53 protein-coding genes (2 of these 53 only partly in view) are annotated in these 56854 nt (G+C 61.9%); 34 read left to right on the forward strand and 19 right to left on the reverse strand.

Translation table 11 applies throughout. From position 1 onward, the window contains the following. From LUB09_RS05515 to LUB09_RS05570, 12 genes are all read left to right on the forward strand, one after another. Positions 1 to 527, forward strand: partial view of a chemotaxis protein CheW gene (locus tag LUB09_RS05515; protein WP_231421949.1) — the 3' portion only. Its footprint begins 172 nt before the window's first position; only the last 527 of its 699 coding nucleotides appear in the window; the start codon falls outside the window, past its left edge; its stop codon occupies positions 525 to 527. Beyond that, positions 524 to 2815, forward strand: a complete 2292-nt coding sequence (locus tag LUB09_RS05520; RefSeq protein WP_209989418.1) for a hybrid sensor histidine kinase/response regulator — start codon at positions 524 to 526, stop codon at positions 2813 to 2815. The genes LUB09_RS05515 and LUB09_RS05520 overlap by 4 nt, the downstream gene beginning before the upstream one ends. Further along, on the forward strand, positions 2812 to 3822 hold the full coding sequence (locus tag LUB09_RS05525; protein ID WP_231421959.1) for a chemotaxis response regulator protein-glutamate methylesterase: 1011 nt from the start codon (positions 2812 to 2814) through the stop codon (positions 3820 to 3822). Before LUB09_RS05520 ends, LUB09_RS05525 begins: the two co-directional genes overlap by 4 nt. A 51-nt stretch (positions 3823 to 3873) precedes the next feature. Continuing rightward, positions 3874 to 4875 carry a diguanylate cyclase gene (locus tag LUB09_RS05530; protein WP_057007744.1) on the forward strand — a complete coding sequence of 334 codons (1002 nt, stop codon included), beginning with the start codon at positions 3874 to 3876 and terminating at the stop codon, positions 4873 to 4875. Positions 4876 to 5083: 208 nt separating this feature from the next. Next, a protein-coding gene (prfB, locus tag LUB09_RS05535) for a peptide chain release factor 2 (RefSeq protein ID WP_139136795.1) occupies positions 5084 to 6179 on the forward strand; the annotation gives its coding sequence in 2 pieces (ribosomal slippage) (positions 5084 to 5155 and positions 5157 to 6179; 1095 coding nt in all). A 98-nt stretch (positions 6180 to 6277) separates the two neighbouring features. Further along, positions 6278 to 7780, forward strand: a complete 1503-nt coding sequence (gene lysS, locus LUB09_RS05540; RefSeq protein WP_209989424.1) for a lysine--tRNA ligase — start codon at positions 6278 to 6280, stop codon at positions 7778 to 7780. A 107-nt stretch (positions 7781 to 7887) separates the two neighbouring features. Continuing rightward, positions 7888 to 8604 (forward strand): TetR/AcrR family transcriptional regulator, encoded by a 717-nt coding sequence (locus LUB09_RS05545; protein WP_209989427.1) that lies wholly within the window; start codon positions 7888 to 7890, stop codon positions 8602 to 8604. A 128-nt stretch (positions 8605 to 8732) separates the two neighbouring features. Next, the gene (locus tag LUB09_RS05550) at positions 8733 to 9281 is read left to right on the forward strand and encodes a hypothetical protein (RefSeq protein WP_231421961.1); all 549 of its coding nucleotides are present in this window, start codon (positions 8733 to 8735) and stop codon (positions 9279 to 9281) included. Between the two features lie 21 nt (positions 9282 to 9302). After that, complete coding sequence (locus LUB09_RS05555; RefSeq protein WP_209989431.1) at positions 9303 to 10580, forward strand: flavohemoglobin expression-modulating QEGLA motif protein; 1278 nt, start codon at positions 9303 to 9305, stop codon at positions 10578 to 10580. A 51-nt stretch (positions 10581 to 10631) separates the two neighbouring features. Further along, a complete protein-coding gene (locus LUB09_RS05560; protein WP_231421963.1) occupies positions 10632 to 11537 on the forward strand; it encodes an alpha/beta hydrolase in 906 nt (301 codons plus the stop codon). Then, on the forward strand, positions 11534 to 11860 hold the full coding sequence (locus tag LUB09_RS05565; RefSeq protein WP_209989437.1) for a hypothetical protein: 327 nt from the start codon (positions 11534 to 11536) through the stop codon (positions 11858 to 11860). Before LUB09_RS05560 ends, LUB09_RS05565 begins: the two co-directional genes overlap by 4 nt. A gap of 125 nt (positions 11861 to 11985) precedes the next feature. Next, positions 11986 to 12294, forward strand: a complete 309-nt coding sequence (locus tag LUB09_RS05570) for a hypothetical protein (RefSeq protein WP_231421965.1) — start codon at positions 11986 to 11988, stop codon at positions 12292 to 12294. Between the two features lie 49 nt (positions 12295 to 12343). On the opposite strand, the gene LUB09_RS05575 is transcribed toward LUB09_RS05570, so the two are convergent. The 3 genes from LUB09_RS05575 to LUB09_RS05585 all read right to left on the reverse strand — a co-directional run bounded on the left by LUB09_RS05575 (position 12344) and on the right by LUB09_RS05585 (position 14230). Then, positions 12344 to 13129 (reverse strand): OmpA family protein, encoded by a 786-nt coding sequence (locus tag LUB09_RS05575; RefSeq protein ID WP_231421967.1) that lies wholly within the window; start codon positions 13127 to 13129, stop codon positions 12344 to 12346. A gap of 58 nt (positions 13130 to 13187) precedes the next feature. Beyond that, positions 13188 to 13613, reverse strand: a complete 426-nt coding sequence (locus tag LUB09_RS05580; RefSeq protein WP_209989446.1) for a DUF4398 domain-containing protein — start codon at positions 13611 to 13613, stop codon at positions 13188 to 13190. A gap of 269 nt (positions 13614 to 13882) precedes the next feature. Continuing rightward, positions 13883 to 14230 carry a pilin assembly protein gene (locus LUB09_RS05585; RefSeq protein ID WP_209989449.1) on the reverse strand — a complete coding sequence of 116 codons (348 nt, stop codon included), beginning with the start codon at positions 14228 to 14230 and terminating at the stop codon, positions 13883 to 13885. 188 nt (positions 14231 to 14418) lie between these two features. Between LUB09_RS05585 and ppc the strand changes: the two genes are divergently transcribed. The 7 genes from ppc (at position 14419) to LUB09_RS05620 (ending at position 21830) form a co-directional block, all read left to right on the forward strand. Beyond that, entirely contained in the window at positions 14419 to 17046 is a 2628-nt protein-coding gene (ppc, locus tag LUB09_RS05590; RefSeq protein ID WP_231421969.1) for a phosphoenolpyruvate carboxylase, read from the forward strand. A gap of 280 nt (positions 17047 to 17326) precedes the next feature. Further along, complete coding sequence (gene adk, locus LUB09_RS05595; protein ID WP_003231293.1) at positions 17327 to 17974, forward strand: adenylate kinase; 648 nt, start codon at positions 17327 to 17329, stop codon at positions 17972 to 17974. Positions 17975 to 18061: 87 nt separating this feature from the next. Then, complete coding sequence (tsaB, locus tag LUB09_RS05600) at positions 18062 to 18745, forward strand: tRNA (adenosine(37)-N6)-threonylcarbamoyltransferase complex dimerization subunit type 1 TsaB (RefSeq protein ID WP_209989454.1); 684 nt, start codon at positions 18062 to 18064, stop codon at positions 18743 to 18745. A 365-nt stretch (positions 18746 to 19110) separates the two neighbouring features. Beyond that, entirely contained in the window at positions 19111 to 19413 is a 303-nt protein-coding gene (locus LUB09_RS05605; RefSeq protein WP_209989456.1) for a hypothetical protein, read from the forward strand. After that, positions 19413 to 20273: a DUF72 domain-containing protein gene (locus LUB09_RS05610; RefSeq protein WP_209989459.1), complete on the forward strand. Its 861-nt coding sequence runs from the start codon at positions 19413 to 19415 to the stop codon at positions 20271 to 20273. The genes LUB09_RS05605 and LUB09_RS05610 overlap by 1 nt, the downstream gene beginning before the upstream one ends. A 27-nt stretch (positions 20274 to 20300) precedes the next feature. Then, positions 20301 to 21128: an isocitrate lyase/PEP mutase family protein gene (locus LUB09_RS05615; RefSeq protein ID WP_231421971.1), complete on the forward strand. Its 828-nt coding sequence runs from the start codon at positions 20301 to 20303 to the stop codon at positions 21126 to 21128. 27 nt (positions 21129 to 21155) lie between these two features. Then, a complete protein-coding gene (locus LUB09_RS05620) occupies positions 21156 to 21830 on the forward strand; it encodes an extensin-like domain-containing protein (RefSeq protein WP_231422143.1) in 675 nt (224 codons plus the stop codon). On the opposite strand, the gene LUB09_RS05625 is transcribed toward LUB09_RS05620, so the two are convergent. Then, positions 21827 to 22447, reverse strand: coding sequence for an energy transducer TonB (locus tag LUB09_RS05625; protein WP_231421972.1), 621 nt, complete (start codon positions 22445 to 22447; stop codon positions 21827 to 21829). The two genes, LUB09_RS05620 and LUB09_RS05625, sit on opposite strands and share 4 nt — an antisense overlap. 96 nt (positions 22448 to 22543) lie before the next feature. Between LUB09_RS05625 and LUB09_RS05630 the strand changes: the two genes are divergently transcribed. Continuing rightward, the gene (locus tag LUB09_RS05630) at positions 22544 to 23326 is read left to right on the forward strand and encodes a class I SAM-dependent methyltransferase (RefSeq protein ID WP_209989468.1); all 783 of its coding nucleotides are present in this window, start codon (positions 22544 to 22546) and stop codon (positions 23324 to 23326) included. Between the two features lie 56 nt (positions 23327 to 23382). On the opposite strand, the gene LUB09_RS05635 is transcribed toward LUB09_RS05630, so the two are convergent. Then, entirely contained in the window at positions 23383 to 24036 is a 654-nt protein-coding gene (locus LUB09_RS05635; protein WP_209989471.1) for a TetR/AcrR family transcriptional regulator, read from the reverse strand. 92 nt (positions 24037 to 24128) lie between these two features. Here LUB09_RS05635 and LUB09_RS05640 point away from each other — a divergent pair, with 92 nt between their 5' ends. From LUB09_RS05640 to LUB09_RS05650, 3 genes are all read left to right on the forward strand, one after another. Beyond that, positions 24129 to 25229, forward strand: coding sequence for an efflux RND transporter periplasmic adaptor subunit (locus LUB09_RS05640; protein WP_231421974.1), 1101 nt, complete (start codon positions 24129 to 24131; stop codon positions 25227 to 25229). 5 nt (positions 25230 to 25234) lie between these two features. Next, positions 25235 to 28297, forward strand: a complete 3063-nt coding sequence (locus LUB09_RS05645) for an efflux RND transporter permease subunit (RefSeq protein WP_209989476.1) — start codon at positions 25235 to 25237, stop codon at positions 28295 to 28297. Positions 28298 to 28414: 117 nt separating this feature from the next. After that, on the forward strand, positions 28415 to 28642 hold the full coding sequence (locus tag LUB09_RS05650; protein ID WP_209989480.1) for a hypothetical protein: 228 nt from the start codon (positions 28415 to 28417) through the stop codon (positions 28640 to 28642). Positions 28643 to 28725: 83 nt separating this feature from the next. Here LUB09_RS05650 and LUB09_RS05655 read toward each other — a convergent pair whose 3' ends face one another. Continuing rightward, the gene (locus tag LUB09_RS05655) at positions 28726 to 29415 is read right to left on the reverse strand and encodes a DUF4197 domain-containing protein (protein ID WP_209989482.1); all 690 of its coding nucleotides are present in this window, start codon (positions 29413 to 29415) and stop codon (positions 28726 to 28728) included. 28 nt (positions 29416 to 29443) lie between these two features. After that, positions 29444 to 31957, reverse strand: a complete 2514-nt coding sequence (plsB, locus tag LUB09_RS05660) for a glycerol-3-phosphate 1-O-acyltransferase PlsB (RefSeq protein ID WP_231421976.1) — start codon at positions 31955 to 31957, stop codon at positions 29444 to 29446. 183 nt (positions 31958 to 32140) lie between these two features. Here plsB and LUB09_RS05665 point away from each other — a divergent pair, with 183 nt between their 5' ends. Further along, positions 32141 to 32350 carry a cold-shock protein gene (locus tag LUB09_RS05665; protein ID WP_057007767.1) on the forward strand — a complete coding sequence of 70 codons (210 nt, stop codon included), beginning with the start codon at positions 32141 to 32143 and terminating at the stop codon, positions 32348 to 32350. A gap of 109 nt (positions 32351 to 32459) precedes the next feature. Here LUB09_RS05665 and LUB09_RS05670 read toward each other — a convergent pair whose 3' ends face one another. From LUB09_RS05670 to LUB09_RS05685, 4 genes are all read right to left on the reverse strand, one after another. Beyond that, on the reverse strand, positions 32460 to 32837 hold the full coding sequence (locus LUB09_RS05670) for a hypothetical protein (RefSeq protein WP_209989490.1): 378 nt from the start codon (positions 32835 to 32837) through the stop codon (positions 32460 to 32462). Positions 32838 to 32893: 56 nt separating this feature from the next. Further along, positions 32894 to 33703 carry a putative RNA methyltransferase gene (locus LUB09_RS05675; protein ID WP_231421978.1) on the reverse strand — a complete coding sequence of 270 codons (810 nt, stop codon included), beginning with the start codon at positions 33701 to 33703 and terminating at the stop codon, positions 32894 to 32896. Further along, positions 33703 to 34854: a succinyl-diaminopimelate desuccinylase gene (gene dapE, locus LUB09_RS05680; RefSeq protein ID WP_231421980.1), complete on the reverse strand. Its 1152-nt coding sequence runs from the start codon at positions 34852 to 34854 to the stop codon at positions 33703 to 33705. Before dapE ends, LUB09_RS05675 begins: the two co-directional genes overlap by 1 nt. A gap of 257 nt (positions 34855 to 35111) precedes the next feature. Beyond that, a complete protein-coding gene (locus LUB09_RS05685) occupies positions 35112 to 37703 on the reverse strand; it encodes a glycosyltransferase (RefSeq protein WP_209989497.1) in 2592 nt (863 codons plus the stop codon). Positions 37704 to 37920: 217 nt separating this feature from the next. Here LUB09_RS05685 and tcdA point away from each other — a divergent pair, with 217 nt between their 5' ends. Next, positions 37921 to 38724 (forward strand): tRNA cyclic N6-threonylcarbamoyladenosine(37) synthase TcdA, encoded by an 804-nt coding sequence (tcdA, locus tag LUB09_RS05690; protein ID WP_209989500.1) that lies wholly within the window; start codon positions 37921 to 37923, stop codon positions 38722 to 38724. A gap of 787 nt (positions 38725 to 39511) precedes the next feature. Here tcdA and LUB09_RS05695 read toward each other — a convergent pair. From LUB09_RS05695 to LUB09_RS05710, 4 genes are all read right to left on the reverse strand, one after another. Then, a complete protein-coding gene (locus LUB09_RS05695) occupies positions 39512 to 39928 on the reverse strand; it encodes a SufE family protein (RefSeq protein ID WP_209989503.1) in 417 nt (138 codons plus the stop codon). Beyond that, entirely contained in the window at positions 39925 to 41130 is a 1206-nt protein-coding gene (locus tag LUB09_RS05700) for an aminotransferase class V-fold PLP-dependent enzyme (RefSeq protein WP_231421981.1), read from the reverse strand. Before LUB09_RS05700 ends, LUB09_RS05695 begins: the two co-directional genes overlap by 4 nt. A gap of 69 nt (positions 41131 to 41199) precedes the next feature. Next, entirely contained in the window at positions 41200 to 42234 is a 1035-nt protein-coding gene (gene dapD, locus LUB09_RS05705; RefSeq protein WP_209989508.1) for a 2,3,4,5-tetrahydropyridine-2,6-dicarboxylate N-succinyltransferase, read from the reverse strand. A gap of 31 nt (positions 42235 to 42265) precedes the next feature. After that, complete coding sequence (locus LUB09_RS05710) at positions 42266 to 42628, reverse strand: ArsC family reductase (RefSeq protein WP_209989511.1); 363 nt, start codon at positions 42626 to 42628, stop codon at positions 42266 to 42268. Positions 42629 to 42813: 185 nt separating this feature from the next. Between LUB09_RS05710 and LUB09_RS05715 the strand changes: the two genes are divergently transcribed. Next, a complete protein-coding gene (locus tag LUB09_RS05715; protein ID WP_209989514.1) occupies positions 42814 to 44463 on the forward strand; it encodes a Na+/H+ antiporter in 1650 nt (549 codons plus the stop codon). Between the two features lie 9 nt (positions 44464 to 44472). Here LUB09_RS05715 and LUB09_RS05720 read toward each other — a convergent pair whose 3' ends face one another. The 4 genes from LUB09_RS05720 to map all read right to left on the reverse strand — a co-directional run bounded on the left by LUB09_RS05720 (position 44473) and on the right by map (position 50231). Continuing rightward, the gene (locus LUB09_RS05720) at positions 44473 to 45216 is read right to left on the reverse strand and encodes a M12 family metallopeptidase (protein WP_231421983.1); all 744 of its coding nucleotides are present in this window, start codon (positions 45214 to 45216) and stop codon (positions 44473 to 44475) included. A gap of 108 nt (positions 45217 to 45324) precedes the next feature. After that, positions 45325 to 46524 (reverse strand): succinyldiaminopimelate transaminase, encoded by a 1200-nt coding sequence (gene dapC, locus LUB09_RS05725; RefSeq protein ID WP_231421985.1) that lies wholly within the window; start codon positions 46522 to 46524, stop codon positions 45325 to 45327. A gap of 161 nt (positions 46525 to 46685) precedes the next feature. Beyond that, positions 46686 to 49388 (reverse strand): [protein-PII] uridylyltransferase, encoded by a 2703-nt coding sequence (locus tag LUB09_RS05730; RefSeq protein ID WP_231421986.1) that lies wholly within the window; start codon positions 49386 to 49388, stop codon positions 46686 to 46688. 60 nt (positions 49389 to 49448) lie between these two features. Further along, positions 49449 to 50231, reverse strand: coding sequence for a type I methionyl aminopeptidase (map, locus tag LUB09_RS05735; protein WP_209989528.1), 783 nt, complete (start codon positions 50229 to 50231; stop codon positions 49449 to 49451). A 387-nt stretch (positions 50232 to 50618) separates the two neighbouring features. On the opposite strand from map, the gene rpsB reads away from it, so the two are divergent. The 8 genes from rpsB to rseP all read left to right on the forward strand — a co-directional run. Next, a complete protein-coding gene (gene rpsB, locus LUB09_RS05740; RefSeq protein ID WP_003219330.1) occupies positions 50619 to 51356 on the forward strand; it encodes a 30S ribosomal protein S2 in 738 nt (245 codons plus the stop codon). Between the two features lie 204 nt (positions 51357 to 51560). Continuing rightward, the gene (gene tsf, locus LUB09_RS05745; RefSeq protein ID WP_003231235.1) at positions 51561 to 52424 is read left to right on the forward strand and encodes a translation elongation factor Ts; all 864 of its coding nucleotides are present in this window, start codon (positions 51561 to 51563) and stop codon (positions 52422 to 52424) included. 211 nt (positions 52425 to 52635) lie between these two features. Further along, complete coding sequence (pyrH, locus tag LUB09_RS05750) at positions 52636 to 53379, forward strand: UMP kinase (protein ID WP_003189161.1); 744 nt, start codon at positions 52636 to 52638, stop codon at positions 53377 to 53379. Continuing rightward, the gene (frr, locus tag LUB09_RS05755; RefSeq protein WP_003231233.1) at positions 53376 to 53933 is read left to right on the forward strand and encodes a ribosome recycling factor; all 558 of its coding nucleotides are present in this window, start codon (positions 53376 to 53378) and stop codon (positions 53931 to 53933) included. The genes pyrH and frr overlap by 4 nt, the downstream gene beginning before the upstream one ends. Before the next feature lie 17 nt (positions 53934 to 53950). After that, positions 53951 to 54706 (forward strand): polyprenyl diphosphate synthase, encoded by a 756-nt coding sequence (gene uppS, locus LUB09_RS05760; RefSeq protein ID WP_209989532.1) that lies wholly within the window; start codon positions 53951 to 53953, stop codon positions 54704 to 54706. After that, entirely contained in the window at positions 54707 to 55513 is an 807-nt protein-coding gene (locus LUB09_RS05765) for a phosphatidate cytidylyltransferase (RefSeq protein WP_209989534.1), read from the forward strand. Next, positions 55510 to 56700 carry a 1-deoxy-D-xylulose-5-phosphate reductoisomerase gene (gene ispC, locus LUB09_RS05770; RefSeq protein ID WP_231421988.1) on the forward strand — a complete coding sequence of 397 codons (1191 nt, stop codon included), beginning with the start codon at positions 55510 to 55512 and terminating at the stop codon, positions 56698 to 56700. Before LUB09_RS05765 ends, ispC begins: the two co-directional genes overlap by 4 nt. Before the next feature lie 53 nt (positions 56701 to 56753). Next, on the forward strand, positions 56754 to 56854 hold the 5' end (the start) of the coding sequence (rseP, locus tag LUB09_RS05775) for a sigma E protease regulator RseP (protein WP_209989540.1). Its footprint extends 1252 nt past the window's final position; only the first 101 of its 1353 coding nucleotides appear in the window; its start codon is at positions 56754 to 56756; the stop codon falls past the right edge of the window.

Here is a 56854-nt window from a genome sequence, read left to right on the forward strand (position 1 = left end):
GGTTGCTGGACCGTTACGCCCTGCAACAGGACGACCGCCGCCCGGCGGCGGCCGAGGTCGATGAGGACATCGTCACCCGTTCGCTGCTGATGTTCCGGCTCGGCGAGGAGTGGCTGGGCATCGCCACCCGCTGTCTGGTGGAGGTGGCGCCGCTGCAGCCGATCCATTCCCTGCCGCACCAGCGTTCCCGTGCGTTGCTCGGCGTGGCCAATGTGCGTGGGGCGCTGGTGGCGTGTCTGTCGTTGGTCGAACTGCTTGGACTGGATGCCACCAGCACCGGGGCGACAGGCGGGCGGATCATGCCGCGCATGCTGATCATCGCCGCGCAGGATGGCCCGGTGGTGGTGCCGGTGGACGAAGTCGACGGCATTCACGCGGTCGATGAACGCACCCTGAAAGCGGCATCGACCTCCGGCACCCAGGCCAGTGGGCGCTTCACCCAGGGTGTTCTGCAGTGGAAGGGCCGCAGCCTGCGCTGGCTGGACGAGGCACAATTGTTGTCCGCCGTGACCCGGAGCCTCACATGACCCCCGACCAGATGCGCGACGCCTCGCTGCTGGAACTGTTCAGCCTGGAAGCCGATGCGCAAACCCAGGTGCTGAGTGCCGGCCTGCTGGCCCTGGAACGCAATCCCACCCAGGCCGACCAGCTCGAAGCCTGCATGCGCGCCGCGCACTCGCTCAAGGGCGCGGCGCGCATCGTCGGGGTGGACGCCGGGGTCAGTGTGGCCCACGTGATGGAGGACTGCCTGGTCAGTGCCCAGGAAGCACGCCTGTACCTGCAACCTGAGCACATCGACGCGCTGCTGCAGGGCACCGACCTGCTGATGCGCATCGCCACGCCGGGCAACGACGTCTCGCCTGCCGATATCGCAGCCTATGTGGCGCTGATGGAGCGCTTGCTGGATCCGTCGCAGCCCACGGCAAAGATCGCAGCGCCAGCCGAGCCAGCGCCGGCTCCGACGCCTGTCATGGAAACCTTGCCGCTCGAGCCCGAGCCTGAGCCCGAACCTGCGCCGCCTGCTGCCAGCGAGCCCGCGCGTCCGGGCAAGCGCATGACCGAAGGCGGCGAACGCGTGCTGCGCGTCACCGCCGAGCGCCTGAACAGCCTGCTGGACCTGTCCAGCAAATCCCTGGTGGAAACCCAGCGGCTCAAGCCGTATCTGGCCAGCCTGCAACGCCTCAAGCGCATTCAAAGCCAGGGCGTGCGCGCGCTGGACTCCCTGGACGGCCAGCTCAAGACCCTGAATCTGAACCTCGAAGCCCAGGAAGCCCTGGCCGATACCCGTCGCCTGCTGAGCGAAGCCCAGGCCCTGCTGGCGGAAAAAACCGCCGAGCTGGACGAGTTCGGCTGGCAGGCCGGGCAGCGTGCGCAGGTGCTTTATGACACCGCGCTGGCCTGCCGCATGCGCCCATTTGCCGATGTATTGGCGGGGCAGGCACGCATGGTCCGCGACCTTGGCCGTACCCTGGGCAAGCGGGTGCGCCTGGAGATCGAGGGCGAAAAGACCCAGGTCGACCGCGACGTGCTGGAAAAACTCGAAGCGCCGCTCACCCATTTATTGCGCAATGCCGTCGACCATGGCATTGAAATGCCCGAGCAGCGCGTGCTCGCCGGCAAGCCTGCCGAAGGCCTGATCCGTCTGCGCGCCTCCCATCAGGCCGGCTTGCTGGTGCTGGAACTGAGCGACGACGGCAATGGCGTCGACCTGGAGCGCCTGCGCGGCAGCATCGTCGATCGGCACCTGTCGCCGCTGGAAACCGCCCTGCGTCTGAGCGAGGAGGAGCTGCTGACGTTCCTCTTCCTGCCGGGCTTCAGCCTGCGCGACAAGGTCACCGAAGTGTCCGGGCGCGGAGTTGGCCTGGATGCGGTGCAGCATATGGTGCGGCAACTGCGCGGCGCGGTGGTGCTGGAGCAAACGGCGGGGCAGGGCAGCCGCTTCCACTTGGAAGTGCCGTTGACCCTGTCGGTGGTGCGCAGCCTGGTGGTCGAAGTCGGCGAAGAGGCTTACGCCTTCCCGCTGGCCCATATCGAACGCATGTGCGACCTGGCCCCCGACGACATTGTGCAGTTGGAAGGCCGCCAGCATTTCTGGCATGAGGGCCGGCATGTCGGCCTGGTCGCCGCCAGCCAGTTGTTGCAGCGCCCGCCAGGGCAGAACAATGACGAAACGCTTAAAGTCGTGGTGATCCGCGAGCGCGACGCGGTGTACGGGATTGCCGTGGAGCGCTTTATCGGTGAGCGCACGCTGGTGGTGCTGCCGCTGGATGACCGCCTTGGCAAGGTTCAGGATATTTCCGCCGGCGCTTTGCTCGACGATGGCTCGGTGGTGCTGATTGTCGATGTGGAGGACATGCTGCGCTCGGTGGACAAACTGCTCAACACCGGCCGCCTGGAACGCATCGCCCGGCGCAGCCAGCAGGCCACCGAAGCGCCGCGCAAGCGCGTGCTGGTGGTGGACGACTCGCTCACCGTGCGTGAGCTGCAACGCAAACTGCTGCTCAATCGCGGCTATGAAGTGGCCGTGGCGGTCGACGGCATGGACGGGTGGAACGCCTTGCGCTCCGAAGACTTCGACCTGCTGATCACAGACATTGATATGCCTCGTATGGACGGTATCGAATTGGTCACACTCCTGCGCCGAGACACGCGCCTGCAATCGTTGCCGGTGATGGTGGTGTCCTACAAGGACCGCGAAGAAGACCGGCGGCGAGGACTCGACGCCGGCGCCGACTATTATCTGGCGAAGGCCAGCTTCCATGATGACGCCCTGCTTGACGCCGTGGTCGAACTGATCGGAGGCGCGCGGGCATGAAGATTGCCATCGTCAACGACATGCCGCTCGCCGTCGAAGCCCTGCGCCGCGCCCTGAGTTTCGAGCCTTCGCACCAGGTGGTGTGGGTGGCCGGCAATGGCCTGCAGGCGGTGCAACGCTGCGCCGAACTGACCCCGGACCTGATCCTGATGGACCTGATCATGCCGGTGATGGACGGTGTGGAAGCCACCCGGCAGATCATGGCCGATAACCCGTGCGCGATTCTGCTGGTGACCGTCGACCGCCAGGCCAACATGAGCCGGGTGTTCGAAGCCATGGGCCATGGCGCCCTGGACGTGGTGGACACCCCCGCGCTGGGCGTAGGCAACCCCAGGGATGCGGCCGCGCCGTTGCTGCGCAAGATCCTCAATATCGGCTGGCTGATCGGCCAGCGTGGCAGCCGCGTGCGCGCCGAAACCGCACCCCAGCGCATCATGGGCAAGCCCCACAGCCTGGTAGCGATCGGCTCCTCGGCTGGCGGCCCGGCTGCCCTGGAAAGCCTGCTCAAGGGGTTGCCGCGGGACTTTCCCGCCGCCATCGTGCTGGTGCAGCATGTCGATCAGGTATTCGCCGCGGGCATGGCCGAGTGGCTGAGCAGCTCCTCCGGCCTGCCGGTGCGCCTGGCCCGTGAAGGCGAGCCGCCACAAAGCGGCGTGGTGCTGCTGGCCGGCACCAACCACCATATTCGTCTGTTGAAGAACGGCACGCTGGCCTATACCGCAGAGCCGGTGAACGAGATTTACCGGCCGTCCATCGATGTATTTTTTGAAAGCGTGGCCAGCCACTGGAATGGCGATGCCGTCGGCGTGTTGCTGACCGGTATGGGGCGCGACGGGGCACAGGGACTTAAATCAATGCGTGAACAAGGCTATTTGACCATCGCCCAGGACCAGCAGAGTTCGGCGGTGTATGGCATGCCCAAAGCGGCGGCGGCGATTGAAGCCGCTGTTGAAATTCGCCCACTGGACAGGATTGCGCCCCGGTTGCTGGAGGTTTTTGCAAAATGATCAACGCCCCAGTCAACGCCGGCCTGCAGGTGGTAATTCAGGTGACTGCACATGAATGACTTACAGATCGACGACATCAAGACCGACGAAAATGCCGCCATGGTGTTGCTGGTCGACGACCAGGCCATGATCGGCGAAGCCGTGCGTCGCGGCCTGGCCCATGAGGAGAACATCGACTTCCACTTCTGCGCCGACCCGCACCAGGCGATTGCCCAGGCGATCCGCATCAAACCCACGGTGATCCTGCAGGACCTGGTGATGCCGGGCCTGGACGGTTTGACTCTGGTGCGCGAATACCGCAACCACCCGGCCACCGCGAACATCCCGATCATCGTGCTTTCCACCAAGGAAGATCCGCTGATCAAGAGCGCCGCGTTTGCTGCCGGTGCCAACGATTACCTGGTCAAGCTGCCGGATAACATCGAGCTGGTGGCGCGCATTCGCTATCACTCACGCTCCTATATGACCCTGTTGCAGCGCGATGCCGCCTATCGCGCGCTGCGCGTCAGCCAGCAACAGCTGCTGGACACCAATCTGGTGCTGCAACGCCTGATGAACTCCGACGGCCTCACCGGGTTGTCCAATCGCCGGCACTTCGACGAATACCTGGAACTGGAATGGCGCCGCGCCATGCGCGACCAGACCCAGCTCTCGCTGCTGATGATCGACGTGGACTTCTTCAAGACCTACAACGACAGCTTCGGCCATGTCGAGGGCGACGAGGCCCTGCGCAAGGTCGCCGCCGCCATCCGCGACGCCAGCAGCCGCCCCTCGGACCTGCCGGCGCGTTACGGCGGTGAAGAGTTCGCCCTGGTGCTGCCCAACACCTCGCCGGGCGGCGCACGGCTGGTGGCCGAAAAGCTGCGCATGGCCGTCGCCGCGCTGAAAATCCCGCACATCGCGCCCACTGAAGGTTCGAGCCTGACCATCAGCATCGGCCTGTCGACCCTCACGCCGGTGCAGGGCACCGATTGCCGGCAGTTGATCATGGCGGCGGACAAGGGGTTGTACATGGCCAAGCATAATGGGCGTAATCAGGTGGGGATCGAATGATCCGAGTGCGCCGCTAATCAACGTGTGAGAGGGGACTTGTTCCCGATAGCGGTGTATCAGCCACGCGGTGGGCGACTGACACGCTGCCATCGGGAGCAAGCCCCCTCCCACTTTTGGCCCGGCCTTTTCGCCAAGCGGGCTGCCGTTTGCGCCTGTTTGCCGTTATACTCGCCGGCTTTCAAAAGTTCGCCAACGAGTGCTGCCCGCCATGGAAATCAACCCGATCCTGAACACCATCAAGGACCTGTCCGAGCGCTCCGAAACTATTCGGGGGTATCTTTGACTACGATCAAAAGCATGAGCGTCTGACCGAAGTCAACCGCGAGCTTGAAGATCCTGCTGTCTGGAACAAACCTGAATACGCCCAGGAACTGGGCCGCGAGCGCTCGGCGCTGGCGCAGATCGTCGACACCCTCGACGAGCTGAACACCGGCCTGGGCGATTGCCGTGACCTGCTGGACATGGCCGTCGAAGAAGACGATGAAGGCGCAGTGGGCGATGTCGTCGCCGAGCTGGCCCGTCTCGAGGAAAACCTCGCCAAGCTTGAATTCCGTCGCATGTTCAGCCATGAAATGGACCCGAACAACGCCTACCTGGACATTCAGGCCGGTTCCGGCGGCACCGAGGCCCAGGACTGGGCCAACATCCTGTTGCGCATGTACCTGCGCTGGGCCGACAAGCGCGGTTTCGACGCGACCATCATGGAGCTGTCCGCCGGGGAAGTCGCCGGTATCAAGGGCGCCACCGTGCACATCAAGGGTGAATACGCCTTTGGCTGGTTGCGTACCGAGATCGGCGTGCACCGCCTGGTGCGCAAGAGCCCGTTCGACTCCGGCAACCGCCGTCATACCTCGTTCTCGGCGGTGTTCGTCTCGCCGGAGATCGATGACAAGGTGGAAATCGAGATCAACCCGGCCGACCTGCGCATCGATACCTACCGCTCCTCCGGTGCCGGTGGTCAGCACGTAAACACTACCGACTCGGCCGTACGGATTACCCACGTACCGACCAACACCGTGGTCAGCTGCCAGAACGAGCGTTCCCAGCACGCCAACAAGGACACCGCCATGAAAATGCTGCGGGCCAGGTTGTACGAGCAGGAAATGCAGAAGCGCAACGCCGCGTCCCAGGCGCTGGAAGACACCAAGTCGGATATCGGCTGGGGTCATCAGATCCGCTCTTATGTACTCGATGCGTCGCGGATCAAGGATCTGCGTACCAATATCGAACGCAGCGACTGCGACAAGGTGCTCGACGGCGACATCGACGAATACCTGGAAGCCAGCCTGAAATCCGGCCTGTAACACCCTATGTGGGAGCGGGGGGGACGCCTGGTCCTTGCCCCGCGATCCCCAGGCCGCAGGCCTGAGGGCAACGAACCTGTGATGGAATTTTTAAAGACATGAGCGACCAACAACTCGACCCGCAAGCCCTGCAACAGGAAGAAAACTCCCTGATCGCCCTGCGCAAGGAAAAGCTTGCTGCCGAGCGCGCCAAGGGCAATGCCTTCCCCAACGACTTCCGCCGCGACAACTACTGCGATGCCTTGCAGAAGCAGTACGTGGACAAGACCAAGGAAGAGCTGGCAGAGGCTGCGATTCCGGTCAAGGTGGCAGGTCGCATCATGCTCAACCGTGGCTCGTTCATGGTGATCCAGGACATGACCGGGCGTATCCAGGTCTACGTCAACCGCAAGACCCTGCCTGAAGAAACCCTGGCCTCGGTGAAAACCTGGGACATGGGCGACATCATTGCCGCCGAAGGCACCCTGGCCCGTTCCGGCAAGGGCGACCTGTACGTCGAAATGACCAGCGTGCGCCTGCTGACCAAATCCCTGCGCCCGCTGCCGGACAAGCACCACGGCCTCACCGACACCGAGCAGCGCTATCGCCAGCGCTACGTTGACCTGATCGTCAACGAAGACGTGCGCCAGACCTTCCGCGTGCGCTCGCAGGTGATCGCCCACATCCGTAGTTTCCTTGCCAAGCGTGACTTCCTCGAAGTGGAAACGCCGATGCTGCAGACCATCCCCGGGGGCGCCGCAGCCAAGCCGTTCGAGACTCACCACAACGCGCTCGACCTGCCAATGTTCCTGCGTATTGCGCCGGAGCTGTACCTCAAGCGCCTGGTGGTGGGGGGCTTTGAAAAGGTCTTCGAGATCAACCGCAACTTCCGTAACGAAGGCGTCTCGACCCGTCACAACCCTGAATTCACCATGTTGGAGTTCTACCAGGCGTACGCCGACTACGAAGACAACATGGACCTCACCGAGGAGTTGTTCCGCGAGCTGGCGCAGCTTGTTCTCGGGACAACCGACGTGCCGTACGGCGACAAGCTGTTCCACTTTGGCGAGCCGTTCGTGCGGCTGTCGGTGTTCGACTCGATCCTCAAGTACAATCCCGAGCTGACCGCTGACGACCTCAACGATATCGACAAGGCCCGCGCCATCGCCAAGAAAGCCGGCGCCAAGGTGCTGGGTTTCGAAGGCCTGGGCAAGCTGCAGGTGATGATTTTCGAAGAGCTGGTGGAGCACAAGCTGGAGCAGCCGCACTTCATTACCCAGTACCCGTTCGAAGTGTCGCCACTGGCCCGTCGCAACGACGACAACCCGAACGTCACCGACCGTTTCGAGCTGTTCATCGGCGGCCGCGAAATCGCCAACGCCTACTCCGAGCTCAACGACGCAGAAGACCAGGCCGAGCGGTTCATGGCCCAGGTGGCCGACAAGGACGCCGGTGACGACGAAGCCATGCACTACGACGCCGACTTCGTGCGTGCCCTGGAATACGGCATGCCGCCCACTGCCGGTGAAGGTATCGGCATCGACCGTCTGGTGATGCTGTTGACCAACTCGCCGTCGATCCGCGATGTGATTCTGTTCCCGCACATGCGGCCGCAAGCCTGACCGAAGTGAAATCCTGAGCCGCCTTTTATAAGGCGGCTTTTTTATGTGGCGTTTATAAGCGTCAAGCAAACAGCGCCAGGTTTTAATCAAATCCAAGGATGTGTGTGGTGAACCGCGTAATGGCTCAAGAAGGCGCCGCCGGCATTGCTGCTGCCGTGGCTGAAAGTGTCCAGTACCAGGGCCGCAAGGCCAGTCGTCGAGGCAGCGAACAACGCCGGCAGGAGATTCTCGATGCGGCCATGCGCATCGTCGTGCGTGACGGCGTACGTGCCGTGCGCCATCGCGCCGTGGCGGCGGAGGCCGGTGTGCCGTTGTCAGCCACCACCTACTATTTCAAGGACATCGATGACTTGCTCACCGATACCTTCGCCCAATACGTCGAACGCAGCGCCGCGTTCATGGGCAAGCTGTGGGTGCGCAACGAAGGCCTGCTGCGCGAGATGGTCGCTTACGGCGACGGCAGCCCGGCATCGCGTTCGCAGTTGGCCGATGACATTGCGCGGCTGACGGCGGACTATGTGCAGCGCCAGTTGAGCAATCGGCGCGACTACCTGATGGCCGAGCAGGCGTTTCGCCAGGAAGCGCTGCTGAACCCGCGACTGGCCGAACTGGTGCGCTCCCACCAGCAGATTCTGTTGCAGGGCACCGGGCAGTTTTTCCAGGTATTGGGCTCGCGCGAGCCGCAGCAGGATGCCAAAGTGTTGACGGCGATTATCAGTCGGATGGAATATCAGGGCCTGTTGGGCGGCGCAGAGCCGCTGACCAGTGACGAGATGCTTGAGATCCTCAAGCGTTACATGCATTTGGTGTTGGCCTCGGTCTAGCCATGCCTGTGTGCGATCCGCTTTATGTGGGCGCTGGCTTGCCTGTGATGCAGACTCCCGGGTCGTTCAGGCACACCGCGGTGATGCTATCGCAGGCAAGCCAGCTCCCATCCTTCATGGAGTACGCAATGAAAGCCTGGCGTGTCGCGGTCATCGTCCTGTCGTTCCTGCTGCTCAGCGGTTGCCTGGTGACCTTCAAAAACCCGCTGCCCACACGCGAAGCGGCGCCCAACGAGTTGCTGGGCAAATGGGTCAGCAGAAACGCCTGGGGCGAGCCGCTGAACCTGCAGATTACCCGCGCCGGTGAACAGCGTTACAAAGCCGTGAGCTATCCTTCAGCCAAGCCGGGGCAGCGTGATGAATACCTGTTCAGCGTGTCGCACCATGGCGGGCGCTGGTACCTGTCGGCGCCGCTGCCGGCCAAGCTGGGCGGGCATTTCATCCTGGCGGGTTTCGAATTCGACGAAAAGCACGAATTAGTGGTCTACAACCTCGACCTTGAGCAGATTCATCAAGCGATGGAACAGAAGGCGCTGCAAGGCACTGCCGTGCAAACCGTCGAAGGCGACGGCGTGCTGATCGACAGTCCCATGGAACAGGTCTTCGCCTACCTGGATGACCCGGCCAACGCCGATGTATTCGTGCAAGCCGTACGCTACCGGCGCGCGGGCAAATAACGTTTAAAGAGGAAGCATCGGGTGGACGATTACCAGCAGACGATACGCACCTTGTCCGACCGCATTGTGCTGGCGCAAACACCGATTCGCGTGCTCGATGCCGTGAAGTGGGACGAGAACATTCGCCAGGGATTCCTCAAGGCCAAGGGCAGGGAGATGCCCGCCGTTGATCGCGACTATTACCTGAACCGGCCATTGGCGTTCGACTCCAGCGCGGTCAAGCTTGAGTTCCAGAACATCGAGCGTGACATCACCCGTCGCCTCGGCCAGTTCAGCCCGGTGGGGCAGATCATGCGCCGCATGTGCCGCGAATACCGCATGGTGGTGCGCATGCTGGAAGCGCGCGGCACCGAGGACTTCGGCCTGATCTCCCAGGAACTCTACGGCGCGGCCTCCGACGCCTTCCACGCCGGCGACCCGACCCTGGCCGACCTGGGCCTGATGCTCTCCGACTACCTGAACAATATCGACGGCCGCGGCGACCTCAAGGACGAAGCCAAGACCCTCACCGCCAAGGACGCCGTGGCGCTGCTGCAAACCCGCTTGAATAAAGTGTTTGGCGAGGCCGAAGAGACCATTCGCGTGTTCGAGTCCGATGGCATCGTCGCCGACGCCGCAGCGGGCGCCGACTACATCAAGATCCGCGCCGACGCGATGTTCAACGACCGCGACGTACGTGCCCTGGAAGTGCATGAAGGGCTGGTGCACGTGGGCACTACCCTTAACGGCCAGAACCAGCCGATCTGCACCTTCCTGTCCAAGGGGCCGCCGTCGTCCACCGTGACCCAGGAGGGTCTGGCGATTTTGATGGAGATCATCACGTTCGCCTCCTACCCCAGTCGCCTGCGCAAGCTCACCAACCGCACCCGTGCCATTCATATGGTGGAGGAGGGCGCGGACTTTCTGCAGGTGTTCGAGTTCTTCCGCGAGCAAGGTTTCGAGATTGCCGAAAGCTATGGCAACGCCAGCCGGGTGTTTCGTGGCTCGGTGCCGAACGGGCTGCCGTTCACCAAGGACCTGTCCTACCTCAAGGGCTTCATCATGGTCTACAACTACATCCAGCTTGCCGTGCGCAAAGGCAAGCTGGAGCAGGTGCCGCTGCTGTTCTGCGGCAAGACCACCCTGGAAGACATGCGCACCCTGCGCCAACTGGTCGACGAAGGCCTGGTGGTGCCACCCAAGTACCTGCCCGAGCAGTTTCGCGACATGAACGCGCTGGCGGCGTGGATGTGTTTTTCCAACTTCCTCAATCACCTGAGCCTGGACCGGATCGAAGCGGATTACTCCAATATCCTGTGACCGAACCCTGGAGCAAACGGTAATTTCAGCCAAATCAAGAGGTTTCAACGGATGAGAATCCTCGGCATCCTGTGCCTGCTGCTCACATTGAGCGGCTGTAGCTCCCTGCTGTTCTACCCCGAACCCGGTCTGCCGTTCACGCCGGAGAAAGCTCATCTGCAGTACCGTGATGTCACCCTTACCACCGCCGACGGCGTGAAACTGCATGCCTGGTGGCTGCCGGCCAAGGCGGGTGTGCCGCTCAAAGGCACGGTGCTGCACCTGCATGGCAACGGCGGCAACCTGGCCTGGCACCTGGGCGGCAGTTGGTGGTTGCCTGAGCAGGGCTATCAGGTGCTGCTGCTGGACTATCGCGGCTACGGGCTGTCGCAGGGCAAGCCCTCGTTGCCGGCGGTCTATCAGGATGTGGATGCCGCCTTCAACTGGCTCGACCGGGCCCCCGAAGCCCAGGGGCAGCCGCTGATCGTCCTCGGTCAGAGCCTTGGCGGTGCGCTCGCGGTGCACTACCTGGCAGAGCATCCACAGCGCCAGTCCCAACTCAAGGCGCTGGTGCTGGATGGCGTGCCTGCCAGTTATCGTGACGTAGGGCAATTCGCCCTGAGCACGTCCTGGTTGACCTGGCCGTTGCAGGTGCCACTGTCGTGGCTGGTGCCGGATGCCGACAGTGCGATCACGGCCATGCCCCGTCTTACCGGCGTGCCCAAACTGTTGTTTCACAGCCTGGACGACCCGATTGTGCCGGTCGCCAACGGCATCCGCCTGTATCAAGCCGCGCCGCCGCCGAGGGTGTTGCAACTGACCCGTGGCGGCCACGTGCAGACCTTTGCCGACAAGACCTGGCAAACCGTAATGCTGCGTTATCTGGATGACCCGCAGCACTTCAATGGCCTGCGCCGCCTGGGGGAAATTCCGAACTACCCCGCTCCCCAAGTCGATTCGTCAGAGACTGCGCAATGAGCGAAGAGCGCAACCTGATCCCGCTGATTCTCACCGGCATCGGCACCCTCATCGGTACGGTCGGCTGCCTGTGGTATTACGGCTACCTGCATTTCGCCAAACCCGAAGACGCGTTGCTGCTCAGCGACTTTACCCTGCTCAAAACCGTACCGGGCGAGGACTATAAGGTGTCACTGACCCCGGCTGCCCAGGTGGCGCAGTGTGTCGAGGGTGTGCTGGTGATGTTTGATACCGAACACAAAGGTTTGAGTGGCGTGCTGGTTAACGACAAAAAGCAGGCTGTTCGCTGCATGGGCCAGGAAACACCCACAGTGCGCGAGTAGCGTGCCCCTCACCTAAATCGCCCGATTCCAGAAATATCTGGAACGGTATTGCGTAAGACGCCACTGAGTGACATGTCAGTGTTGCTGGCAGACAACTTACGTATATCGATTCCGGGAGTGTAAACATGATTGGTGGAATGGGCGGAATTGGCGCAATCGCCAAGATGATGGAAATGGCCCAGGGCGCAGAAAAGCTGGGCCAGGGCGGCCAGCAAGGTGCCCAAGGCGCGCAGGACGGCCAGGCAAAACAGGATCCGATGAAAATGCTCATGGAGATTCTGTCCAAGGCCATGGGTGGCGCGCAGGGCGGTGGCGCTGGGGGCGGTGAAGGCGGCCAGATGGACCAGGAGGCGCTTGATAAAATGATGGCCGGTCGCCAAGGCATGGAGGCGATGATGCCGGAGAGTGACAACGGTCGTAAGGTCGAAGTCTGATCGAAAAAAACCCACCGAAAGGTGGGTTTTTTTTTGCAGCGTCAATCGATCAGTTAGCCATGGAAGAGCGTGGCTTGACCGGCTGGTTGTCGTTGGAGATGGTCACTTCAACGCGACGGTTCATGGCGCGGCCCGAGGCGCTGCCGTTATCGGCAACCGGGTATTCCTTGCCATAACCCTGGGTCACGATGCGCGAGATGTCCACGCCTTGCTGGGCCAGTGCACGCTGTACGGAAGCCGCGCGGCGCTCGGACAGGCTCTGGTTGTACGAATCGGAACCGGTGCTGTCGGTGTAGCCTTCGACGATTACTTTGCGGTCCGGATTATCGCGCAGGAACTGCGCCAGCTTGGTGATGTTGACCAGGCCAGTGGATTTCAGATCGGACTTGTTGGTGGCGAACAGCACGTCACCGAAGGTCACCAGGGTGCCACGGTCGGTTTGCTTGGCGTTCAGGCTGTTCTGCAGCTGCTTGATCTGCGCATCACGCGCGTCCAGCAGAGCACGGGCACGGTCGTCGCCAGCGTTTTTCAGCTTGGCTTCGGACTCACGCAGGGAAATGGTGTCTTTGGCCACTTCAACGCGCTGGTTGGTCAGGTACGCCAGTTGGTCGACTTTCTTCTCGTCTTCCTTGTCGCGGTAGGCCTTGTCAGCCTTGTCCAGCCATTCGCTGGCGTCTTTGGTTTCAAGCGCGGCCAGCTTGGTCGCTTGCGGGTTGGTTTGCAGGGCCGTGAAGTTGGTCCGTGCGTTTTCCAGGTTCGCGTTCGGCGGGGTGGAGCAAGCCGCCAGAGCAACGCTCATCGCCAGCAGGGCAGGGATCATCATGTGTTTACGCATAATCGTGTCGTCCTTTCAATTCGATATCAGGTGCGATGCAGTCATCAGTAGCAATGGCTTACTTCTGCTGGATAACGGCCGGGCGCATGCCTTCGCGGCGCAGATCGTCAACCGCCTTCTGGGAATCTTTCACAGCCTGGTCGGCTTTGGCGGCCTGAGCCTTACGCTCGGCAACGCGGGCATCCCACTCGGCTTGCTCAGCCAACTGACGCGCCTTGTCATAGTTCTTGTCGTGCATGGCGATTTCAGCTTCTTTGAGCTTGTCCTGGGCCGCTTTCATTTCAACGGCCGCGAACTCGGTGCCGCCAGCGCTGACAGCGCTGTTCACCGCGGACTGGGTCACCGCGTACTGCTCGGTCGGAGGGTTGCCGGCGCAGCCCGCCAGAACGAAGCTGGTGCCGATTGCCAGCGCGGCCAACTTCAGCCCGCGCAGATGGTTAAACGAGGATTTGGCAGTGCTGGTCTTCATCGTCTTCAACTCCATTGGATAACTCCTGAAAAATATCAAAATCCGGTTCACTGGTTCAGCGGTAGGGGCCGACGGTGAAAAATCGACGTGCCCTTTAAAACGACCGTTCCAAGTGATGGCTTACTGGTTGTGACCGGAGGCTTTTTTCAAAAGTTCAGCGGAGATGGCGATTTGCCTAAAAAAATATCTGACTGAATGGTCAGCGTTTGAAATTTGGAACTTTGACGACGCGCAGTGGTACGCCGAGCCTGCTTGAGGCCCGGAATACAGGGGGTTATTCGAGTTCAGGAGTGCTTCGATTGATCGTCGTCGGCGGATAAGTCATGCAGAAAGCGACGCGACAATTCGAGAAAGCGTGGCGTGGGGCCGACGTCTTCGTATAACGGATCGCCTTCCTCGTCAGTCGCCACCACGTGTTGGCCCTTGACGTAGGGAAAGCTCGCTTCCAGCTCTTCAAGGGCTGCGCCAATCAGTTCGCCGAGCAATTCTTCGGTTTGGCGCTTGGGGTACATTTCAGCGATGGCCGAGAGCCTTGCCGCAGCCTCCACGTCCAGGTGAATAGCGTACTCGGTCTTGGTCAATCGACCCGTGGCGGTTTCTTCCCAATGCTGGGCCAGATCTCGAATTTTCATGGCAACCTCAATAAAACCTGTGTCTGCAGGCGGTGATGGGCGTCCAGCCGGCGGCGTGAATAAACCCGTCGACTCATGGCTTGAGACTCGCGGCGAGCGCCAAGGTTTAAAGTGTCTTGTCAGAAACCGGCGCGAGCGGCACTCTGGAAAACCTGCGCGTCCCGCAAATTCTGGCTGGAGAGTGGCTGATGAGTGATATCGATGCACGCTTGCGTGAGGATGTTCACCTGCTGGGTGAATTGTTGGGCAATACCATTCGAGAGCAGTACGGCGATGCCTTTCTCGACAAGATCGAGCAGATTCGCAAAGGCGCCAAGGCTGACCGGCGTGGCGCAGGCGATGAGCTGAGCAGCCGGCTGAATCAGCTGCAGGAAGACGAGCTGCTGCCCGTGGCCCGTGCCTTCAACCAGTTCCTTAACCTGGCCAATATCGCCGAGCAGTACCAGTTGATTCACCGACGCGACGAGTCGCAACCCGCGCCGTTCGAGTCCCGCGTGTTGCCTGAGCTGTTGGCGCGCCTGCAGGCCGAAGGCCACAGCGATGAATCCCTGGCCCGCCAGCTCGGGCGCCTGGAGATTGAGCTGGTGCTCACCGCTCACCCCACCGAAGTGGCCCGGCGTACCCTGATCCAGAAATACGATGCGATTGCCGCGCAACTGGCGCTGCAGGATCACCGCGACCTCACCACTGCCGAGCGCGAGCAGATCCGCGAGCGCCTGCAACGCCTGATTGCCGAGGCCTGGCACACCGAAGAAATCCGCCGCACCCGGCCCACGCCGGTGGATGAAGCCAAATGGGGCTTTGCGGTGATCGAGCATTCGCTGTGGCACGCCATTCCCAATTACCTGCGCAAGGCCGATCAGGCCCTGCATGCCGCCACCGGCCTGCACCTGCCCCTGGAGGCGGCGCCGATTCGTTTTGCCTCGTGGATGGGCGGCGACCGCGATGGCAACCCCAACGTGACCGCACCGGTCACCCGCGAGGTCCTGCTGCTGGCGCGCTGGATGGCTGCTGATCTGTACCTGCGCGATGTCGATCAATTGGCGGCCGAGCTGTCGATGCAAAAGGCCAGCGCCGCATTGCAGGCCAGGGTCGGCGACAACGTGGAGCCTTATCGCGCCGTGCTCAAGCAACTGCGCGAGCGCCTGCGCGCCACACGCCAGTGGGCACATTCCGCGCTGAGCAGCAGCACCCCGGCGCCGGCGGAGGTGTTGCAGGACAACCGTGACCTGCTGGAGCCGCTGCAGCTGTGCTACCAGTCGCTGCATGAGTGCGGCATGGGCGTGATCGCTGACGGTCCGTTGCTCGATTGCCTGCGCCGCGCGGTGACGTTCGGCCTGTTCCTGGTGCGGCTGGATGTACGCCAGGATTCCACGCGCCACTGCGCGGCCATGAGCGAGATCACCGATTACCTTGGCCTGGGTCGCTATGAAGAGTGGGACGAAGACGCGCGCATCCGCTTTCTGATGCAGGAACTGGCCAACCGTCGGCCGCTGCTGCCGGCTTATTTCAAGCCTTCGGCCGATACCGACGAGGTGCTCAACACCTGTAAGGAAATTGCCGCCGCACCTGAGGCGTCGCTGGGCTCGTATGTCATCTCCATGGCGGGCGCGGCGTCGGATGTGCTGGCCGTGCAATTGCTGCTTAAAGAGTCGGGCGTGCAACGGCCGATGCGCGTGGTGCCGCTGTTCGAAACCCTGGCCGACCTGGATAACGCAGGGCCTGTGATCGAGCAACTGCTGCTCTTGCCGGGCTATCGCGCGCGCCTGCATGGCCCGCAGGAAGTGATGATCGGCTATTCGGATTCGGCCAAGGACGCCGGCACCACCGCCGCCGCGTGGGCGCAATACCGGGCGCAGGAGCGTCTGGTGGATATCTGCCGCGAGCAACAGGTGGAACTGCTGTTGTTCCACGGCCGCGGCGGCACCGTGGGACGTGGCGGTGGCCCGGCTCACGCGGCGATCCTGTCGCAGCCACCCGGCTCGGTGGCGGGGCGTTTCCGTACCACCGAACAGGGCGAGATGATCCGTTTCAAGTTCGGCCTGCCGGATATCGCCGAGCAGAACCTCAACCTCTATCTGGCCGCCGTGCTGGAGGCGACGCTGTTGCCGCCGCCGCCGCCCGAACCGGCCTGGCGCCATCTGATGGATGAATTGGCGGCCGACGGCGTCAGCGCCTACCGCGCGGTGGTGCGGGAAAATCCGCAGTTCGTCGAGTACTTCCGCCAGTCCACCCCGGAGCAGGAACTCGGCCGCTTGCCCCTCGGCAGCCGCCCGGCCAAGCGCCGTGCCGGCGGCATCGAGAGCCTGCGTGCGATTCCGTGGATTTTCGGCTGGACCCAGACGCGCCTGATGCTGCCCGCCTGGCTGGGCTGGGAAGCGGCGTTGAGCAAGGCGTTGGCGCGCGGTGAGGGCGATCTGCTGGGGCAGATGCGCGAGCAATGGCCGTTCTTCCGCACCCGCATCGATATGCTGGAGATGGTGCTGGCCAAGGCCGACGCCGATATCGCCCGTTTGTACGACGAGCGCCTGGTGCAACCGGACCTGTTATCCCTGGGCGAGCATTTACGCGACCTATTGTCGCAGGCGTGCGAGGTGGTACTGGGCCTGACGGGGCAGTCGCAACTGCTGGCCCATAGCCCGGACACCCTTGAGTTCATCCGCCTGCGCAATACCTACCTGGACCCCTTACACCTGTTGCAGGCCGAGCTGCTGGCCCGTTCCCGCGCGCAGGAAGCGGCACAGGACAGCCCTCTGGAACAGGCGCTGCTGGTGTCCGTGGCCGGTATTGCCGCCGGTTTGCGCAACACCGGCTAAGGTTTTTTGCGTGTTCTCAACAGCTTGCAGTTGAACAAGCACGACCGCCCAAAACAGGGCGGTCGTTGTTCAGGCGCTTGGGTCGCACTCAGGCACACCCAGCCGGCGGCGCACGCACAGCGTGATTGACTGCGACTTTCGGCGGCTTGTGTGGTTAAGGCCCGCTGTGTATCTTGATCAGCCTTTGGCCGTTTGGTCGGCCTCGAACCCTATTTTTACGAGATTGGCCCCACGTGGCGAATCCGAGCGTCATCTCTATAAAAAATTGAGGAGCACATCGATGCGCGTCATTCTGCTGGGAGCTCCCGGGGCCGGTAAAGGTACTCAGGCAAAGTTCATCACTGAAAAATTCGGCATTCCACAAATCTCCACCGGCGACATGCTGCGCGCGGCCGTCAAGGCCGGCACCGAACTGGGCCTGATCGCCAAGAGCGTGATGGACAGCGGCGGGCTGGTCTCCGATGACCTGATCATCAACCTGGTCAAGGAACGCATCAGCCAGGACGATTGCAAGAATGGTTTCCTGTTCGACGGTTTTCCTCGCACCATTCCCCAGGCTGAAGCCCTGGTGAAGGCCGGCGTCGAGCTGGATGCCGTGGTTGAAATCGCGGTTGAAGATGAAGAAATCGTCCAGCGTATCGCCGGTCGTCGCGTTCACGAAGGCTCGGGCCGCGTTTACCACATCGTCTACAACCCACCAAAAGTGGCAGGCAAGGACGATATCACCGGTGAAGACCTGGTGCAGCGCAAGGACGACACTGAAGAAACCGTGCGCCATCGCCTGTCGGTCTACCATTCCCAGACCAAGCCGCTGGTGGACTTCTATCAGAAACTGTCCGCTGCACACGGCAAACCGAAATACAGCCATATTCCTGGCGTCGGTTCCGTGGAAGCGATTACCGCCAAGGTGCTGCAGGCACTGAGCTGATCGCTCCTCGATTGTCTACAACGGCCCGCTTGCGGGCCGTTGTTGTTTATACTGGCGCACTTTTTTCCGACCTGGATACCCACACCGATGAGCACCCTGCTGGCCCTGGACACCGCGACCGAAGCTTGCTCCGTTGCCTTGCTGCACGATGGCAAGGTAACCAGCCACTACGAGGTGATCCCGCGTCTGCACGCGCAAAAGCTGCTGCCGATGATCAAGCAACTGCTTGAAGACGCCGGCATCGCCTTGTCTGCCGTCGATGCCATCGCCTTCGGCCGCGGCCCTGGCGCGTTTACCGGCGTACGTATCGCCATCGGCGTGGTGCAGGGCCTCGCATTTGCGCTGGAGCGCCCGGTGTTGCCGGTGTCCAACCTCGCCGTGCTGGCCCAGCGGGCGCTGCGAGAGCACGGTGCGACGCAGGTAGCGGCAGCGATTGATGCGCGCATGGACGAAGTGTATTGGGGCTGCTACCGCGAGACGGCGGGTGAAATGCGCCTGGTGGGTGTTGAGGCCGTGCAGTCGCCCGAGTCCTCGCGGTTGCCTGATGATGCCAGCGGTGACTGGTTCGGTGCAGGCACCGGTTGGGGGTACGGCGAGCGCATCAATGTGCCGCTTGTGGGCCAGGACGCCACGCTGTTGCCCCATGCCGAAGACCTGTTGACCCTGGCGCGCTTCGCGTTCGAGCGTGGCGAGGCGATCCCGGCCGATCAGGCCGCCCCGGTTTATTTGCGCGATAAAGTCGCCCAGACCAAGGCCGAACGGGGTCTCTGATCAAACGATCAGGCCCCTGTGGCGAGCGGGCTTGCCCCGCGTTGGGGTGCGAAGCGCCCCCAATCGAGCAAAACGCGGTGTACCTGATACGGCTCAGCGCCTGGCTTTGGGGCTGCTGTGCAGCCCAACGCAGGACAAGCCTGCTCGCCACAGGGAATCTGCGCTTAACTGAACGGCATTAGGGCAAGCCTGCTCCCCACAGGGCACGGTTGAAGAGGGCGTGGACTCCAAATTCTACGCCAATCGTCAGAATCTACCCCTGCTTTGAAACATTTTTCAAAATATGTGTTCTAGTTATCACCAGAGCATTTGCGCGCCACGGAAAGCGCCAGTAAAGTGCCATCATTGATAGCGAGCTCGCATCCATGCGTATAGACGGCTTTTCTTCACAGTCCTACCCCATCAAGCGCAAGCCGCGTAAGGCGAACGTTCGGGTGGACGATGCCGTCGAGGATTCGCCTGACTTCATCGAAGTCCACGCTGAAGCACCCGCCCATGCCCAAAGTGGCGCAGGTGCGCGTATCAGCGGCCTGCCGGCCCGTCAGCAAGACATGGTCTTCCCCCGCTCCATGAGCAAAAGCGTCGCCACTGCCCTGGCCAGCTACCTGACCACCGCCGGTTTTGTCGAATGGGATATGGAAGTGCTGGGTCTCGACGTCCATATCTGATGCGTCTGCCTTACTACATCGGTTGCCCGTCCTGGAGTGAAAACGCCTGGCGCGAGTACCTGTATCCGGTCGATGCGCGCTCCAGCGATTACCTGGCGCTGTATTCACAGGTCTTCAACGCCGTTGAAGGCAACACCACCTTTTATGCTCGACCCTCGGCCGCCACGGTGCAGCGCTGGGCCGAGATCATGCCGGATGATTTTCGCTTCACCGCCAAGTTCCCCGGTGACATCAGCCACAGCGCCGACCTGCGCGAACAGCTGCCGGCGGCGGAAAGTTTCGTCGGTCTGATGAGCCCGCTCGGCGAGCGTGTGTCGCCGCTGTGGCTGCAATTACCCGCAACGTTTTCGCCGCAACGCCTGGGCGAGCTGGCCGGATTTATCGACGGATTGGAACGCCCGCTGGCGGTCGAGGTGCGTCATCAGGAGTTTTTCGCCAAGGGCGACGCCGAGCGCAGCCTCAACCGCCTGTTGCGCGACCGTGGCGTGGAGCGCATCTGCCTCGATCCGCGCGCGCTGTTCAGTTGCACCGCCACAACGCCTGCGGTGCTGCATGCCCAATCGAAAAAGCCCAAGGTGCCGACGCGCCCGGCAGCGCTGACGCAATGGCCACAGGTGCGCTTTATCGGCCATCCGGAGCTGGAGGCCAACGACCCGTTCCTGACGCCCTGGGTGGAAAAAGTCGCCGTCTGGATTGAAGAAGGCCGCACGCCGTACGTGTTCCTGCACACCTCCGACAACCGTCTCGCGGCGCAGCTGGCGTTGCGGTTTCACGCCAGACTGATGGCGCGTCTGCCGGGCCTGCCGGCGTTGCCGACCTTGCATCGCGAGCCCGCAGCGGAGCAACTGGGGTTACTCTAGGGCTCCCTTTCCCGCCAGGAGTCAGTCATGGATGCCCAAACCCTTCGCGCCGAAACCTTCCAGGCCCTGCACACCCGTGATCGCGCATTCGTGATGCCCAACCCGTGGGACGCGGGTTCCGCCATCATGCTTGCCCATCTCGGCTTTGAAGCCCTGGCCACCACCAGCGCCGGTTATGCCTTCAGCCTGGGTCGCCCGGATGCCGAAGGGGCGTTGTCGTTGGAGGACACGCTGGTCAACGCCGGGATGATCGCCAAGGCCACGGCGTTGCCGGTGGCAGCCGATCTGGAAAACGGCTTCAGCGACACCCCTGAAGGCTGCGCCCGGACCATCCTGCGGGCCGCGGCTGTGGGTATTGTCGGCGGCTCCATCGAAGATGCCACAGGTATTGCCGCCGACCCGATCTACGCCTTTGACCTGTCGGTCGAGCGTGTGGAGGCCGCTGTGGCTGCGGCACGCAGCCTGCCGTTCCCGTTCATGCTGACGGCCCGCGCGGAGAACCTCCTGCACGGTCGCCTGGATTTGCCTGACACCCTGCGCCGGCTGCAGGCCTACGCCGAGGCCGGTGCCGACGTGCTCTACGCACCAGGCCTGCGCAGTGCCGAAGAGGTGCTGGCGGTGGTCAAGGCCGTCGCCCCCAAGCCGGTGAATGTGTTGATGTCCGGTGGCCTCAAACTCAGCGTGGCGCAGTTGAGCGACATGGGCGTCAAGCGCATCAGCGTAGGGTCGGCCATGGCGCTGGCGGCGTATGGCGAGTTTTATCGGGCGGCGCAGGAGGTGTGTGGGTTGGGCACTTTTTCCTTTACCGAACGCTCGATGTCCTACAGCCAGGCCAGCCAATTCTTCAAGGAGTAAGCGGTGCGCGGCCTAAGCGTCACCGCCATGCTGTTGTTGCTCGCGGGCGCCGTCGCACTGGGTGCCTGGCGCGGCTGGCTGCCCTTGCCGAATCAATGGAATCCCTGGGCGCCGCTGGATGTGCGCGACACGCCCAACCTGTTGACGCGCTTCAAGCTGGGGCGTCTACAGGATGACCCCGCCCTGTGCGACCAGGTGCTGCAGACCTCGGGCTTGCGCGTCAGCCATCAGGCGGATTCGCCGGCCGATGTTGCGTGCCCGTTGCGCAATGTATTGCGCGTGCAGGGCGCGCAGGTGACCTTGAGCAGCAGCTTTCTCGCCAGTTGCCCGCTGGCGGTGGCGTTTGCCCTGTTCGAACGCCACAGCCTGCAACCGGCCGCCCAGGCCGTGTTTGGCCAGGCGGTGACGCGTGTCGATCACCTGGGCAGCTTCGCCTGCCGTAATGTCTATAACCGCGCCGACGGGCGACTCAGCCAGCATGCGTCGGCCAATGCAGTGGATATCGCAGGCTTTCGCCTGGCGGACGGGCGCCGCATCAGTGTGCTCAAGGATTGGCCGGGGGAGGGCGACAGTGCGCGATTCCTGCGCCAGGTGCGCGACAGCGCCTGTGATGATTTCAACGTGGTGTTGAGTCCGGACTACAACGCGGCACACCGCAATCATTTCCACCTGGACATGGGACGTGGGTGGGTGTGTCGTTAGGCGGCCAGGCGCAAGTTGTGCGCCACCAGCGGGCGTGCCCAGTAGGCGTCGAAGTCCAGGGCCTTTTGCTGCGCCACCAGCGCTTCGGCTGGGTACGGCTCGGCAGGCGCAGGCAGCAGGTCCAGTTCGAATTCGGCAATCGGCAGGTGCAGCGCGCGCGGTTGCGGCGCAGGGCCTGGCGCGGGTGGCTGCTGGCCGGCGGTCAGCACCAGAGGGCGCACCCAGCCGCTTTCGAAGTTCTGCTGACGCTGTTGAGCGACGAGTTCTTCTTCGGGGAACGGCGTCGCGGCCGGTGGCAGCAGGTCGGTCTCGAATTCGGCAATCGGTAAGAACAGCGGTTCAGGCGGGGCGATCGGGGTGTCGGTGACGTTGCATTCGCGCTGGGTGAGAATCTGCGACAGCACGTCGGCGCCGGCGCTGGGCTCAACCGCCGGGTCCGCCGCGGCTGGAGCCTGAGCCGCCTGCGCATCCGCCGTCCCGCCCAACTGTTCGGCCAGCGCGCGGGCGAAGAAGTCCTGCCACACATGACTCACCCCGGCCAGCGCTTGAGTATTGTGCAGTCCGTAATGGTTGTGGGTCGGCAGTACACCGATGGTTAGGGGGAGAATGTCTGACATTTTTCTCGGTCGACGCTCAGCTCTGGCAAAATACCTGACTGTTGGTTTTATCGGCCGTTATTGGCCGATCCTTAATATTTTTGAGCGTAGCGATTGATGAGCGAACAACCAGCGGCCAGCCGCATTCGTGTCGAAGCCTTGGCCGACGGATTTCAGGCGCGCGCCGAGCAGTGGGCGGCGCTGCTCGGCTTGCCGGTGCAGCTCGAAGCGGCGGATTTTTCCCTGCAAGTGGGTGAGCACGGCCTGCAACTGCAACAGCTGGGGCCTGACGCGCCGGGGCCGGTGCGTGTTGACTTTGTTGAAGGCGGCGCTGCCCATCGGCGGCTATACGGCGGCGGCAGCGGGCAGATGATCGCCAAGGCGGTGGGGATTGCTCAAGGCGTACGGCCACGGGTACTCGATGCCACCGCAGGCCTGGGCAAGGACGCTTTCGTGCTGGCAAGCCTGGGTTGCGAGATGCGCCTGATCGAGCGCCAGCCGCTGATCGGCGCCTTGCTCGAAGACGGCCTCGCACGCGGCGCGGATGATTTTGAAGTCGCGCCGATTGTCGCGCGCATGCAGTTGCTCAAGGGCAACGCCATCGACCTGATGCTTAACTGGCAGGGCGAACCGCCCCAGGTTATCTACCTCGACCCGATGTTCCCGCACCGTGAGAAAACGGCACTGGTGAAGAAGGAAATGCGCCTGTTCCGGCCTCTGGTGGGCGATGACCCGGACGCCCCGGCCTTGCTCGCGGCCGCCCTGGCCCTGGCCAGCCACCGCGTGGTGGTCAAACGCCCGCGCAAGGCACCCTGCATTGACGGGCCCAAGCCCAGTCATGCGCTGGATGGCAAGTCCAGCCGGTATGACATATATCCTAAAAAAGCGATTAGGCCTTAAGAGCAGCTGCAAGCTGCAAGCTGCGAGCTGCAAGCACGGTTGCTTTTAGCTTGCAGCTAACCACTTACAGCTGCCCCTCTCCCATAAGCCCGCATGAACAACCCCACCACATCCTGCACATGGGCTTCGGCGGCGTGCTCGCTCAGCTGCCCGCCGCAGCCATACAGCAGGCGAAAGTTCGCCGTGCCCTTGAGCAGGCAGAAGAAGTGTTCGGCCGCCGTAAACGGTTTGTCGATGCTCAATGCGCCGCTCTGGTCGATCTTGCCCAGCAGCCGCTCCATGCCTTGCAACATGCGCATCGGGCCCGCCTCGAAGAAGATCTGCGAGAGTTTCACGTCCTGATTGCCCGTGGTCATCATCAGGCGATGCAGGTTCACTGACTCTTCACTGTTGATCAACCGATGAAAGCCCCGCGCGATGTTCAGCAGCACCGTCTCCACGGGGATGCCGGCGGGCAGCTCGAAGTACATCACCGGCAGTTGTTCCTCGCAGGTGGCGACCACGGCGGCGGTGAACAAGGTTTCCTTGTCGGTGAAGTGGCTGTACACGGTGAGTTTCGACACGCCGGCCTCAAGGGCCACGGCGTCCATGCTGGTGCTGGCGTAGCCATTGCTCAAAAACAGCACCTTCGCTGCTTCGAGGATTGCCTGGCGTTTTGCCATGTCCTTGGGACGCCCAGGGCTATTGGTGTTGGCACGATTGTAGGACATTTTACCTTTAATACTGGACTGGTGAGTTTGGTATTAATAACATACCGGCCAGTATAATTATTCCGCGCTCCATTTGCGAAAGGTCCTTCAGCATGCGCAGCACTTTCCTGCCCCTTGCGTTGCCTGTCAGTCTGGTCTTCCTGCTGGCCGCCTGCGGCCACGAAGAAGCGGTCCAAACCAGCGTCCGCCCTGCCATGGTGGTGCAACCGCAGCCTTCGGCGCAGGCGATGGACAGCTACACCGGTGAGGTGCGTGCCCGCTATGAACCGGACCTGGCCTTTCGCATCGGCGGCAAAGTCAGCCAGCGCCGGGTGGAGGAGGGTGAACGGGTCAGGGCCAACCAGCCACTGGCCGAGCTTGATCCGCAGGATGTGCGCCTGCAGCTGGACGCCGCGCGCGCCCAGGTGGCCGCCGCCGAGGCCAACCTGAACCTGGTGCGCGCCGAGCGGGATCGCTACAAAACGCTGATGGACCGGCAGATGGTCAGTCGCTCGCAGTACGACAACGCCGAAAACCTCTACCGGGCGGGTGAAGCACGGCTCAGACAGATCAAGGCTGAGTTCACCGTGGCCGGCAACCAGGCCGGTTACGCCGTGCTGCGCGCGCCGCAGGATGGCGTGGTGGCCCGGCGCGCGGTGGAAGTCGGCCAGGTGGTGTCCGCCGGGCAGACCGTGTTCACCCTGGCCACCGATGGCGAACGGGAAGTGGCGATCAGCCTGCCGGAGCAGGGCTTTGCCCGTTTCAAAATCGGTCAGCCAGTGTCGGTGGAGCTGTGGAATCAGCCGGACCAGCGCTTTACCGGGCATATTCGCGAGCTGTCGCCGGCGGCCGATCCCAAATCACGCACCTTTGCCGCACGCGTTGCGTTCACGGGCGGCAAAGTCCCCGCCGTGCTGGGCCAGAGCGCGCGCGTATTCATACAGGCCGATGGCATTATTGCGCTGTCGGTGCCGCTGTCTGCCCTCAGTGCGGAGAATGGGGCGTCCTACGTGTGGCGTGTGCGCCCGGACAGCACCCTGGAGCGCACCCCGGTGCGTATCGGTGCCTTCGGTGAACACAGCGTACCGGTGCTGGAAGGTTTGCAACCCACGGATTGGGTGATTGCCGCCGGCGTGCATGTGCTCCACGAAGGCCAGCAGGTGCGCCCGGTGGATCGTGCCAACCGCGTGGTGAATCTGGCGGCCAAGGAGTAGTCCCCATGGGTTTCAATCTTTCCGCATGGGCGTTGCGTAATCGCCAGATCGTGTTGTTCCTGATGATCCTGCTGGCAGTAGTCGGTACGCTGTCCTACACCAAGCTGGGGCAAAGCGAGGATCCGCCGTTTACGTTCAAGGCCATGGTGATCAAGACCAACTGGCCAGGCGCCACGGCCGAGGAAGTCTCGCGTCAGGTCACCGAGCGCATTGAGAAAAAACTCATGGAGACCGGCGATTACGAGCGCATCGTGTCGTTCTCCCGGCCTGGAGAATCCCAGGTCACCTTCATTGCCCGCGACGCCATGCACTCGGCGCAGATCCCCGAGTTGTGGTACCAGGTGCGCAAGAAGATCAGCGACATTCGCCAGACCTTGCCGCCGGATATCCAGGGGCCGTTTTTCAATGACGAGTTCGGCACCACCTTCGGCAATATCTACGCGCTGACCGGTGACGGCTTCGACTACGCCGTGCTCAAGGACTACGCCGACCGTATCCAGATCCAACTGCAGCGCGTAGCGGATGTGGGCAAGGTCGAGTTGCTCGGCCTGCAGGACGAGAAAATCTGGATCGAACTGTCCAACCTCAAGCTCGCCACCCTCGGCCTGCCCCTGGCGGCGGTGCAGCAGGCGTTGCAGGAACAGAACGCCGTCTCCACCGCCGGCTTTTTCGAAACCCCGACCGAGCGCGTGCAACTGCGCGTGTCGGGCAACTTCAAAAGCGTAGAGCAGATTCGCGACTTCCCGATTCGCGTTGGCGAGCGAACCCTGCGTATCAGCGATGTGGCCGAGATTCAGCGTGGCTTCACTGATCCGCCTTCACCGCGCATGCGCTTCATGGGCGCCGATGCCATCGGCCTGGCCGTGGCGATGCGCGACGGTGGCGACATTTTGGTGCTGGGCAAGGCCCTTGAAGGCGAGTTCGCACGGCTGCAAAAGAACCTTCCGGCCGGCATGGAGCTGCGCAAGGTGTCGGATCAGCCGGCAGCAGTGAAAACCAGTGTCGGCGAATTCGTCCAGGTGCTCGCCGAAGCATTGGCCATTGTGCTGCTGGTGAGTTTCTTCTCCCTGGGAATTCGCACCGGCATGGTGGTGGCCCTGGCGATTCCGCTGGTGCTGGCCATGACTTTCGCCAGCATGTATTACCTCGGCATCGGCCTGCACAAGATCTCCCTCGGCGCCCTGGTGCTGGCGCTGGGCCTGCTGGTGGACGACGCCATCATCGCCGTGGAAATGATGGCGATCAAAATGGAGCAGGGCTACGACCGCTTCAAGGCCGCCAGTTTCGCCTGGACCAGCACCGCCTTCCCGATGCTCACCGGCACGCTGATCACGGCAGCAGGCTTCCTGCCGATTGCCACCGCACAATCGAGTACCGGCGAATACACCCGCTCGATCTTCCAGGTAGTGACCATTGCGCTACTCGCTTCATGGGTGGCAGCGGTGGTGTTTGTGCCGTTCCTGGGGGAAAAACTTCTGCCGGATCTGGCGAAGATTCATGCGGCCAAGCATGGCGCCAGTGGGCCCGATCCCTACGGCACCCCGTTCTATCAACGTGTCAGACGTGTGGTGGAATGGTGCGTACGCCGACGTAAAACCGTGATCGTGCTGACCCTGTTGCTGTTTATCGGCTCGGTGGTGTTGTTTCGCTTTGTGCCGCAGCAGTTCTTTCCGGCCTCCGGTCGCCTGGAGTTGATGGTCGACCTGAAGCTGGCCGAAGGCGCGTCCCTGAGCAACACTGCCGACCAGGTCAAGCGCCTTGAAGGTTTGCTCAAGGAGCATGTGGGGGTCGATAACTATGTGGCCTACGTGGGCACCGGTTCGCCGCGGTTCTACCTGCCGCTTGACCAGCAACTGCCAGCCACCAGCTTTGCGCAGGTGGTGGTGCTCGCCAGCACCATTGAGGCGCGCGAAGACCTGCGCACCTGGCTGATCGAAACCCTCAACGAACAATTTCCCGACCTGCGTTCCCGCGTCACGCGCCTGGAGAACGGCCCGCCCGTGGGCTACCCGGTGCAGTTCCGGGTGACCGGCGAGCACATCGACGAAGTGCGCGCCCTTGCGCGGAAAGTGGCGGCCAGGGTTCGCGAAAACGCCCACGTGGTCAATGTGCACCTGGACTGGGAAGAACCGAGCAAGATCGTCTACCTCAATATCGATCAGGACCGTGCGCGCGCCCTCGGCGTGAGCACCGCGAACCTGTCGCGATTCCTCCAGCGCTCGTTGACCGGCGCCAGCGTCAGCCAATACCGCGAGGACAACGAGTTGATCGAAATCCTGCTGCGCGGCACCGTCCAGGAACGTACGCAGTTGTCGCTGCTGCCCAGCCTGGCGGTGCCCACCGACAACGGCAAGAGTGTGGCGCTGTCGCAGATCGCCACCCTCGAATATGGCTTCGAGGAGGGCATCATCTGGCACCGTAATCGCCTGCCGACGGTGACGGTGCGCGCCGATATCTACGGCAAGGAACAGCCAGCGACCCTGGTCCAGCAGATCCTGCCGACCCTTGCGGAGGTGCGCGCCGAGTTGCCGGATGGCTACCTGCTCGAGGTGGGTGGCACCGTCGAAGATGCCGCCCGTGGACAGAACTCGGTGAAGGCCGGCGTGCCCTTGTTTATCGTGGTGGTGCTGACGTTGCTGATGCTGCAACTGCGCAGCTTCTCACGCACCGCCATGGTGTTTCTCACCGCACCGTTGGGCCTGATCGGCGTGACGCTGTTCCTGCTGGTATTCCGCCAACCTTTCGGCTTTGTGGCGATGCTCGGCACCATCGCCCTGTCGGGCATGATCATGCGCAACTCGGTGATTCTGGTGGATCAGATCGAACAGGACATCAAGGCCGGCCTTGCGCCCTGGCAGGCGATCATCGAAGCCACGGTGCGGCGCTTTCGTCCGATTGTGCTGACGGCGCTGGCGGCAGTGCTGGCGATGATTCCCCTGTCGCGCAGTGTGTTCTTCGGGCCGATGGCGGTCGCGATCATGGGCGGGCTGATTGTGGCGACGGCGTTGACGCTGTTGTTCCTGCCGGCGCTGTATGCGGCGTGGTTTCGAGTAAGGAAGGACGCGTAGCCTCCGGAACCATTTCTCTCTGGATACCACACAAGGATTACCCGACCGGTAGGTGCCGTCGCACACACAATGCGACGCTTTGGGTTCCGATGTGAATTCAGCTAGAAAGGAATATTTATGATCTTGCCAATACTGATGATGCTGCCGATGCAGATGATGAATTCGATGTTAGGGGGGAATGGACAAGGCCAGGACCAGGACAAAGATAAAAGCAAAGACAGGGAGGGTAACAAGCTGGACATCAATATTACGATCAACAATGAAAACAACAATGCCAACGAAAACTCGGGCATGTCGTTTTCTCAAAGTGGTAATTTCTCGTCCCAAGGCCGCATAAGTTACTGAGTGTGCTGACAAGCAAGCCCGGCACTCGGTTGAGCAAAAAAAAGCCCTGACACTGTCAGGGCTTTTTCATGCGTCAGTCAGGCTCAGAGCGCACCAAAGACTTTCCTGGCCAGGCTCGTCGCCGCTGCTGCCGGATTCTTGCGAATGGTTTCTTCCTGCTGCGCAATCATCTTGAACAAACCGTCCAGCGCCTGCTCCGTCACGTAGCTTTCGACATTCGCGCTCTTGGCATCCACCGCGCCAAAAGCCGCCGCCTTGCCGGCCAGGGCGTTGTACTGCTGGGCCACGCCGACCTTGTCGGTCGCTGCTTTGACTATTGGCAGGAACCTGGCGCGAATCTGCTCGCGGCTGCTCTTGTTCAGGTACTGCGTGGCCGAGTCCTGACCGCCGCTGAGAATGCCCTTGGCGTCGGTCACGCTCATGTTTTTCACGGCGTTGACCAGGATCGGCTGAGCCTGGGTCACGGCGGTTTCGGCGGCCTTGTTCATGCTGGTTTCCAACTGGGTGACCTGTTCACCCATGCCGAACAGCTTGAGTTTGTCGGCGACTTTACCGAGCTTGCCCGGCAGGCCGATTTTTACCTCAGGGTTGTTGCTGAAACCGCCGGGGGTACCCAGTTGCTTCACGGCAATCTGCGCGCCCTGGGTCAGCGCATCCTTGAGGCCGCCACTGGCGTCGCCCTGGGACAGGCTGCCAAGGTCCAGGGCCATGGCGTTGGCACCGAGCAGCAGGCCGGCACACAGGGCAGTCAGGCGGAGCGTGTTACGGAGCATGAAAGGCTTCCTTATGTTCAGAGGTTGATCATTCAATCGGGTGGCTTTGTGCAGGTTCGACCGGCGCTTCGGCCGCGCCATCGACACGGTGCAGCGCCACCTGACGGATCGACAGGCGAATGTCGGCGGGCAATACGCGTTTGGCGGCGCCTTCGGCCAGCTCGCCGAGCAAATCGTGATAGCTCAATTTGCCGGCTTCGTCGCGGCGCAGCACATCTTGCTCCAGCAGCGTCTGGATGAAATGTCGGAAAAGGCTCTTGTCGAAGAATTCCGGGGCATTGAGGCCATGCAGGATCGACAGGCGCTGGGCCATGATCGTGCACAGGTCTTCCAGCTCTTCGGCGCTGATGCTGCTCTGGCCGCTGTTGAGCAGCAGCGAGATTGCCATATAGAAGCGTTGCAGGGTCTGGGCGATGCTCTTGGACAGCAATGTCAGCAGCACGAAATGCCGTGAACTCGGCGCCGGACGCAGGTACACCTCGTTCTCGAAGCGCAGCAGGCCCTGCTCGACAAACGCTTGCAGCCATTGGTCGACCACCGCGTCGAGGTCTTCCAGGGACCAGCGGATAAACAGCTCCGATTGCAGGTACGGGTACAGCGCGTGGGTGTAGCGCAGCATCTGCTCGCGGCTCATGCGCGAGCTGCTCTGGAAGAAGCTCGCCAGCAGCGCCGGCAGGGCGAAGATGTGCAGCACGTTGTTGCGGTAGTAGGTCATCAGGACGGCGTTCTGCTCGTCCAGGTAAAGAATCTTGCCCAGGGCATCGCTTTGTTCCGACAGCAGGTCCATGTCCTTGACGTGCTTGATCAGCGCCAGGCCGTCACCTTCGGGCAAGGTGGTGTGCGGCGAGTAGGGCACGCGGCGCAACAGCGCCAGGTACAGGTCGAGCTGGCGGGCCATGGCCTGTTCGTCCAGGGCCAGGCGTGTGGTCGAGAGCAAGGCCAGGGCCACCAGGTTAACCGGGTTGACCGCCGCTGCTTCGTTGAGGTGGCGCGCTACCTGTTCGCCCAGGCGGTGCGTGGTTTCATGCAGCCACGCCGGCTTGTAGTTCGGGCCCAGTTCCTGGGAGCGCCAGTCCGGCTGCTCGCTGTCGAGGAACTCGGCCAGCTTGATCGGCTCGCCGAAGTTGACCGCGACCTGGCCAAAGCGCTGCTTGAGCGCGCCGACCACTTTGAAAATATCGAAGATCGACTCTTTCTTCTTGCTCGCACCGCGCAGTTCGCCGAGGTAAGTGCGGCCCTCAAGCACGCGTTCATAGCCGATGTACACCGGCACGAACACGATTGGCATGCGCGAAGAGCGCAGGAAGCTGCGCAGGGTGATCGCCAGCATGCCGGTCTTGGGCTGCAGCATGCGCCCGGTGCGCGAACGCCCGCCTTCAACGAAATACTCCACGGGGAAACCCTTGGTGAACAGGGTGTGCAGGTATTCGTTGAACACCGAGGTGTACAGCGGGTTGCCCTTAAAGGTGCGGCGCATGAAAAACGCACCGCCACGGCGCAGCAGGCTGCCGATCACCGGCATGTTCAGGTTGATCCCGGCGGCGATGTGCGGTGGGGTCAGGCCGTTCTTGAACAGCAGGTACGACAGCAGCAGGTAGTCGATATGGCTGCGGTGGCAAGGCACGTAGATCACCTCGTAGCCCTGGGCGACCTGTTGCACACCTTCGATATTGTTGACCTTGATGCCGTCGTAGATCTTGTTCCAGAACCAGCTCAGCACCACTTCGAGGAAGCGGATCGCGGTGTAGGTGAAGTCCGAGGCGATCTCGTTGCCGTAGCGCAGGGCCAGGGCCTTGGCTTTTTCCGGAGCGATCTTTTCCCGTTCGGCCTCATCCAGGATGGCCTGGCGCACCAGGGGCATGTTCACCAAGCCTTTCACCAGGTTGCGACGGTGGGACAGGTCGGGACCGATGACCGCCGTCTTCAGGTTACGAAAGTGCACGCGCAGGATGCGCTGGGCCATGCGCACGGTGCGTTCGTGGCCTTTATTGTGCTCGATCAATTCGCGCAGGTTGATTGGCGCGGAGAATTGCACCCGGGTCTTGCGGCCCAGGATCAGGATGCTCAACAGGCGGCGCAGGCGCCCGGTGACGGCCCAGCTGTCGGCAAACAGCAGCTTCCACGGGCTGGACTCGCTCTCGGGGGACTGGCCCCAGAACACGCTGACCGGAATGATTTGTGCATTCTCTTCGGCGTGTTCGCTGAGGGTGTTGACCAGCCGCGTCAGGGTAGGCGGCGCCCCGCGCTTGTCCTGGCGGCCCAGCCAGTCCGGCTCCGGCGTGAGGTAGAAGAACGCAGCAGCTTCCATCAGCGGGCCTACCGCCACCGGCAGCACTGGGCGCGGCAGGCCGGCCTTGGTGCACTCGGCATCGACCACGGCCAGTTCGGTGAGGGAAGGCGATTGCAGGACATAGAACACCGGCCGGCTGCGGTCGAGGTTGAGGGTCAGGGACGACTGGTTGATCGTCTCCGAGCGAACCCAGAGGTACAACAGTCGGCGCAAGGTGCCGAACACCAGACGGCGGAACGGGGAGCGGGTCATAGGCGAGCTGCTTGAAGTGGAAAAAAACCGAGCAGGCGCTCGGGTGGGTAGTGTGCCGTATTCGCCGAAAATCGGCAAAAAAGCAGCGATGTAAACTTGAGTTGATGGTTTTTGAGCCTGTCTTATACTCGGCAGTTCAATGCGAACAACTCAACAATAAAAATGCATGTGGGAGCAAGACGGATGACGACGCGCGAAACCGGCAATGTGAAGTGGTTCAACGATGCAAAGGGTTATGGCTTTATACAGCGTGAAGATGGCAAGGATGTGTTCGTGCACTACCGCGCCATTCGCGGTGAAGGCCACCGCTCGTTGGCCGAGGGCCAGCAGGTGGAGTACGCCCTGGTGAGCGGCGAGAAGGGCTTGCAGGCCGAGGATGTGGTCGGCCTGTAAGTCCACTACTGAACCCATGTGGGAGGGGGCTTGCTCCCGATTGCAGTGAGTCAGCTACACATAAGCTGGCTGACCCACCGCTATCGGGAGCAAGCCCCCTCCCACACGGTCAGGCGGTTTTCCAGGTGATCTGCTCTTCACCGTCGGCGCTGATGCGAATCCAGGTGTCGGCGCTTTCCTCACCTTCCTCCTCGACCCACGTGCCCGGCGCGCAGCGCACTTCGACGTTCAGCGCGGCAAAGGCGGCGCGGGCGCAGGCGATGTCGTCGTCCCAGGGAGTCTGGTCGCTTTCCAGGTACAGGCTGTTCCATTTGCCGACGGCTTTGGGCAGCCAGGTGACGGGCACGTTGCCGGCCGTGCACTTGTAGGTCTGGCCTTTCTGGACCCAGTCCGAGCAGGCGCCCAGGGCAGCGCCCAGCCAGGCGGCGATGGCCTTGTGGTCGACGTCGGCGTCCTTCAGGTAAATCTCGATATCGGGTTGGCGCATGGATATTCCTCGTTGCGGGATTTTAAAAATCCATTCGCGGGTGCTGAAAAAGTCGGTTATTGAAGCACGAAATAATCGTAGCGCATCGACACGGTGACCAGCAGCGGCTCGGCCGCTTCGATCACCCGGGCACGGCGCTCGGCGCTGGCGCGCCAGCCGTGGGGCGTCATCGCCAGCAGGTTGGCGCGGTCCCCGGGCTCGGCCAGGCTCAGGCTGAACTCGAGAATTTCGCTGTGTGCCAGGCTCATGCCGTCCGGCACCAGGGCCAGGTGCTTGTCATCGGTGTACTCGCGCACTTCGTCGTACAGGCGTTCGCGCAGCTCCATCAGGTGGCCGTTGGTAGGGCCGACCTTCATCAGGCCGCCGCCGGGGCTGAGCAGGCGCTTGGCCTCTTCCCAGTCCAGCGGGCTGAACACGCTGGCGAGGAACTGGCAACTGTCTGACGCCAATGGCACACGGGCCATGCTGGCGATCAACCAGGTGACGGCGGGGTTGCGCTTGCACGCGCGTTTGACCGCTTCCCGGGAGATATCCAGTGCATAACCGTCGGCATTCGGCAGGGCTTCGGCGATCTGCGCAGTGTAGTAACCCTCGCCGCAGCCGATGTCGACCCAGCGCTGCGGTGCGCGTTCGGCGGCCAGTTCAGCCAGGCGCCTGGCCACCGGCGCATAGTGGCCGGCGTTGAGAAAGTCGCGACGCGCCTCGACCATCGCCAGGTTGTCGCCCGGGTCGCGGCTGTTCTTGTGCTGCACCGGCAGCAGGTTCAGGTAACCCTGACGCGCGCGGTCGAAACGGTGCCCGGCCGGGCACGCCACGCCGTTGTCCACCGGGTTGAGCGGGGCGCTGCAGAGGGGGCAGGCGAGCATCAGGCGAGCAACTTGATCAGGGTCTGGTAGTAGATCTCGGTGAGCACATCAAGGTCGCTGGCCAGGATGCGTTCGTTGACCTGATGGATCGTCGCATTCACCGGGCCCAACTCGACCACCTGGGTGCCGAGGGTCGCGATGAAGCGTCCGTCCGACGTACCGCCGCTGGTCGATGCCTGGGTTTCGCGACCGGTAATCGCCTTGATGCTGGCCGATACCGCATCGAGCAGCGCGCCCGGTTCGGTCAGAAACGGCAGGCCGGACAGCGCCCAGTCCACGTGCCAGTCCAGGCCGTGCTTATCGAGAATCTGCGCAACGCGCTGTTGCAGGCCTTCCACGGTGGATTCAGTGGAGAAGCGGAAGTTGAACACCGCCGTCAGGTCGCCGGGGATCACGTTGGTGGCGCCGGTGCCGGAATTGAGGTTGGAGATCTGGAAGCTGGTCGGCGGGAAGAACGTGTTGCCATCGTCCCAGTGCTCGGCAGCCAGTTCCGCCAGGGCCGGCGCGGCCAGGTGAATCGGGTTCTTCGCCAGGTGCGGATAAGCCACATGGCCCTGCACGCCGCGTACGGTGAGGGTTGCGCCGAGGGAGCCGCGACGGCCGTTCTTGACCACGTCGCCCACCAGGGTGGTGCTCGACGGTTCGCCGACGATGCACCAGTCCAGGCGTTCGTTGCGCGCGGCCAGGCGTTCGATCACGGCCTTGGTGCCGTGGTGCGCCGGGCCTTCTTCATCGCTGGTGATCAGGAAGGCAACCGAACCACGGTGGTCCGGGTAGTCCTGCACAAACCGCTCTGCCGCCACCAGCATGGCCGCCAGGCTGCCTTTCATGTCTGCCGCGCCACGCCCGCAGAGCATGCCGTGTTCGTCGATCAGCGCGTCGAACGGGTCGTTCTGCCAGGCCTGCAGCGGGCCGGTCGGCACCACGTCGGTGTGGCCGGCAAAGCACAGCACCGGGCCTTCATGCTGGCCGTGGGTGGCCCAGAAGTTGTCCACGTCCTCGATGCGCATCGGCTCCAGGGCAAAACCGGCGTCGCCCAGGCGCTGCATCATCAGCTTCTGGCAATCGGCGTCGATCGGCGTTACCGAGGGGCGACGGATCAGGTCGATGGCAAGTTGAAGGGTCGGCGAAAGGTCGGCATGGGCCGTCATGGGAAAACTCCGGGAAGCGTGTAATGGGCGCAGGACGAATGTGGAATACAGAACTTGAAACGGCGCAGATCCAATGTGGGAGGGGGCTTGCTCCCGATTGCAGTGAGTCAGCCAAAATGATGTCACTGACTTGCAGCCATCGGGAGCAAGCCCCCTCCCACATAAGGCAATCGGTGCTTGCCTGATCCAACAAAACGGCCGTTATCTTATAGCAAAACGGCGACCAGAGGCCGCCGTTTAGTGCATTGCGCAAGTTTTTACGCCGCAGGCACAGGCTCGGGCGCCGCTGCCGGTTTGGGCAGTGACGACAGGAACGCCATGATCAGCGCGGCCACATACGGCAGCGACTGCACCAGCAGCATCACCACCCAGAAACGCATGTCATTGCTTGGCAGGCCCTGCACCAGGTAGATCCCCAGCGCTGCGCCCCACAACAGCAGCATGATGAACATCTCTTCGCGCGCTTCGGAAATTGCCACCCAAAAGCCGTGGTTATCGGCGTTTTTCGGCGTACGGAAGAACGGAATGCTGGTGGTGAAAAAGCCATACAGCACCGCCTTGGCGATGGTGTGCGACAACGCCAGCCCGGCCAGGGCCGCGCAGAACGCGTCCTTGAGGTTCACGCCGACGGCGCGGCGGTACAGGAAGATGATCTTGCCCACCTTGAACACGAACAGCGCCAAAGGCGGAATCGCGAAAATCAGCAACGGCGGGTCGACCCGCGTCGGCACGATGATCATCGCCGCCGACCACAACAGCGCGCCGACGGTGAAGAAGATGTTCATGCCGTCCGCCACCCACGGCAGCCAGCCCGCGAGGAAGTGGTAGCGCTGACCACGGGTCAGCTCGGTGCCCTTGCCGCGCAAGAGGCTCGCGGTGTGGCGCTTGATGATCTGGATCGCGCCATAGGCCCAGCGAAAACGCTGCTTCTTGAAGTCGATGAAGGTGTCGGGCATCAGGCCCTTGCCGTAGCTGTCGTGGTAATACGCCGCCGAGAGGCCTTTCTCGAATACCCGCAGGCCCAGTTCGGCGTCTTCGCAGATGCACCAGTCGGCCCAGCCGAGCTCTTCGAGCACCGAGCGACGGGTCATGGTCATGGTGCCGTGCTGGATGATCGCGTCACGGTCGTTGCGGGTGACCATGCCAATGTGGAAGAAGCCCTTGTATTCGGCGTAGCAGAGCTTCTTGAAGGTGCTTTCGTTCTGGTCGCGGTAATCCTGTGGCGATTGCACCACGGCGATTTTCGGGTCGGCGAAGTGCGGCACCATGTGCTTGAGCCAGTTGGGCGACACGCAGTAGTCCGAGTCGATCACCGCGATTACTTCGGCGTCCACGGCGGTGTGCGGGATCAGGTAGTTCAGCGCGCCGCCCTTGAAGCCGGCCAGGGGCGAGACGTGGAAAAACTTGAAGCGCGGGCCGAGGGTTTCACAGTAATCGCGCACCGGTTCCCACACCGCGGGGTCCTTGGTGTTGTTATCGATGATCAGGACTTCGTAGTCCGGGTAATCGAGGGCGGCCAGGGCGTCGAGGGTCTGTTTGACCATCTCCGGCGGCTCGTTGTAGCACGGCACATGGATCGATACTTTCGGGCGGTAATCCGAATCACCTTCCACCGGCAGGAATTCACGTCGACGCTTGTGCGTCCACACCGCTTCGGCCAATTCGTGGGCCTCGGTCAGTAACACGATGAACACGCCCATGGCACCCAGTGCCAGCAGGAATCCGACGGTCAGGCTGAACCAGGTGCTGTACTGCTGGCTGTAGTCGTAGCCGATCCACACCAGCACCGACCCGCACAAGAACGCAATAAAGGTCAGGAAGGTACGACCGCGCTGACGCAGCGCCGAGCCATCGATCATCAGCAGGGTCAGCGAGAGCAGGGCCAGCACCACCGAGCCGATCGCCAGCACCCGCCATTGCGGGATCGCGACCACCGGCCCTTCAAAGTTGAATTTCTGCTGGCGCGCCGCGTTGAACACGCCCCAGTAGGCGCCTGCCGAGCCTTCGTCGCTGACCTTCCAGGGCTGGTCGAACGCCTCGATCACGAAATAGTTAAAACCCTGGCGATTAAGCTTGTTGACCAGTGTGCGCAGGTAGATCGCCTGGTCGGCCGGGGACGATTCATTGCCGCCACGCATGCGCCCGTTGCTCGGCCAGCCGACTTCGGACAGCAGCAGCGGTTTTTTCGGGAACAGTTTCTTCAGGTCGCGGGCGCGGTCGAGTACGTACTGGCCGGCCTTGTCCATCGGAATGAACTCCCAGAACGGCAGGATGTGCGCGGCGATCAGGTCGACGTGCCTGGCCAGTTGCGGGTTCTTTTCCCAGATGTGCCACTGCTCGGAGGTGGTCACCGGCACTTTCACGGCGGCGCGCACCCGGTCCAGCAGCACGATCAGCGCTTCGGGGGTGATTTCTTCACGGAACAGCGCTTCGTTGCCCACTACCACGCGCACCACGCTGCGCGAGCTGTTGGCGATTTCGATGGCGCGCTGGATTTCACGCTCGTTGCGTTCCAGGTCCGGGCTGATCCAGATGCCCAGGGTCACGCGCAGGCCGAACTCTTCGGCCAGCTTGGGGATATCGCCCAGGGTGCCGTCGACCGAGTAGGTACGGATGTTGTCCGTCAGCTTGCTCATGATTTCGAGATCGCGACGCATCTGGTCGTCGCTCGGGTACTGGTTTTTCTGCGGGTACTGGCCTTGCTGGAACGGCGAGTAGGAGAACCCCGAGATCTGTTCAGGCCAGTTGGGAGTGGTGACCGGGCGGTTGATCAGCGCCCAGAAACCGGTGAACAGCGCGGCAATTGCCAGCACCACCACCAGGTTGAGTCCAAATTTACGCGATGACATGGCGATTTCGGGTTCCAAAGGGTGTGGAACGAAAAGAGGCGTCGGCTAACGCCGAACGGCGCGCATCCTACACCGGCCTTTCCCTGAGCGTACAGCAAGCCGAGAAAAACCTGACTTTGGGCAGCGAAACGCCCACTAAGTTCTTCACCGGTCAGTTGTCGCTTAAAACTTGCCGCTGCGTAGCCCATACTGCGCGCCGGTTTTTGGGGTAATGGTCATGAGCACAGAAGATCCACGGTTTGCAGGCGTCGCTCGCTTGTATGGCATTGAAGGCCTGGAACGCTTGAAAGCGGCCCATGTGGCGATCGTCGGCGTCGGCGGCGTTGGCTCCTGGGCGGCGGAAGCCATGGCCCGTTGCGGGGTGGGCGAGATTTCGCTGTTTGACCTGGACGATGTCTGCGTCAGCAACAGCAACCGCCAGTTGCACGCGCTGGACAGCACCGTGGGCAAACCCAAGGTCGAGGTCATGGCCGAGCGCCTGCGCAGCATCAACCCGGCGTGCACGGTGCATGCAGTGGCCGATTTCGTGACCCGCGACACCATGGCTGAATACATCACGCCGAATATCGACTGCGTGATCGACTGCATCGACGCGGTCAACGCCAAGGCCGCGCTGATTGCCTGGTGCAAGCGCCGCAAGATCCAGATCATCACCACCGGCGGCGCGGGTGGGCAAATTGATCCGACGCTGATTCAGGTGTGCGACCTGAACCGCACGTTCAACGACCCGCTGGCCTCGAAAGTGCGCTCGACCCTGCGTCGTGACTACGGGTTCTCGCGCACGGTGACGCGTCATTACAGCGTGCCTTGTGTGTTTTCCAGTGAGCAACTGCGCTATCCGAAGCCGGATGGCAGCATCTGTTTGCAGAAGAGTTTTGTCGGCGATGGGGTGAAGCTGGACTGCGCGGGTGGGTTTGGTGCGGTGATGATGGTGACTGCGACGTTTGGGATGGTGGCGGCGACCAAGGCGGTGGATAAGATTGTGGCGGGGGGGCGCAGGCCGTCGGAGCGTAGGTCTTAAGCAGGTGTAAGGGTGTACATATCCGTTGCTGCGGTAACGGCTGATATGGGTTCCGCCCTTACGGCGGGTCACTTTTTGAAGAGCGCAAAAAGTAACCAAAAACGCTTTGCCCCACCACTCGGCACCTCGCTCAGGCTCGGTGTGCCCGCACGCAGGCTTGAATCCGTGGGCCGCCGCAATGGGCCATCCCTGGCCCAGTGCGGCTAACCCGGCGTCCTGCCGGGTTACCCACGGATTCAAGCCTGCGTGCGGCCAGCGTGGTTAACGGGGCGCTTGAGATCACGATCAAAAGCAAAAGCCAAAGCAAAGCAGATCAAAAGCAGTGTGATATCCAACAGACAAATGGAGATCAACTGTGGGAGGGGGCTTGCTCCCGATAGCAGTGGGTCAGCTACCCATAAGCTGACTGACACTCAGCCATCGGGAGCAAGCCCCCTCCCACATTTTGTACAGCGCTCGGCAGCCAATTCCGGTCGGCTCTAAGGCCGCCGCGCTCTTGATCTTGATCTGAGGCGCCCCGTCAAACACGCTGGCCGAACGCAGGCTTTGGAGCGTGGGTAACCCGGCAGGACGCCGGGTTAGCCGCGCTGGGCCAAGGATGGCCCATCGCGGCGGCCCACGCTCCAAAGCCTGCGTGAGGGCATGCCGAGCCTAGGCGAGGCACCGAGTGTTGGGGCGAGGACCTTTTGGTTACTTTTGGGTCCTTCCAAAAGTGACCCGCCGTAAGGGCGGAACCCATATCAGCCGTTACCGCAGCAACGGATATGTCCCCCCGGTTATGTCCCCCTCAACTCTGCATACAACTCAACGCCCGCATACGCTGCAAAACCGCGTTCAACCCATTACTACGCGAAGGCGACAACTGCCGAGACAACCCCAGTTGATTGAACCAATCAGGCAAATCCACCACCTGCAGCTCAGCCGCAGAAAGCCCATTAACCCGCGCCAGCAACAGCGCCACCAACCCACGAATCATCCGCGCCTCGCTGCTGGCGGTAAACTGCCAGTGCCCGTCCTGCAAGCGACCCACCAACCACACCAGGCTTTCGCAGCCCTGCACCAGGTTGGCCTCGACCTTGTCTTGCTCCGCCAGTATCGGCAGCCGTTCGCCCCATTGCATCAGCATCCGCGCGCGCTGCTCCCAGTTGCCCACGGCCTGGAACGCCTGCAGCGCGGCCACCGCATCCACCGGCAATTGGCTCATCGCAACATATCCAGGGCCTGATCCAGCGCCGCGAAGAATCGCTCCAGGTCATCCGAGTCGTTGTACAGCGCCAGCGACACGCGGATCGCCCCGGACAATTGCATGGCCTTGAGCAACGGCATCGCACAATGATGGCCGGCACGGATGGCGATGCCCTGTTCGGTCAGCAGGTGAGCCAGGTCGGCGTTGTGCGCGCCTTCGACCACGAAGCTGGCCAGTGCTGCCTGCGGCGCGCCCAGTACGCGCACGCCGTTGCGCGCTTGCAGGCCGCGCAGCAGGTAGTCATGCAGGGCCGCTTCATGGGCGACGATGGCGTGCGGGTCCAGGGAACTCAGGTAGTCCAGGCTGGCGCCCAGGCCGATCACGCCGGCAATCGGCGGCGTGCCGGCCTCGAAGCCCAGCGGCGCGGGGCGAAAGCTCGCGGCGTGGTACTCGGCCTGCTGCACCATCTCGCCACCGAACTGCCAGTGACGCAGGTGATGCAGGGCTTCGTTGCGGCCGAACAGCACGCCGACGCCGTCCGGGCCGTAGAGCTTGTGGCTGGAAAATACATAGAAATCGCAGCCCAGGGTTTGCACGTCGTGGCGACCATGCACAATGCCCTGGGCGCCGTCGACCACGCTCAGGGCACCTTGCGCGCGGGCCAGTGCCAGCAAGTGTTGCAGGGGTTGCCAGGTGCCGAGCACATTGGACAACTGGCTCACAGCCAGCAGCCGCGTACGCGGGCCAATCAGTTCGGCGGCGGCGTCGAGGTCGATCACACCGGCTGCATCGAGCGGCAATACCACCAGTTTCAGCGCGCGGCGTTTGGCCAGCTGCTGCCACGGTAAAAGGTTGGCGTGATGCTCCAGGGCGCTGATGACCAGCTCATCGCCTGCATTGAACAAGTGCTCAAGGCCATACGCCAAAAGGTTCAGCGCCGAGGTGGCGCCATGGGTGAACACGATTTGCCCGCTGTCGCCTGCGTTGAGCCACTGCGCGACCTTCAGACGGCTGTCTTCGAACGCCTGGGTGGCATGGGCCCCCGGCAGATGCTGGGCACGGTGCACATTGGCGGCGCCATTGGTGTAGTAATGGCTGATCGCATCCAGCAAGGCCTGGGGTTTTTGTGTGGTGGCGGCATTGTCCAGATAGGTCTGGTCCTGCCGTTGCAGGGTGGCAATGGCCGGGAAATCGGCGCGCCAGGGGGAGGGCACAAGCATGGTGGTCAAGACTCGTATAAGCGAACCGCACCCCGAGGGCGCGGCCCGCCAGTGGCATCGAGTGGCTGCTTAGTTGTGAGCGTGCAGCGCTTCGTTCAGTTCGATGGCCGATTTGTGGGTTTTGCACTCCACGGCACCGGTCTCGGAATTACGGCGGAACAGCAGGTCAGGCTGGCCGGCCAGTTCGCGCGCCTTGACCACCTTGACCAGTTGGTTCTGCTCGTCCAGCAGTGCCACCTTGGTGCCGGCGGTCACGTACAGACCCGATTCCACGGTGTTGCGGTCGCCCAGTGGAATACCGATACCGGCGTTGGCGCCGACCAGGCAGCCTTCACCGACCTTGATCACGATATTGCCGCCGCCCGAGAGCGTGCCCATGGTGGAGCAACCGCCGCCCAGGTCCGAGCCCTTGCCGACGAACACGCCAGCCGAGACACGCCCTTCGATCATGCCCGGGCCTTCGGTGCCGGCATTGAAGTTGACGAAACCTTCGTGCATCACCGTGGTGCCTTCGCCCACATACGCGCCCAGACGGATACGTGCGGCGTCGGCGATACGCACGCCGGCCGGGACCACGTAATCGGTCATTTTCGGGAACTTGTCCACCGAGAACACTTCCAGCAGATCGCCACGCAGGCGCGCTTCCAGCTGGCGCTCCGCCAGTTCATTGATGTCGATCGCGCCCTGGCTGGTCCACGCCACGTTCGGCAACTGCGGGAACACACCCGCCAGGCTCAGGCCGTGGGGCTTGACCAGGCGGTGGGACAGCAGGTGCAGCTTGAGGTACGCCTCGGGCGTGGACGTGAGCGCGGCGTCTTCGGCGAGCAGTGTGGCGACCAGCGGCGTGTGGCTCTCGGCCAGGCGGCTCAGCAGCGCGGCCTGTGCAGTGTCGACGCTTTTAAGCGCGTCGGCCAGTTGCAGAGCCTGGGACACGGTGAAGGTGATGGCCTGGTTGCCTTCGGTGTAACCGAGGATTGGCGCGATGGCCGCGACGATTTCGGCCGACGGGTTGAGCAGGGGTTGTGCGTAAAACACTTCCAGCCAGGCACCCTGGCGGTTCTGAGTGCCTACGCCGAAGCCCAGGCTGAACAGGGAATGGGACATGCTGTTACCTCTACAAAAATGGAAGGCTGGCCTACTTGAGGGCCGCCGAATAACTTTCTGGCTTGAAGCCAATCAGGGTTCTGTCTCCGAGATCGAGCACCGGGCGCTTGATCATCGAGGGTTGTGCGAGCATCAATTCAATGGCTTTCGACTGATCGAGATCGGCTTTGCGTTCGTCTTCGAGTTTGCGAAAGGTGGTGCCCGCACGGTTCAACACCACTTGCCAACCGTGCTCATTGCACCATTGGGTCAAATGTTCGCGGTCGATACCGGCCGTTTTGTAATCGTGGAACTGATAGGTGACGCCGTGCTCGTCGAGCCAGGTGCGCGCCTTTTTCATGGTGTCGCAAGCTTTGATGCCGAAAAGGTGCAACGTTTTGCTTGAATCGGTCAAGGAATTGCCCCCTTTTGGACTAATGAAACCGAATGATCGCGGATTATGCCATGCCCAGCGGATTTGGGTGCTGTAGGACTTTTGTGCACAAGCCAGCGCAGCATAGGCAGCTAATATGGCACTTCAACTGCCAATTGTTGCCTGATGTGTGTCATTGCAAGTCGATTGTCCGGGAACCCCGCTTTATGCAAACCGCTTACACCGTGCTTATCCTGCTGATGCTGGTCAGCGTTTCGCGTCTCGTCGGACGTGTCATCCCCCTGCCGTTGCCCCTGGTGCAGATTGCCGCCGGCGCATTGCTGGCCTGGCCGACGCTGGGGCTGCATGTGGCGCTGGACCCGGAGCTGTTCCTGTTTCTGTTTTTGCCGCCGCTGTTATTCTCCGATGGCTGGCGCATGCCCAAGCGCGAGTTGTGGCGCTTGCGCGGACCGATCCTGACGCTGGCCGTGGGGCTGGTGCTGTTCACCGTGGTGGGCGCGGGCTATTTCATTCATTGGCTGTTGCCTGCGATCCCGCTTCCGGCGGCCTTCGCGTTGGCGGCGGTGTTATCACCAACGGACGCGGTAGCCGTGTCGGCCATTTCCCAGAATCGCCTGCCCAAGCCGCTTATGCACATGCTGCAGGGCGAGGCGCTGATGAATGATGCGTCGGGCCTGGTGACCTTCAAGTTCGCCCTGGCGGCGGCGTTGACCGGGGTGTTTTCCCTCGCAGACGCCAGTCTGACGTTTGTGTTGGTGGCGGTGGGCGGCCTGGCAGTGGGTGTGGCGTTGAGCTGGCTGGTCGGCCGTCTGCGCGCCTGGATGATCGCGCGCGGCTGGGACGATCCGGCCACCCATGTGGTGTTCATGTTGCTGCTGCCATTTGCCGCGTACGTATTGGCCGAGCGCCTGGGCGCGTCAGGCATCCTCTCGGCGGTGGCGGCGGGCATGATGCAAAGTTGGCTTGACCTGCTGCCGCGCCAGACCAGTACGCGCCTGCTCAATCGCAGCGTCTGGTCGTTGCTGGAATTCGCCTTCAACGGTCTGATATTTCTACTGTTGGGTCTGCAACTGCCGGACATCATCAAGGCTGTTGTCAGCCATGAGCCGACCGTGTGGCCAACCCTGTTGTACCGCTGTCTGGACGTGATTGCGATCTTCCTGGTGCTGGTGGTGTTGCGCTTTATCTGGGTGCAAAGCATCTGGCGCCTGTCAGTCCTGCTCCGACGTATACGTGGGAAAGGTGAGCTGACCCAGGTGCCGACCGCGCGCTCGTGCTGGCTGTTGACCTTTGGCGGCGTGCGCGGCGCCGTGACCCTGGCCGGTGTCATGTCGGTGCCCTTGCTGCTGGCGCCGGGTCAGGATTTTCCCGAGCGCGACCTGCTGATCTTCATCGCGGCCGGGGTGATTCTGTTGTCGCTGGTCGCAGCCTGCATTGCCTTGCCCCTGCTGTTGCGGGGTATCGAAAAGAGCCCGGATGAAAAACGCCACAACGAAGTGCGCGAGGCCTGGAAGAAAACTGCTGTGGCGGCGATCCATGCCCTTGAAGCCGAGGAATCCGCCGAAGCGGACCCTGCGGATGCCGCCAAGGCAGCCCTGGCGACCGAGTTGCGGGCGCGGTTGATGTCGGAGTATCGCCATCAATTGGAAGTGTTCAACGACTCCGCCGAAGCCCAGGCTTTGGCGCTGCAAATGGACCAGCTTGAACGCAAGCTGCGCCTCAAGGCCCTGCGTGCGCAGCGCCTTGAATTGTACCGTCTGAGCCGTCTTCACCAGATTGGTGATGACGTGTTGAGGGAGGTGTTGGCGGAACTGGATATGAGTGAAGCGAATCTGGGGACAGTCAGGCCTGGATAGCTGCAACGTCTACCGGTAGGCAGTTGAATTGGCGTCGCTGCCTTTAAAGCGGCTGGGCGTATAAAGCGTGCGAATGATTGCCTGGTCTCCCTTGGATAATGAGTAGTTTGGCGGCACTGCTTTTCCATCGATAGTTTCGCCGACATTAATGTGGTAGTGCATGATTGATCGGTCGTCGTAGGGGGACAGGAGTAGATCGGGTCCGGTATGAGTACTAAACATGTTGATCTCAACCGTATCTGCATCCCAGCCTTCGCTGTCACTCATGGACTTATAGACGTAGTCCTTGTCCCAGTTGATCGTGTTAGCCGGGTGTTGGTGTTCGTGCTCCATTCCCAGGGCATGCCCGATTTCATGCAAGGCCGTCGTGCGAAAGACTGCCGAGTCGTCATTCCTGTCCAGGTGCATCGTCGGCTCGTCCAACGGCGTGTTTTCTGCGTCGGTACCGATCTCCGACCAATTACCCTGCAAACCCTCGTCATCGCTGATTCGAATGTCGCCTTCCTTGCCGTCGACAACGTTGAACTGCAGTGCGGGGGTGTGATGAGCCCATTCCCTGAGTGCGTCGATTACCAGTGCCTTACTTCTGTTGTCTCTCAGGTCCAATGCGATATTAACAATGCCGTCAGGCCATCTCTTACCCGTGTCCGCAACGCCTCTTTTGGTTCGAGATACATGTTCGGAGGCTGAAGCTTCTCTATGCATGTCAGATGGGTGAGGAGTAAAGGTCGATACTTGAATAGGGAAACTCATGCTTTCTACGCTCGGAATAAGGTACCGAGTAGTGGAAGGCAGGGTTCAATTGGTTCCCAGGGAAAATTGACCCCGCACTGCATTGCACAGCGCGGGATTTGAAAGGGATTACCGGGCGCGCTGAATGAAATCGCGAATCCGCTCCGCTGCTTCCACGCACTCTGCCAGCGGTGCCACCAGCGCCAGGCGTACGCGACCGGCGCCAGGGTTTACGCCGTCCGCTTCCCGCGACAGGTATGAGCCCGGCACCACGGTCACATGCTCTTGCACAAACAGGTCGCGGCAGAACGCGGCGTCGTCCCCCTGCACATTCGGCCACAGGTAAAAGCCTCCGTCCGGGTGTTGTACGTCCAGCACCGGCTTGAGGATGGCCAGCACCGCGTCGAATTTCTCGCGATACAGATCACGGTTGGCCTGCACGTGGGCCTCATCCTGCCAGGCCGCAATGCTGGCGAGTTGGGTCTGCACCGGCATCGCGCAGCCGTGGTAGGTGCGGTACAGCAGGAAGGCCTTGAGGATGTCGGCATCGCCCGCCACGAACCCGGAACGCAGACCCGGCAGGTTGGAGCGTTTGGACAGGCTGTGGAACACCACGCAGCGCTTGAAATCCTGGCGACCCAGCTCGACGCAGGCGCTGAGCAGGCCCGGTGGCGGGGTGTGCTCGTCGAAGTAGAGTTCGCTGTAGCACTCGTCGGCGGCGATGACGAAGTCGTACTCGTCGGCCAGGGCGATGAGTTTTTTCAGGGTGTCGACCGGGATGAGTGCGCCGGTCGGGTTGCCTGGGGAGCACAGGAAGAGGATCTGGCAGCGCTTCCAAATGTCCGGTGGCACCGCGTCGAAATCCGGGTTGAAGCCGTTTTGATCCAGGCACGGCAGGTAATGCGGCTTGGCTCCAGCGAGGAACGCGGCGCCTTCGTAGATCTGGTAGAACGGGTTCGGGCTCACCACCAGCGCGTCGTCGCTGCGATTGACCACGGTCTGGGTAAAGGCGAACAGCGCCTCACGGGTGCCGTTGACCGGCAGAATATTGCGCGCCGGGTCCAGCCAGCCCTTGGGCACATTGAAGCGACGTTCGCACCAGGCACCAATGGCTTCGCGCAGTGCCGGGATGCCCAGGGTGGTCGGGTACACCGCCATCTGGTCGAGGTTGTTGCTCAGCGCCTCGGCCACGAAGGAGGGAGAGGTGTGCTTGGGTTCGCCGATGGACAGGGCAATCGGGCGCTTGTCCGGGTTTGGCGTGACGCTGCCGAGCAGCGCGCGCAGTTTCTCGAACGGGTAGGGCTGCAGCTGGTTCAGGGCGTTGTTCATTGCAAGTCTCGTCAAATTCGGTTGTCGGCACGCGGTCTGGTTGCCGGGGAACATCCACTGTGGGAGGGGGCTTGCTCCCGATTGCGGTGTGTCAGTAGCTGATTTTTATCTGATCCACTGCTATCGGGAGCAAGCCCCCTCCCACATGATCCCGGCATGGCTCAAATAGTCAGGCGGGTCAGCTCAACGCCGGGCTCCTGGGTCACGCTCAATTGCTGCACGATCGCCGCCTGCAGGCGCAGGCACAGTTCCGGGTCGGACAGCGGCTGGTTGTCGGCGTCGGTAATAAAGAACACGTCTTCCACGCGCTCGCCGAGCGTTGCGATCTTGGCATTTTGCAGTGACAGATCGAACTCCAGGAAAATCCCGCCGATACGCGCCAGCAGGCCGGGGCGGTCGGGCGCGCTGAGTTCCAGTACGGTGACCGGGCGCTGCGCATCGTTGGAGATGGTGACCTGGGGCGCAAAGGCAAAATGCTTGAGCTGGCGCGGCACCCGGCGCTGGATAATGGTCGGGTAATCGTCCGGGTTGTGCAGGGCGTCGGTCAGGCCATCGCGGATCTTCTTCACCCGCGCCGGGTTGTCGCCGATGGACTCGCCCTCGGTGTCGAGCACGATGTAGGTGTCGAGGGTGAACTGGCTGCTGGAAGTGATCACCCGGGCGTCATGGATGTTCAGGTTGAGCTGGTCCATGGCCGCCACGGTTACCGCGAAGAAGTCGTGCTGGTCGGGCGCATAGATGAAGATCTGCGTGCCGCCCTCGAATTCGCGCTGGGTGGTTTCCTTGATCAGCACCAGCGGGCCACCATCGGCCGGCTGCTGCAGGATCGCGTCGGTGTGCCAGGCCACATCGCCGGCGGTGTGGCGCAGGAAGTAATCGTCGCCCAGTTGCGACCACAGTTGCTCGACGTCGTCCGGGTCGTTGCCGCCGCGCACCAGAATGTCCAGGGCCGCGCTCTGGGTGCGACGGATCTGCTCTTCGCGGTCCACCGGGTTTTCCAGGCCGCGGCGCAGGGCGCGCTTGGTCTCGGTGTACAGCTGGCGCAACAGGCTGGCGCGCCAGGAATTCCACAGCGTCGGATTGGTGGCGTTGATGTCGGAAACAGTCAGCACGTACAGGTAGTCGAGGTGGGTTTCATCGCCGACGATCTGCGCGAAGTCGTGGATCACCTGCGGGTCGGACAAGTCCTTGCGCTGGGCGGTGGTCGACATCACCAGGTGGTTCTGCACCAGCCACACGATCAGGCGGCTGTCCCACAGCGGCAGCTGGTGGCGCTGGCAGAATGCTTCGGCGTCGACCGCGCCGATTTCCGAGTGATCGCCATGCCGCCCCTTGCCGATATCGTGGTACAGGCCGGCGAGGTAGATCAGTTCCGGCTTGGGCAGCTTGGCCATGAGCTTGCTGGCCAGCGGAAACTTCTCCGACACCTGGGTGTACTGCAACTTGCGCAGATGCTTGATCAGGTTGAGGGTGTGGGCGTCGACGGTGTAGATGTGGAACAGGTCGTGCTGCATCTGCCCGACGATAAAACCGAACTCCGGCAGGTAGCGCCCGAGGATGCCGTAGCGGTTCATCCGCCGCAGGTTGCGATGGATGCCGATCCTGCACTTGAACAGTTCGATAAACAGGCTGGTGTTGCGAATGTCGTTGCGAAACTCGTCATCGATCAGGTGACGGTTTTCCCGCAGCAGGCGAATCGTGTCGGCGCGCACGCCTTTGATCTCCGGCTGCTGGGCCATCAGCACGAAGATTTCGAGCATGGCGAACGGGGTGCGGCTGAACACGTTGTCGTTGCGCGCCTCGATGTAGCCGTCGTGCAACTGGAAGCGCGAGTTGATGGGCTGCGGCGGCGCCTCATCCTCGGGCGCGAGGATCACTTCTTCGAAGTGCTGGATGATCAGGTCGCTGAGTTGGGCAATGCTCATCACCACCCGGTAATACTGCTGCATGAAGCTTTCGATGCTGGTCTTTGCGTCTTCGCCCTCGAAGCCGAGCAGGGTGGCGATGGAGCGCTGGTGGTCGAACAGCAGGCGGTCTTCCGAGCGCCCGGCGAGCATGTGCAGCGCGTAGCGCACCTTCCACAAAAACTCCTGGGACGACGCCAGCAGGGCGTTTTCGCTTTCGACCAGGAAGCCTTCGCCGGCCAGGGCGCGCAGGTTCAGGGTGCCGTACTGGCGCCGCGCTACCCACAAAATCGTCTGGATATCCCGCAGCCCGCCCGGCGAGCCTTTGACGTTGGGCTCGAGGTTGTATTCGGTGTCGTTGTACTTGTGGTGCCGGGCTTTCTGCTCGGTGCGCTTGGCCAGGAAAAACTCCTTGCTCGGCCACATGTGCGCGGTGCTGGTGACTTCCAGCATGCGCTGGCGCAGACGCTCGGGGCCGGCGATGGTGCGGCTTTCCATCAGGTTGGTGATGACGGTCAGGTCGGCCCGGGCCTCTTCGGCGCATTCGGCCACCGAGCGCACGCTCTGACCGACTTCCAGGCCGATATCCCACAGCAGGGTGAGAAAGCGCTCTATGGAATCGCGAAAGATCTCATGGTCGTCGCTGTCCAGCAGGATCAGCAGGTCGATGTCGGAGTAGGGGTGCAGTTCGCCGCGCCCGTAACCGCCGACTGCCACCAGGGCGATATCCGCCTCGCGGCTCCAGCTGAACTGCTCCCAGGCCTTTTGCAGGATGTTGTCGACGAACCAGGCGCGATCCTCGATCAGTCGACGAATGTCCCGGCCGCTGCGAAAGCGCGCATCGAGCACTTCGCGGGCCTGGCGGATGGCCTTCTTGAACGCGGCGATGGGGCTCGCCTTCAGGGCCAGTTCGGCCTGGAACTGGCCACGGTCGAAGAGTTCGGGATCCACCTGGGGCATCGATCGGCTTTCCTTTCTATCTATTGAGTCGCACGCAACGTGGGAAAACCAGCGCAAGCCTTATGGCGAGACGCGTGCAATCGTGTCGTCGGCGCGCAGGGTGAAGATCTCGTAGCCGGTCTCGGTGACGAGCAAGGTGTGTTCCCACTGGGCCGAAAGCTTGCGGTCCTTGGTGATGGCCGTCCAGCCGTCGCCCAGCACCTTGGTGTCGGCCTTGCCCTGGTTGATCATCGGTTCGATGGTGAAAGTCATGCCCGCTTTGAGCTCCATGCCGGTGCCGGCACGGCCGTAGTGCAGGATCTGCGGCTCTTCATGGAACACGGTACCGATGCCGTGGCCGCAGAATTCACGGACCACCGAGAAGCCGTTCTTTTCGGCGTGCTTCTGGATCACTTCACCGATGTCGCCCAGGCGGCAGCCGGGTTTGACGATCTCGATGGCCTTGTACATGCATTCCTGGGTCACCTGGGACAGGCGTTCGGCCCAGACCGGCACGTTGCCGACATGGAACATGCGGCTGGTGTCGCCGAAGTAGCGGTCCTTGATCACCGTGACGTCGATGTTCAGGGTGTCGCCGTCTTTCAGCGGTTTGTCGCCCGGGATGCCATGGCACACCACGTGGTTGACCGAGGTGCAGATCGACTTGGGGAAACCCTTGTAGTTGAGCGGTGCGGGGATGGCGCCCTGTACATTGACGATGTAATCGTGGCAGATCTGGTTCAGGGTTTCGGTGGTGACGCCGGGCTTGACGTGTTCGGCGATCATTTCCAGCACATCCGCAGCCAGCTTGCCGGCGATGCGCATGCCGGCGATGTCTTCGGCGGTTTTCAAACTAACGGTCATACAGGCTCTCTTTAGCGCAACGCGCTGAAATCAATACGGTTCAAGGGCGTGCGATAAAAGGTTACAGAGTTCGCACAAGCCGCAAAAAACGCGATTCTACCAGACGCGGGCGGCAAATCATGAGCCCCTGATGATCGCTTCTGTCTATAAGGTGGGGGTAAATTGGCGCTATTCAAAGGGTTACAGTCGGGTTGCGCAGGCCGGATGTGATTTCGAGTTCCGTTTTCGTCTTCGCCGTGGTATAAAATGCGCCGCTTTCCGGGGATACCCCGCAGAGCTTAAATCCACACACGTGTCGACACGATGACCTGGGTGCCGGAGGCCTTGATGCCGCTGGTTGGTCATTGGGATACGTGGAGGCCAAACCCGACTTATTAAGGAACTATCATGTCCCAAGTCAACATGCGCGATATGCTGAAGGCCGGTGTGCACTTCGGTCACCAGACCCGTTACTGGAACCCGAAAATGGGCAAGTACATTTTCGGCGCGCGTAACAAGATTCACATTATCAACCTTGAAAAAACCCTGCCGATGTTCAACGAAGCACTGACCTTCGTAGAGCGCCTGGCCCAGGGCAAAAACAAGATTCTGTTCGTCGGCACCAAGCGTTCCGCCGGCAAGATCGTTGCTGAAGAAGCAGCACGTTGCGGTTCGCCGTACGTCGATCACCGCTGGTTGGGCGGCATGCTGACCAACTTCAAAACCATCCGTGCTTCCATCAAGCGTCTGCGTGACCTTGAAGTGCAAGCCGAAGACGGTACTTTCGCCAAGCTGACCAAGAAAGAGGCGCTGATGCGCACTCGCGATCTGGAAAAGCTCGATCGTTCCCTGGGTGGTATCAAGGACATGGGCGGCCTGCCTGACGCACTGTTCGTGATCGACGTTGATCACGAGCGCATCGCGATCACCGAAGCCAACAAGCTGGGCATCCCGGTTATCGGCGTTGTCGATACCAACAGCAGCCCGGAAGGCGTTGACTACATCATCCCGGGCAACGATGACGCAATCCGCGCTATCCAGCTGTACATGGGTTCGATGGCCGACGCTGTTATCCGTGGTCGCAACCACGTTGCTGGTGGCACCGAGCAGTTCGTTGAAGAAGCTCCGGTAGCCGCAGCTGAGTAATTGACGCCCTGGCGTTGACTCAGTAAGCAAAAAGGGGGCTTGGCCCCCTTTTTGCCCCCTCGGAAACCGTTTGTCGGCGCCCACTTGTGGCAGCGCAACAGTGCAACTGTAACGTGCAGCGGCCTGCGACGGTGATTCGGGAAGAATTGATCCCCCGTTCGATCGGGTGGAATGGTTGAAAACCTATCCAAGAGGAATTTGAAAATGGCAGCAATTACTGCAGCGTTGGTTAAAGAACTGCGTGAGCGTACTGGCGAAGGCATGATGGATTGCAAGAAAGCCCTGGAAAAGGCTGACGGCGACATCGAAAAAGCCATTGATGACATGCGTGCTTCCGGCGCCATCAAGGCTGCCAAGAAAGCAGGCAACGTGGCCGCTGAAGGCGCGATCGCTCTGAAGGAAGACGGCAAATCTGCCGTGCTGCTGGAAGTGAACTCGCAGACCGACTTCCTGGCCCTGCAGGATGACTTCAAGGCGTTTGTTGCCGCCAGCGTTGAAAAAGCGTTCGCCGACAAACTGACTGACGTCGCTCCGCTGATCGAAGCTCAGGAAGCGGATCGCCTGGTACTGGTCGGCAAGGTTGGCGAAAACGTCAACATCCGTCGCCTGGTTCGCGTTGAAGGTGATGTTGTCGGTGGTTACCTGCACGGTAACAAGATCGGTGTTGCCGTTGTGCTCAAAGGCGGCAACGTTGAGCTGGCCAAGGACATCGCTATGCACGTAGCTGCCAGCAACCCTGAGTTCCTGCTGCCTTCGGAAGTTTCTGCCGAAGCCATCGAGCGTGAAAAAGCTGTGTTCCTGCAGCTGAACGAAGAAAAAATCAAAGGCAAGCCAGAAAACATTGTTGAGAACATGGTCAAAGGCCGTATCAGCAAGTTCCTGGCCGAAGCAAGCCTGGTTGAGCAGGCGTTCGTCAAGAACCCTGAAATCAAGGTTGGCGAGCTGGCCAAGAAAGCCGGTGCCGAAATCGTTTCCTTCACTTACTTCAAGGTAGGCGAAGGCATCGAGAAGCCGGTCGACAACTTCGCTGAAGAAGTTGCTGCCCAGCTGGCTGCCGCCAAGCAATAAGACAGGTTTCAACTGTCGCCCGAAAGAGGCTGCCCGCTCACGCGCGCAGCCTCTTTTCAAATGGGCAGGCCGATTTAATTTGGCTTCCCTTCGGAACTGGCTTACAAAGCCGTGTTCCGATGGCGCTGTGACAGCGTCCAGCTAGAGTGAACGCAAGCCGTAAACGGCTCGCCAAGAATTTTTAAAAAATACGCCGCAGGAGAGATTCGCAATGGCTCAGCAGGGCAGTGGTTATCAGGCTCGCTATAAACGCATTCTACTCAAGCTCAGCGGCGAGGCCCTGATGGGCTCGGAAGAGTTCGGGATCGATCCCAAAGTGCTCGACCGCATGGCGCTGGAAGTCGGCCAGTTGGTTGGCATTGGTGTGCAGGTCGGCCTCGTGATCGGCGGCGGCAACCTGTTTCGCGGTGCCGCGCTGAGTGCGGCCGGCATGGACCGTGTGACCGGTGACCACATGGGCATGCTGGCCACTGTGATGAACGCCCTGGCCATGCGTGACGCGCTGGAGCGAGCCAATATCTCGGCCATCGTGATGTCGGCTATTTCCATGGTGGGCGTGACCGATCACTATGATCGCCGCAAAGCCATGCGCCATCTCAATTCCAAAGAGGTGGTGATCTTTGCCGCCGGCACCGGTAACCCGTTCTTCACCACCGATTCGGCGGCGTGCCTGCGTGCCATCGAAATCGATGCCGACGTGGTGCTCAAAGCCACCAAGGTGGACGGTGTGTACACCGCAGACCCATTCAAAGACCCGCATGCCGAGAAGTTCGATCATCTGACCTACGATGAAGTGCTGGATCGCAAGCTGGGCGTGATGGACCTGACGGCTATTTGCCTGTGCCGCGACCACAAAATGCCGCTGCGCGTATTTAACATGAACAAGCCCGGCGCCCTGCTGAACATCGTACACGGCGGCGCGGAAGGGACTCTGATCGAGGAAGGCCAACAATGATCAACGAAATCAAGAAAGACGCTCAAGAGCGTATGCAGAAATCCCTGGACTCCCTGAACCATGCATTTGGTCAGATTCGTACAGGCAAGGCTCACCCAAGCATTCTGGGCAGCGTGATGGTGCCGTACTACGGCGCAGACACCTCCATCACTCAGGTGGCCAACATCACCGTAAAGGACTCGCGCACCCTGCAGGTCGTGGCGTTTGAGCGCAACATGCTCGGCGCCGTCGACAAGGCCATCCAGAGCGCCGGCCTGAACCTCAACCCGACCAACCTGGGCGAGTTGCTGCTGATCTCCATGCCGGCGCTGACCGAAGAGACCCGCAAGGGCTTCACCAAGCAGGCGCGTAGCGCGGCAGAAGATGCGCGCGTTGCCGTGCGTAACATCCGTCGCGATGCCTTGGGTGACCTGAAGAAGCTGGTCAAGGACAAGGAAATCAGCGAAGACGAAGAACGTCGTGCCGTCGCCGATATCGACAAGCTGACCAAGGATGCCGAGGCGCAGATCACCAAGGCTACCGACGAGAAAGAAAAGGACCTGATGGCCGTATAAGGGGTCAGGACGCCTTCATGGAAAAGACCAAGCAGACTGTGCCCTCCGTGGTGCCGCGCCATGTCGCGATCATCATGGATGGGAATAATCGCTGGGCGAAGAAGCGCTTTATGCCGGGTGTTGCCGGGCATAAAGCGGGTGTCGACGCGGTACGGGCAGTGATTGAGGTGTGTGCCGAGGCCAAGGTCGAGGTGCTCACGCTGTTTGCCTTCTCCAGTGAGAACTGGCAGCGCCCGGCCGACGAAGTCAGTGCCTTGATGGACCTGTTCTTCAAGGCTCTGCGTCGCGAAGCCAAGCGCCTCAATGACAACAAGATCAGCCTGCGTATTATTGGCGACCGCTCGCGCTTTCATCCTGAACTGCAGACCGCCATGCGCGAAGCCGAGGCGATTACTGCCGGCGCCGACCGTTTTGTGCTGCAGATCGCCGCCAACTATGGCGGTCAGTGGGATATCGCCCAGGCTGCGCAGCGACTGGCCAGAGAAGTGCAGGCCGGTCACTTGCAACCGGAAGACATCTCGCCCGAACTGTTGCAGACCTGCCTGGTGACCGGCGATCTGCCGTTGCCGGACTTGTGCATTCGCACCGGTGGCGAGCACCGCATCAGCAATTTCCTGTTGTGGCAGCTGGCTTATACCGAGCTGTATTTCTCCGACCTGTTCTGGCCGGACTTCAAACACGATGCCATGCGCAATGCGCTGGCTGATTTCGCTTCCCGTCAGCGTCGCTTCGGTAAAACGAGCGAGCAGATCGAAGCTGGAGCCCGGGTTTAAATGCTTAAACAACGAATCATCACGGCACTCATCCTGCTGCCTATCGCGCTGTGCGGGTTTTTCCTGCTCGACGGTTCCGGCTTTGCACTGTTTATCGGTCTGGTCGTGACGCTGGGTGCCTGGGAATGGGCGCGTCTGGCGGGCTTCACCAGCCAACTGCCACGTGTGGTCTACGCCGCGGTGGTGGCGGTGCTGCTGTTCCTGATGTACATCCTGCCGGACATCGCGCCCTGGGTGTTGGGTGCGGCGGTGCTGTGGTGGGCGATGGCGACATTCCTCGTGCTGACTTATCCGCGCACCAGCGGCCACTGGTCCAGCGTTGCCTGCAAATTGGTGATCGGCCTGCTGATTCTGCTGCCGGCCTGGCAAGGACTGGTGGAGATCAAGCGTTTCCCGATTGGTAACCAATTAATCCTGGCGGTGATGGTGCTGGTCTGGGGGGCGGACATTGGCGCGTACTTTTCCGGCCGTGCCTTCGGCAAGCGCAAGCTCGCTCCGGCCGTCAGTCCCGGTAAAAGCTGGGAGGGCGTGTACGGCGGGCTCGCGTTGACGCTGCTGATCACGCTCGTAGTCGGGATTGTGCGCGACTGGTCACTGAAGGAAATTCTCCTGGGTCTGGTGGGCACAGCGATCGTGGTGTTTATTTCGGTGGTGGGTGACCTCACCGAAAGCATGTTCAAGCGCCAGGCCGGGATCAAGGACAGCAGCAACCTGCTGCCGGGCCACGGCGGCGTGCTGGACCGTATCGACAGTCTCACCGCTGCCATTCCGATCTTTGCCGTGCTGTTGTGGATGATCGCTTCGTGAGTCGTGCGCAACAGGTAACGGTGCTGGGTGCTACGGGTTCGATAGGGCTGAGCACCCTGGATGTGATTGCGCGGCATCCTGAGCGCTATCAGGTGTTCGCCCTTACGGGCTTCACGCGCGTGAAGGAATTGCTGGCGCTGTGCGTGCGCCATGTGCCGCGCTTTGCCGTAGTGCCTGAGGCGGCGGCTGCGCGCGGCTTGCAGGATGATCTGCGCGCTGCCGGGCTGGCCACTCGGGTGCTGGTGGGCGAGGAGGGGTTGTGCCAGGTGTCAGCGGACGCCGAAGTCGACACGGTGGTGGCTGCCATCGTCGGTGCCGCCGGACTGCGTCCGACGTTGGCTGCAGTCGATGCCGGCAAGAAAATTCTGCTGGCCAATAAAGAGGCGCTGGTAATGTCCGGCGCGCTCTTTATGCAGGCGGTGCGCAAGAGCGGCGCCGTGCTGCTGCCTCTGGACAGCGAACATAACGCTATTTTCCAGTGCATGCCCGGTGATTTCGCCCGTGGCCTCAATCAGGTGGGCGTGCGTCGGATTCTGTTGACCGCCTCCGGTGGGCCCTTCCGGCAAACCCCGCTGGCGCAGCTGGAGCATGTATCGCCGGAGCAGGCGTGCGCCCATCCGAACTGGTCCATGGGCCGCAAGATTTCCGTCGACTCGGCCAGCATGATGAACAAGGGCCTGGAACTGATCGAGGCGTGCTGGCTGTTCGATGCGCGGCCGGAGCAAGTCGAGGTGGTGATCCACCCGCAAAGTGTGATTCATTCCCTGGTCGACTATGTGGACGGTTCGGTGCTGGCGCAGTTGGGCAATCCCGACATGCGTACGCCCATCGCCAATGCCCTGGCGTGGCCGGAGCGGATTGATTCGGGGGTCGCACCCCTGGACTTGTTTGCCATTGCCCGCCTGGACTTCGAAGCGCCGGACGAGCAGCGTTTTCCGTGCCTGCGCCTGGCGCGCCAGGCGGCAGACGCAGGCAACAGCGCCCCGGCGATGCTCAATGCGGCCAATGAAGTGGCCGTGGCGGCGTTTCTCGAACGGCGCATCCGCTTTCCGCAGATCGCGAGTATCATCGACGACGTCCTGAACCTTGAGCCGGTAGTGGCCGTGAATGAGTTGGCGGCGGTGTTCGAGGCTGATACAAAGGCCCGGGCCCTGGCCGAGCAATGGCTGAACCGCAACGCGCGTTAGTCGGTGGGCATGTTTGAGCCTGCGGGCACTGGATTGGAATGCGGAGAAATTAGATGAGTGCGCTCTACATGATTGTCGGCACCCTGGTTGCTCTGGGTGTGCTGGTTACCTTCCACGAATTCGGCCACTTCTGGGTGGCACGCCGTTGTGGCGT

The organism is Pseudomonas sp. Leaf59, from assembly GCF_920984685.1.
Taxonomy (GTDB): domain Bacteria; phylum Pseudomonadota; class Gammaproteobacteria; order Pseudomonadales; family Pseudomonadaceae; genus Aquipseudomonas.

Bases quoted from the DNA above. Each gene is read 5' to 3' on its own strand.
- LUB09_RS05520 (WP_209989418.1), top strand. From the start codon at position 524: ATGACCCCCGACCAGATGCGCGACGCCTCGCTGCTGGAACTGTTCAGC.
- LUB09_RS05525 (WP_231421959.1), top strand. From the start codon at position 2,812: ATGAAGATTGCCATCGTCAACGACATGCCGCTCGCCGTCGAAGCCCTG.
- LUB09_RS05530 (WP_057007744.1), top strand. From the start codon at position 3,874: ATGAATGACTTACAGATCGACGACATCAAGACCGACGAAAATGCCGCC.
- lysS (WP_209989424.1), top strand. From the start codon at position 6,278: ATGAGCGACCAACAACTCGACCCGCAAGCCCTGCAACAGGAAGAAAAC.
- LUB09_RS05550 (WP_231421961.1), top strand. From the start codon at position 8,733: ATGAAAGCCTGGCGTGTCGCGGTCATCGTCCTGTCGTTCCTGCTGCTC.
- LUB09_RS05560 (WP_231421963.1), top strand. From the start codon at position 10,632: ATGAGAATCCTCGGCATCCTGTGCCTGCTGCTCACATTGAGCGGCTGT.
- LUB09_RS05565 (WP_209989437.1), top strand. From the start codon at position 11,534: ATGAGCGAAGAGCGCAACCTGATCCCGCTGATTCTCACCGGCATCGGC.
- LUB09_RS05570 (WP_231421965.1), top strand. From the start codon at position 11,986: ATGATTGGTGGAATGGGCGGAATTGGCGCAATCGCCAAGATGATGGAA.
- LUB09_RS05575 (WP_231421967.1), bottom strand. From the start codon at position 13,129: ATGCGTAAACACATGATGATCCCTGCCCTGCTGGCGATGAGCGTTGCT.
- LUB09_RS05580 (WP_209989446.1), bottom strand. From the start codon at position 13,613: ATGGAGTTGAAGACGATGAAGACCAGCACTGCCAAATCCTCGTTTAAC.
- LUB09_RS05585 (WP_209989449.1), bottom strand. From the start codon at position 14,230: ATGAAAATTCGAGATCTGGCCCAGCATTGGGAAGAAACCGCCACGGGT.
- ppc (WP_231421969.1), top strand. From the start codon at position 14,419: ATGAGTGATATCGATGCACGCTTGCGTGAGGATGTTCACCTGCTGGGT.
- adk (WP_003231293.1), top strand. From the start codon at position 17,327: ATGCGCGTCATTCTGCTGGGAGCTCCCGGGGCCGGTAAAGGTACTCAG.
- tsaB (WP_209989454.1), top strand. From the start codon at position 18,062: ATGAGCACCCTGCTGGCCCTGGACACCGCGACCGAAGCTTGCTCCGTT.
- LUB09_RS05605 (WP_209989456.1), top strand. From the start codon at position 19,111: ATGCGTATAGACGGCTTTTCTTCACAGTCCTACCCCATCAAGCGCAAG.
- LUB09_RS05610 (WP_209989459.1), top strand. From the start codon at position 19,413: ATGCGTCTGCCTTACTACATCGGTTGCCCGTCCTGGAGTGAAAACGCC.
- LUB09_RS05615 (WP_231421971.1), top strand. From the start codon at position 20,301: ATGGATGCCCAAACCCTTCGCGCCGAAACCTTCCAGGCCCTGCACACC.
- LUB09_RS05620 (WP_231422143.1), top strand. From the start codon at position 21,156: ATGCTGTTGTTGCTCGCGGGCGCCGTCGCACTGGGTGCCTGGCGCGGC.
- LUB09_RS05625 (WP_231421972.1), bottom strand. From the start codon at position 22,447: ATGTCAGACATTCTCCCCCTAACCATCGGTGTACTGCCGACCCACAAC.
- LUB09_RS05630 (WP_209989468.1), top strand. From the start codon at position 22,544: ATGAGCGAACAACCAGCGGCCAGCCGCATTCGTGTCGAAGCCTTGGCC.
- LUB09_RS05635 (WP_209989471.1), bottom strand. From the start codon at position 24,036: ATGTCCTACAATCGTGCCAACACCAATAGCCCTGGGCGTCCCAAGGAC.
- LUB09_RS05640 (WP_231421974.1), top strand. From the start codon at position 24,129: ATGCGCAGCACTTTCCTGCCCCTTGCGTTGCCTGTCAGTCTGGTCTTC.
- LUB09_RS05645 (WP_209989476.1), top strand. From the start codon at position 25,235: ATGGGTTTCAATCTTTCCGCATGGGCGTTGCGTAATCGCCAGATCGTG.
- LUB09_RS05650 (WP_209989480.1), top strand. From the start codon at position 28,415: ATGATCTTGCCAATACTGATGATGCTGCCGATGCAGATGATGAATTCG.
- LUB09_RS05655 (WP_209989482.1), bottom strand. From the start codon at position 29,415: ATGCTCCGTAACACGCTCCGCCTGACTGCCCTGTGTGCCGGCCTGCTG.
- plsB (WP_231421976.1), bottom strand. From the start codon at position 31,957: ATGACCCGCTCCCCGTTCCGCCGTCTGGTGTTCGGCACCTTGCGCCGA.
- LUB09_RS05665 (WP_057007767.1), top strand. From the start codon at position 32,141: ATGACGACGCGCGAAACCGGCAATGTGAAGTGGTTCAACGATGCAAAG.
- LUB09_RS05670 (WP_209989490.1), bottom strand. From the start codon at position 32,837: ATGCGCCAACCCGATATCGAGATTTACCTGAAGGACGCCGACGTCGAC.
- LUB09_RS05675 (WP_231421978.1), bottom strand. From the start codon at position 33,703: ATGCTCGCCTGCCCCCTCTGCAGCGCCCCGCTCAACCCGGTGGACAAC.
- dapE (WP_231421980.1), bottom strand. From the start codon at position 34,854: ATGACGGCCCATGCCGACCTTTCGCCGACCCTTCAACTTGCCATCGAC.
- LUB09_RS05685 (WP_209989497.1), bottom strand. From the start codon at position 37,703: ATGTCATCGCGTAAATTTGGACTCAACCTGGTGGTGGTGCTGGCAATT.
- tcdA (WP_209989500.1), top strand. From the start codon at position 37,921: ATGAGCACAGAAGATCCACGGTTTGCAGGCGTCGCTCGCTTGTATGGC.
- LUB09_RS05695 (WP_209989503.1), bottom strand. From the start codon at position 39,928: ATGAGCCAATTGCCGGTGGATGCGGTGGCCGCGCTGCAGGCGTTCCAG.
- LUB09_RS05700 (WP_231421981.1), bottom strand. From the start codon at position 41,130: ATGCTTGTGCCCTCCCCCTGGCGCGCCGATTTCCCGGCCATTGCCACC.
- dapD (WP_209989508.1), bottom strand. From the start codon at position 42,234: ATGTCCCATTCCCTGTTCAGCCTGGGCTTCGGCGTAGGCACTCAGAAC.
- LUB09_RS05715 (WP_209989514.1), top strand. From the start codon at position 42,814: ATGCAAACCGCTTACACCGTGCTTATCCTGCTGATGCTGGTCAGCGTT.
- LUB09_RS05720 (WP_231421983.1), bottom strand. From the start codon at position 45,216: ATGAGTTTCCCTATTCAAGTATCGACCTTTACTCCTCACCCATCTGAC.
- dapC (WP_231421985.1), bottom strand. From the start codon at position 46,524: ATGAACAACGCCCTGAACCAGCTGCAGCCCTACCCGTTCGAGAAACTG.
- LUB09_RS05730 (WP_231421986.1), bottom strand. From the start codon at position 49,388: ATGCCCCAGGTGGATCCCGAACTCTTCGACCGTGGCCAGTTCCAGGCC.
- map (WP_209989528.1), bottom strand. From the start codon at position 50,231: ATGACCGTTAGTTTGAAAACCGCCGAAGACATCGCCGGCATGCGCATC.
- rpsB (WP_003219330.1), top strand. From the start codon at position 50,619: ATGTCCCAAGTCAACATGCGCGATATGCTGAAGGCCGGTGTGCACTTC.
- tsf (WP_003231235.1), top strand. From the start codon at position 51,561: ATGGCAGCAATTACTGCAGCGTTGGTTAAAGAACTGCGTGAGCGTACT.
- pyrH (WP_003189161.1), top strand. From the start codon at position 52,636: ATGGCTCAGCAGGGCAGTGGTTATCAGGCTCGCTATAAACGCATTCTA.
- frr (WP_003231233.1), top strand. From the start codon at position 53,376: ATGATCAACGAAATCAAGAAAGACGCTCAAGAGCGTATGCAGAAATCC.
- uppS (WP_209989532.1), top strand. From the start codon at position 53,951: ATGGAAAAGACCAAGCAGACTGTGCCCTCCGTGGTGCCGCGCCATGTC.
- LUB09_RS05765 (WP_209989534.1), top strand. From the start codon at position 54,707: ATGCTTAAACAACGAATCATCACGGCACTCATCCTGCTGCCTATCGCG.